Origin of the sequence: Halorubrum sp. PV6, from assembly GCF_003990725.2 — an archaeon.
Classification (GTDB): domain Archaea; phylum Halobacteriota; class Halobacteria; order Halobacteriales; family Haloferacaceae; genus Halorubrum.
This window is the reverse complement of record NZ_CP030064.1, coordinates 2,006,249-2,062,282: the sequence shown is the minus strand read 5'-3', so window position 1 is coordinate 2,062,282 and position 56,034 is coordinate 2,006,249. Positions and strand designations below refer to the sequence as shown.

Annotated in this window: 54 protein-coding genes and 1 pseudogene (2 of these 55 only partly in view); 33 read left to right on the top strand and 22 right to left on the bottom strand. The window is 67.4% G+C overall.

The window, feature by feature from the left end; all coding sequences use genetic code 11:
- From DOS48_RS24225 to DOS48_RS24215, 3 genes are all read right to left on the bottom strand, one after another.
- On the bottom strand, nt 1-506 hold the start of the coding sequence (locus DOS48_RS24225; protein WP_127118167.1) for a molybdopterin biosynthesis protein. The gene continues 1,474 nt to the left of window position 1, outside the view; 506 of the gene's 1,980 nt are visible here — the first part of the coding sequence; it begins with the start codon at nt 504-506; the stop codon falls past the left edge of the window.
- On the bottom strand, nt 503-1,747 hold the full coding sequence (glp, locus tag DOS48_RS24220) for a gephyrin-like molybdotransferase Glp (RefSeq protein ID WP_127118166.1): 1,245 nt from the start codon (nt 1,745-1,747) through the stop codon (nt 503-505). Before glp ends, DOS48_RS24225 begins: the two co-directional genes overlap by 4 nt.
- 99 nt (nt 1,748-1,846) lie before the next feature.
- Nucleotides 1,847-2,698 (bottom strand): PHP domain-containing protein, encoded by an 852-nt coding sequence (locus DOS48_RS24215; protein WP_127118165.1) that lies wholly within the window; start codon nt 2,696-2,698, stop codon nt 1,847-1,849.
- 393 nt (nt 2,699-3,091) lie between these two features.
- Between DOS48_RS24215 and DOS48_RS24210 the strand changes: the two genes are divergently transcribed.
- Entirely contained in the window at nt 3,092-4,759 is a 1,668-nt protein-coding gene (locus DOS48_RS24210; RefSeq protein ID WP_127118164.1) for a histidine kinase N-terminal 7TM domain-containing protein, read from the top strand.
- 86 nt (nt 4,760-4,845) lie between these two features.
- On the opposite strand, the gene DOS48_RS24205 is transcribed toward DOS48_RS24210, so the two are convergent.
- The gene (locus DOS48_RS24205; protein ID WP_127118163.1) at nt 4,846-5,775 is read right to left on the bottom strand and encodes a permease; all 930 of its coding nucleotides are present in this window, start codon (nt 5,773-5,775) and stop codon (nt 4,846-4,848) included.
- A gap of 81 nt (nt 5,776-5,856) precedes the next feature.
- Between DOS48_RS24205 and DOS48_RS24200 the strand changes: the two genes are divergently transcribed.
- From DOS48_RS24200 to DOS48_RS24180, 5 genes are all read left to right on the top strand, one after another.
- Nucleotides 5,857-6,036: a zf-TFIIB domain-containing protein gene (locus DOS48_RS24200; protein ID WP_127118162.1), complete on the top strand. Its 180-nt coding sequence runs from the start codon at nt 5,857-5,859 to the stop codon at nt 6,034-6,036.
- 2 nt (nt 6,037-6,038) lie between these two features.
- Nucleotides 6,039-6,791, top strand: coding sequence for a hypothetical protein (locus DOS48_RS24195; RefSeq protein ID WP_127118161.1), 753 nt, complete (start codon nt 6,039-6,041; stop codon nt 6,789-6,791).
- 3 nt (nt 6,792-6,794) lie between these two features.
- Complete coding sequence (locus DOS48_RS24190; protein WP_127118160.1) at nt 6,795-7,058, top strand: hypothetical protein; 264 nt, start codon at nt 6,795-6,797, stop codon at nt 7,056-7,058.
- 77 nt (nt 7,059-7,135) lie between these two features.
- Entirely contained in the window at nt 7,136-7,600 is a 465-nt protein-coding gene (locus tag DOS48_RS24185; protein ID WP_127118159.1) for a nucleoside deaminase, read from the top strand.
- Nucleotides 7,590-8,636 (top strand): carbohydrate kinase family protein, encoded by a 1,047-nt coding sequence (locus DOS48_RS24180; RefSeq protein ID WP_127118158.1) that lies wholly within the window; start codon nt 7,590-7,592, stop codon nt 8,634-8,636. Before DOS48_RS24185 ends, DOS48_RS24180 begins: the two co-directional genes overlap by 11 nt.
- Nucleotides 8,637-8,676: 40 nt before the next feature.
- Here DOS48_RS24180 and DOS48_RS24175 read toward each other — a convergent pair whose 3' ends face one another.
- Complete coding sequence (locus tag DOS48_RS24175) at nt 8,677-9,504, bottom strand: BtpA/SgcQ family protein (RefSeq protein ID WP_127118157.1); 828 nt, start codon at nt 9,502-9,504, stop codon at nt 8,677-8,679.
- Between the two features lie 106 nt (nt 9,505-9,610).
- On the opposite strand from DOS48_RS24175, the gene DOS48_RS24170 reads away from it, so the two are divergent.
- On the top strand, nt 9,611-10,054 hold the full coding sequence (locus DOS48_RS24170; RefSeq protein WP_127118156.1) for a hypothetical protein: 444 nt from the start codon (nt 9,611-9,613) through the stop codon (nt 10,052-10,054).
- Between the two features lie 46 nt (nt 10,055-10,100).
- Here DOS48_RS24170 and DOS48_RS24165 read toward each other — a convergent pair whose 3' ends face one another.
- Nucleotides 10,101-10,262: a hypothetical protein gene (locus DOS48_RS24165; RefSeq protein WP_168654259.1), complete on the bottom strand. Its 162-nt coding sequence runs from the start codon at nt 10,260-10,262 to the stop codon at nt 10,101-10,103.
- Between the two features lie 131 nt (nt 10,263-10,393).
- On the opposite strand from DOS48_RS24165, the gene DOS48_RS24160 reads away from it, so the two are divergent.
- The 3 genes from DOS48_RS24160 to DOS48_RS24150 all read left to right on the top strand — a co-directional run bounded on the left by DOS48_RS24160 (nt 10,394) and on the right by DOS48_RS24150 (nt 13,710).
- Nucleotides 10,394-11,494, top strand: a complete 1,101-nt coding sequence (locus tag DOS48_RS24160) for an NADH:flavin oxidoreductase/NADH oxidase (protein WP_127118155.1) — start codon at nt 10,394-10,396, stop codon at nt 11,492-11,494.
- Between the two features lie 54 nt (nt 11,495-11,548).
- Nucleotides 11,549-12,766 carry an enhanced intracellular survival protein Eis gene (gene eis / locus DOS48_RS24155; RefSeq protein ID WP_127118154.1) on the top strand — a complete coding sequence of 406 codons (1,218 nt, stop codon included), beginning with the start codon at nt 11,549-11,551 and terminating at the stop codon, nt 12,764-12,766.
- A 71-nt stretch (nt 12,767-12,837) separates the two neighbouring features.
- The gene (locus DOS48_RS24150; RefSeq protein ID WP_127118153.1) at nt 12,838-13,710 is read left to right on the top strand and encodes a hypothetical protein; all 873 of its coding nucleotides are present in this window, start codon (nt 12,838-12,840) and stop codon (nt 13,708-13,710) included.
- 71 nt (nt 13,711-13,781) lie between these two features.
- On the opposite strand, the gene DOS48_RS24145 is transcribed toward DOS48_RS24150, so the two are convergent.
- The 10 genes from DOS48_RS24145 to DOS48_RS24100 all read right to left on the bottom strand — a co-directional run bounded on the left by DOS48_RS24145 (nt 13,782) and on the right by DOS48_RS24100 (nt 22,356).
- Nucleotides 13,782-14,531, bottom strand: a complete 750-nt coding sequence (locus DOS48_RS24145) for a sugar phosphate isomerase/epimerase (RefSeq protein ID WP_127118152.1) — start codon at nt 14,529-14,531, stop codon at nt 13,782-13,784.
- A gap of 99 nt (nt 14,532-14,630) precedes the next feature.
- On the bottom strand, nt 14,631-14,966 hold the full coding sequence (locus DOS48_RS24140; RefSeq protein WP_127118151.1) for a hypothetical protein: 336 nt from the start codon (nt 14,964-14,966) through the stop codon (nt 14,631-14,633).
- Nucleotides 14,966-15,328 (bottom strand): helix-turn-helix domain-containing protein, encoded by a 363-nt coding sequence (locus DOS48_RS24135; RefSeq protein ID WP_127118150.1) that lies wholly within the window; start codon nt 15,326-15,328, stop codon nt 14,966-14,968. Before DOS48_RS24135 ends, DOS48_RS24140 begins: the two co-directional genes overlap by 1 nt.
- A gap of 327 nt (nt 15,329-15,655) precedes the next feature.
- Nucleotides 15,656-16,279, bottom strand: a complete 624-nt coding sequence (locus tag DOS48_RS24130; protein ID WP_127118149.1) for a hypothetical protein — start codon at nt 16,277-16,279, stop codon at nt 15,656-15,658.
- A 375-nt stretch (nt 16,280-16,654) separates the two neighbouring features.
- Nucleotides 16,655-17,725: a methionine synthase gene (locus DOS48_RS24125; protein WP_127118148.1), complete on the bottom strand. Its 1,071-nt coding sequence runs from the start codon at nt 17,723-17,725 to the stop codon at nt 16,655-16,657.
- Nucleotides 17,725-18,726 carry a 5-methyltetrahydropteroyltriglutamate--homocysteine methyltransferase gene (locus DOS48_RS24120; RefSeq protein WP_127118147.1) on the bottom strand — a complete coding sequence of 334 codons (1,002 nt, stop codon included), beginning with the start codon at nt 18,724-18,726 and terminating at the stop codon, nt 17,725-17,727. Before DOS48_RS24120 ends, DOS48_RS24125 begins: the two co-directional genes overlap by 1 nt.
- 147 nt (nt 18,727-18,873) lie before the next feature.
- Complete coding sequence (locus DOS48_RS24115; RefSeq protein WP_127118146.1) at nt 18,874-19,461, bottom strand: HemK2/MTQ2 family protein methyltransferase; 588 nt, start codon at nt 19,459-19,461, stop codon at nt 18,874-18,876.
- Complete coding sequence (locus DOS48_RS24110; protein ID WP_127118145.1) at nt 19,458-20,690, bottom strand: mechanosensitive ion channel family protein; 1,233 nt, start codon at nt 20,688-20,690, stop codon at nt 19,458-19,460. Before DOS48_RS24110 ends, DOS48_RS24115 begins: the two co-directional genes overlap by 4 nt.
- 81 nt (nt 20,691-20,771) lie before the next feature.
- Nucleotides 20,772-21,650 (bottom strand): 16S ribosomal RNA methyltransferase A, encoded by an 879-nt coding sequence (locus DOS48_RS24105; protein ID WP_127118144.1) that lies wholly within the window; start codon nt 21,648-21,650, stop codon nt 20,772-20,774.
- A 73-nt stretch (nt 21,651-21,723) separates the two neighbouring features.
- Nucleotides 21,724-22,356 (bottom strand): DUF655 domain-containing protein, encoded by a 633-nt coding sequence (locus tag DOS48_RS24100; protein WP_127118143.1) that lies wholly within the window; start codon nt 22,354-22,356, stop codon nt 21,724-21,726.
- 143 nt (nt 22,357-22,499) lie between these two features.
- On the opposite strand from DOS48_RS24100, the gene DOS48_RS24095 reads away from it, so the two are divergent.
- From DOS48_RS24095 to DOS48_RS24060, 8 genes and pseudogenes are all read left to right on the top strand, one after another.
- On the top strand, nt 22,500-23,369 hold the full coding sequence (locus DOS48_RS24095; protein WP_127118142.1) for a YqcI/YcgG family protein: 870 nt from the start codon (nt 22,500-22,502) through the stop codon (nt 23,367-23,369).
- A complete protein-coding gene (locus DOS48_RS24090) occupies nt 23,362-23,922 on the top strand; it encodes a cysteine hydrolase family protein (RefSeq protein ID WP_127118141.1) in 561 nt (186 codons plus the stop codon). The genes DOS48_RS24095 and DOS48_RS24090 overlap by 8 nt, the downstream gene beginning before the upstream one ends.
- Nucleotides 23,923-24,933, top strand: a pseudogene (gene lipA, locus DOS48_RS24085) (lipoyl synthase); the annotation flags it as partial. It lies immediately after the preceding gene.
- 121 nt (nt 24,934-25,054) lie between these two features.
- Complete coding sequence (locus DOS48_RS24080; RefSeq protein WP_127118139.1) at nt 25,055-26,176, top strand: branched-chain amino acid ABC transporter permease; 1,122 nt, start codon at nt 25,055-25,057, stop codon at nt 26,174-26,176.
- Nucleotides 26,173-27,498 (top strand): branched-chain amino acid ABC transporter permease, encoded by a 1,326-nt coding sequence (locus DOS48_RS24075; protein ID WP_127118138.1) that lies wholly within the window; start codon nt 26,173-26,175, stop codon nt 27,496-27,498. The genes DOS48_RS24080 and DOS48_RS24075 overlap by 4 nt, the downstream gene beginning before the upstream one ends.
- Nucleotides 27,491-28,384: an ABC transporter ATP-binding protein gene (locus tag DOS48_RS24070; RefSeq protein WP_127118137.1), complete on the top strand. Its 894-nt coding sequence runs from the start codon at nt 27,491-27,493 to the stop codon at nt 28,382-28,384. The genes DOS48_RS24075 and DOS48_RS24070 overlap by 8 nt, the downstream gene beginning before the upstream one ends.
- Nucleotides 28,381-29,226, top strand: a complete 846-nt coding sequence (locus DOS48_RS24065) for an ABC transporter ATP-binding protein (RefSeq protein WP_244629335.1) — start codon at nt 28,381-28,383, stop codon at nt 29,224-29,226. Before DOS48_RS24070 ends, DOS48_RS24065 begins: the two co-directional genes overlap by 4 nt.
- Before the next feature lie 1,095 nt (nt 29,227-30,321).
- Nucleotides 30,322-30,633 (top strand): hypothetical protein, encoded by a 312-nt coding sequence (locus DOS48_RS24060; RefSeq protein WP_127118136.1) that lies wholly within the window; start codon nt 30,322-30,324, stop codon nt 30,631-30,633.
- A 268-nt stretch (nt 30,634-30,901) separates the two neighbouring features.
- Here DOS48_RS24060 and DOS48_RS24055 read toward each other — a convergent pair whose 3' ends face one another.
- Entirely contained in the window at nt 30,902-32,299 is a 1,398-nt protein-coding gene (locus DOS48_RS24055; protein ID WP_127118135.1) for an ABC transporter substrate-binding protein, read from the bottom strand.
- Between the two features lie 280 nt (nt 32,300-32,579).
- Nucleotides 32,580-34,208, bottom strand: coding sequence for a gamma-glutamyltransferase family protein (locus tag DOS48_RS24050; RefSeq protein ID WP_127118134.1), 1,629 nt, complete (start codon nt 34,206-34,208; stop codon nt 32,580-32,582).
- Nucleotides 34,209-34,392: 184 nt separating this feature from the next.
- Between DOS48_RS24050 and DOS48_RS24045 the strand changes: the two genes are divergently transcribed.
- From DOS48_RS24045 to DOS48_RS23995, 11 genes are all read left to right on the top strand, one after another.
- The gene (locus DOS48_RS24045) at nt 34,393-36,675 is read left to right on the top strand and encodes a hypothetical protein (protein ID WP_127118133.1); all 2,283 of its coding nucleotides are present in this window, start codon (nt 34,393-34,395) and stop codon (nt 36,673-36,675) included.
- 251 nt (nt 36,676-36,926) lie between these two features.
- Nucleotides 36,927-37,415 carry a transcriptional regulator NrdR gene (gene nrdR / locus DOS48_RS24040; protein WP_127118893.1) on the top strand — a complete coding sequence of 163 codons (489 nt, stop codon included), beginning with the start codon at nt 36,927-36,929 and terminating at the stop codon, nt 37,413-37,415.
- A 169-nt stretch (nt 37,416-37,584) separates the two neighbouring features.
- Nucleotides 37,585-38,595 carry a ribonucleotide-diphosphate reductase subunit beta gene (locus DOS48_RS24035; RefSeq protein WP_127118132.1) on the top strand — a complete coding sequence of 337 codons (1,011 nt, stop codon included), beginning with the start codon at nt 37,585-37,587 and terminating at the stop codon, nt 38,593-38,595.
- 2 nt (nt 38,596-38,597) lie between these two features.
- A complete protein-coding gene (locus DOS48_RS24030) occupies nt 38,598-40,292 on the top strand; it encodes a ribonucleoside-diphosphate reductase subunit alpha (protein WP_127118131.1) in 1,695 nt (564 codons plus the stop codon).
- Nucleotides 40,293-40,603: 311 nt separating this feature from the next.
- Nucleotides 40,604-40,915 carry a hypothetical protein gene (locus DOS48_RS24025; RefSeq protein ID WP_127118130.1) on the top strand — a complete coding sequence of 104 codons (312 nt, stop codon included), beginning with the start codon at nt 40,604-40,606 and terminating at the stop codon, nt 40,913-40,915.
- Complete coding sequence (locus tag DOS48_RS24020; protein WP_210755379.1) at nt 40,912-41,463, top strand: DUF4188 domain-containing protein; 552 nt, start codon at nt 40,912-40,914, stop codon at nt 41,461-41,463. The genes DOS48_RS24025 and DOS48_RS24020 overlap by 4 nt, the downstream gene beginning before the upstream one ends.
- A gap of 37 nt (nt 41,464-41,500) precedes the next feature.
- Nucleotides 41,501-42,082, top strand: a complete 582-nt coding sequence (locus DOS48_RS24015; RefSeq protein WP_127118129.1) for a TetR/AcrR family transcriptional regulator — start codon at nt 41,501-41,503, stop codon at nt 42,080-42,082.
- An 80-nt stretch (nt 42,083-42,162) separates the two neighbouring features.
- Complete coding sequence (gene dgoD / locus DOS48_RS24010; protein WP_127118128.1) at nt 42,163-43,314, top strand: galactonate dehydratase; 1,152 nt, start codon at nt 42,163-42,165, stop codon at nt 43,312-43,314.
- Between the two features lie 75 nt (nt 43,315-43,389).
- Nucleotides 43,390-44,256: an SDR family NAD(P)-dependent oxidoreductase gene (locus tag DOS48_RS24005; RefSeq protein ID WP_127118127.1), complete on the top strand. Its 867-nt coding sequence runs from the start codon at nt 43,390-43,392 to the stop codon at nt 44,254-44,256.
- 86 nt (nt 44,257-44,342) lie between these two features.
- Entirely contained in the window at nt 44,343-45,014 is a 672-nt protein-coding gene (locus tag DOS48_RS24000) for a ribonuclease H-like domain-containing protein (protein ID WP_127118126.1), read from the top strand.
- Between the two features lie 121 nt (nt 45,015-45,135).
- Nucleotides 45,136-45,600, top strand: a complete 465-nt coding sequence (locus tag DOS48_RS23995) for a hypothetical protein (protein ID WP_127118125.1) — start codon at nt 45,136-45,138, stop codon at nt 45,598-45,600.
- Between the two features lie 104 nt (nt 45,601-45,704).
- Here DOS48_RS23995 and DOS48_RS23990 read toward each other — a convergent pair whose 3' ends face one another.
- From DOS48_RS23990 to DOS48_RS23980, 3 genes are all read right to left on the bottom strand, one after another.
- On the bottom strand, nt 45,705-46,490 hold the full coding sequence (locus DOS48_RS23990; protein WP_127118124.1) for a sulfite exporter TauE/SafE family protein: 786 nt from the start codon (nt 46,488-46,490) through the stop codon (nt 45,705-45,707).
- Between the two features lie 685 nt (nt 46,491-47,175).
- A complete protein-coding gene (locus tag DOS48_RS23985; RefSeq protein ID WP_127118123.1) occupies nt 47,176-47,943 on the bottom strand; it encodes an IclR family transcriptional regulator in 768 nt (255 codons plus the stop codon).
- A gap of 361 nt (nt 47,944-48,304) precedes the next feature.
- Nucleotides 48,305-49,159, bottom strand: a complete 855-nt coding sequence (locus DOS48_RS23980) for a 3-keto-5-aminohexanoate cleavage protein (protein WP_127118122.1) — start codon at nt 49,157-49,159, stop codon at nt 48,305-48,307.
- A 197-nt stretch (nt 49,160-49,356) separates the two neighbouring features.
- Here DOS48_RS23980 and DOS48_RS23975 point away from each other — a divergent pair, with 197 nt between their 5' ends.
- The 4 genes from DOS48_RS23975 (at nt 49,357) to DOS48_RS23960 (ending at nt 54,219) form a co-directional block, all read left to right on the top strand.
- On the top strand, nt 49,357-50,133 hold the full coding sequence (locus DOS48_RS23975) for an SDR family NAD(P)-dependent oxidoreductase (RefSeq protein ID WP_193309029.1): 777 nt from the start codon (nt 49,357-49,359) through the stop codon (nt 50,131-50,133).
- 160 nt (nt 50,134-50,293) lie between these two features.
- Complete coding sequence (locus tag DOS48_RS23970; RefSeq protein ID WP_168654258.1) at nt 50,294-51,631, top strand: sugar ABC transporter substrate-binding protein; 1,338 nt, start codon at nt 50,294-50,296, stop codon at nt 51,629-51,631.
- A gap of 18 nt (nt 51,632-51,649) precedes the next feature.
- The gene (locus tag DOS48_RS23965) at nt 51,650-53,224 is read left to right on the top strand and encodes a sugar ABC transporter ATP-binding protein (protein WP_226929134.1); all 1,575 of its coding nucleotides are present in this window, start codon (nt 51,650-51,652) and stop codon (nt 53,222-53,224) included.
- 92 nt (nt 53,225-53,316) lie between these two features.
- Nucleotides 53,317-54,219 carry an ABC transporter permease gene (locus DOS48_RS23960; RefSeq protein WP_127118889.1) on the top strand — a complete coding sequence of 301 codons (903 nt, stop codon included), beginning with the start codon at nt 53,317-53,319 and terminating at the stop codon, nt 54,217-54,219.
- A gap of 162 nt (nt 54,220-54,381) precedes the next feature.
- Here DOS48_RS23960 and DOS48_RS23955 read toward each other — a convergent pair whose 3' ends face one another.
- On the bottom strand, nt 54,382-56,034 hold the 3' portion of the coding sequence (locus DOS48_RS23955; RefSeq protein WP_127118120.1) for an aldehyde ferredoxin oxidoreductase family protein. It continues 24 nt past the right edge of the window; 1,653 of the gene's 1,677 nt are visible here — the last part of the coding sequence; its start codon lies off the right edge, out of view — the gene reads right to left on this strand; it ends in the stop codon at nt 54,382-54,384.

Here is a 56,034-nt window from a genome sequence, read left to right as displayed (position 1 = left end):
AGGCGCGTTCCCGGTCCGAGCGCTCGCGCGCCCGCCGCGATGTCCGTTCCTGCGCTCATCACGTGATCGCCCGGCGCGACGGCGGTCCGAATCGCGATTCGGTCCGTCTCACCGTCGGCCGTCTCGACCTCGTCCGTCCGCTCCACCATCACCACCGCGTCGGCGCCGTCCGGCATCACGGCGCCGGTGGATATCTCGGCGCACGTTCCGGGCTCGACGGTCACCGCGGGCGTCACCCCGGCGTGGACCGAGCCAATCAGATCGAGTTCGGCGGGGGCGGCCTCGTCCGCTCCGAAGGTGTCGCGGGCGCGGACCGCGTACCCGTCCATCGAGGCGCGGTCGAACCCCGGCACGTCGATGGCGGCGTCGATCCGCTCCGCGAGCACCCGACCGCGGGCGTCTTCGAGGGCGACCGTTTCGGGTGGGGGCGCCAGATCGAGGTCGTCGATCGCCGCGTGAGCCGCCGCCGGCGTCGCGAGGTCGCGGAACTCCTTGCGGTCGCTCATCGGCTCCCCTCCCAGAGCTGTACATCGACGACGGCACCCGCGTCGAGCCCCTCCTGCGGCTCCGGAACGACGACCCAGCCGTCGGCGAGCGCGACGCTGGAGAGGATGCCGGAGCCGCTGGCGCGAGTGGGCTCGGCGGTCGGGAGCCCTCCCTCGTCGTCGTCCGCCCCCGGCTCGTCGAGCGAGACGCGCGCGAACGTCCGCGTTCCGGGCTCGCTCGCGATCTTTCGGCCGAGCGTCGCCCGCCGCGTCGGGAACGGGGGCGCACTCGTCCCGCCGACGCGACGCTGCACCGGCCGGAGGAACTGCGCGGCGTTGACGATACACGCCACGGGATACCCCGGCAGCGAGACGATGGGAGTGCCGTCGGCGACGCCGAGACAGACCGGGTGGCCCGGCTTCAGCGCGACCCCGTGGACCAGCACCTCGCCGACGGCGTCGACGACCTCCGGGAGCAGGTCGCGTTCGCCCACCGACGACCCGCCCGTGGTGACGACCACGTCGGCGTCGAGGTCGGCCTCGATGGCGGCCGCGAGCGCGTCCTCGTCGTCGGTGACCACGTCGCGGTAGCGCGCCGCGCCGCCCCACCGCTCGACCAGCCGAGAGACGGTCAGCCCGTTCGTCTCGATGACCTCGCCCGGATCGGGGTCGGCCTGGACCAACTCCTCGCCGGTCGGGATAACGGCGACGCTCGTCGGCTCGTAGGCGGAGACGGCGTCGAGGCCGACCGACTTCAGCAGACCGAGGTCCGAGGGGCGCAGGGCGTGGCCGGCCTTAAAAAGGCGCTGTCCGTCGGCGACGTCCTCGCCCGCCTCGCCGACGTTCTCGCCGGCCGCCACCGCGTCGAACGCCTCGACCTCCTCGCCGACGGTCTCGACCTGCTCTATCATCACGACCGCGTCGGCGCCGTCCGGGACCGCGCTCCCCGTGTGGACTCGCGCCGCCTCGCCGGGCGCTATCGCGTCGGCCTCGGTGCCGACCGCCCGCAACACCGTCGGCGAGCGGTCGGACGCGCCGAAGGTGTCCTCGGCGCGGACGGCGTACCCGTCCATCGCCGCGCGGTCGTAGCTCGGCACGGGCGCCGGGGCGTCTATCGGCTCGGCGAGGACTCGGCCGTCGGCGTCGGCGAGCGGGACCGACTCGGTTCGGCCGTGGGGGTCGACCGCGTCGAGCAGCGTCGCCAGCGCGTCCGCGACGCGGGTCCGCCGTTTGAATCCGGCCTCGCGTCTGTCGTGGCTCATGGTCGGTCGTTTCGCGCCCGCGGGCAAAAACCCGTCTCCGGGAGGGCTCAGTTGTCTCCGGGAGGGCTCAGTTCGGCCGGCGCTGACGCCGTGCCCCGGTCACGTCACCCACGAGAGGACGCGTGCGGCGCGGTGCGTGCCCTGGGAGACGGCGACGCTGAGCGTCGAGAGCGCCTCCGTCACGCCGCGCCGTGCGGCGCTCACGCTTTTGACCGTGCCGGTCCGCGCGTAGTACCCGGACTTGCGGCCGGCGGCGCCGACGTAGTGTTTCGCCGCCATCCGGATCGGCGCGCGCCGCCCGTCGACTCGCGTCGTGCCGTTTCGGATCGCGTCCAAGACGTCGTCGGCCGTGACCGCGTCGACCGACTCGCGGCCCTCGATTTCGACCTCGGTGTACGCGCGTCCGACGTACTCCAAGTGGTGGGCGTCGCTCGCGGCGATTCCGGGATAGCCGTGTTTGGCCGCGAACCGCCGCGAGCGACGGTTGCGGTAGCCGGTGAACAGCCACGCGTTGAACACCTCGATGGCGTCGACCTCGGCGACGGCATCGTCCGCGTCCTCGTGGGCGTTCGGCAGGGGGATGTTCCGCTCGCGGACGCCGTGGCGCGACCGCTGGAAGGGGTGGGGAACGATCGCGACGCCGCCGTGATCGCGGATCCACGCGACGGTCTCGTCGTACGGCTCCCGGCGCGGCGGCATGCGCTCGACGCCGATGGCGAGCAGGTGCCCGTGCGCGGTCGACACCTCCACGCCGGGGATGCCGATCAGCCCGTACTCCGCCGCGATATCCGCCGCCCGCTTCGACTCGCCGATGACGTCGTGGTCGGTGATGACGACGGCGTCGAGACCGATCTCCGCGGCGTGTTCCAAGATGAGCTCGACCGGCTCGTGGCCGTCGTAGCTGTCGTCCGAGTGGACGTGCGGGTCGATACTAACGGTGACGCGGGACACACCAGTAGCTGACGGCGGGAGACATATAAATGCGTGAGAGTGGACGGCCGCCCCTATCGCTCTCCCGTCGGCGTCGGCATCGGCTTCGACGACGATTTTAATTCCTGTTATTATTAACTCGGAAAATTGTGTCTGGGCGTTCGAAACGGCTACTACCGGAGTATCACCGGATAGAATCGCTACGCAGTAGTTAAGTGGGATCGATGCACACGTCCGACTGAAGTACCCCGTCACGTCCGTTCGAGCGCACCGGAGCCGTCGGAACGCGAGCGCGACGCCCGAAGCCCGTGACGGGCGGCCGGCGTACCAACCACAAACACACCGCACAACAGTCACGCCGCGGCTCCCACGACGGTGTCGGGTGTTGTGTCCGCTCGCCACCATCCGACCGCGATGAACACACTCCTCGCCGCCTCGCTGATCGAGCTGTCCGTCGGCGTCGCCTGTCTGTTGGTCGCCGTCGCGGCGATGCCGTATCGGTCTCGACCCGGCGGCACGCCGCTGGTGCTGCTCGCCATCGGCGGCGGCGCGTGGGCGGCCACCGCGGCCGCGGCCTCGCTAATCGCCGATCCCGCGCTGACGATGTGGGCACAGCGCGGGACCTACGCGGCGACCGGCTTCGTGTCGCTCTGTTGGTTCTACGTCGTCGTCGAGTACACGCGCCGGGTCTGGTGGTCCCGACCGACCGTCCTCGCGGCCGTCGCCGGCCTCCTCGCGCTCGACTGGCTCGTCCTCGCGACCGATCCGATCCACCGGCTGGTCATCGCGGAGCCCACGACCGTCTCCCACATGGGCGCTATCGACCCGATGCCCGGCGTGTTGCTGTGGGTCACCGCCGCCTGGAAGATCGCCTTTTTGGTCGCCGGCATCGGCTTCCTCACCGGCGAGTTCGCGACCCACCGCGGCGTCTACCGGCAGCAGTCGATCGCGATGGTCGCCGCGGGCGTCCTCCCGCTCGGCGCCGCGCTCGTCGAGGTGCTGGACCTGATCGTGGTGCCGGGGCTGGACATCGGCGTCATCGGCGTCGCCGCGAGCAGCGTGGTCGCGTTCTGGGCGCTGTTTTACACCGGGTTCTTAGACGTCGTTCCCATCGCCCGGCGGTCGCTGTTCGTGAGCATGGCCGACGCCGTGGTCGCGGTCGACGAGCGGGACCGCGTCGTCGACATCAACGAGACGGCACAGACGATCCTCGACGCCGACGAGCACGTCCTCGGCAGCGACGCGGCCGCCGTGATCCCCACCGAGGCGCTGGCCTGCGAGGACGGCGAGTCGGTCGCCGTGCCGCTCACCAGAGACGGGGCGCGACGCCGGTACGAGGCCTCGGTCTCGCCGATCCGGGTGGAGAGCGTCCCCGACCGGCCGAAACCCACGGACGAGCGGATCGGCCGGCTGTTCGTGCTGCGAGACGTCACCGAACAGCACGAGCGCCAACTGACGTTAGCGGCCCAAAACGAACGGCTCGAAGAGTTCTCTTCGGTGCTGAGCCACGACCTCCGGAACCCCTTGAACGTCGCACAGGGCCACCTGGAGTTGGCGCGGGCGACGGGGGAAGACGAGCACTTCGACGCCGTCGACCGCGCGCTCGGGCGCATCGGCGAGCTCACCGACGACCTGCTCGCGCTGGCGCGAGCGGGGACCCCGATGGCCGACGCCGAAGACATCCATCTCGCCGAGCTCGTCGGCGAGTGCTGGGCGACGGTGTTGACCGACGGCGCGACCCTGGTGGTGGACACGGACCTGGTGATGAGCGCGGACCGGCTCCGGCTCAAACAGCTGTTCGAGAACCTCTTTCGGAACGCCATCGAACACGGGGGGGCGACGGTCACCGTCACCGTCGGCGAGGTCGCCGACGGGGCGGGGTTCTACGTGGCGGACGACGGGCCGGGCGTCCCGGAGTCCGACCGCGAACTGGTGTTCGAGAGCGGCCACTCGACGCTGGTCGGCAACACGGGCCTCGGACTGGCCATCGTGAAACAGGCCGCCGAGGCGCACGGGTGGACGGTTCGGCTGACGGCCAGCGAGACCGGCGGGGCGCGGTTCGAGTTCGCGCCGGCGGCGTGACGCGACCGCCGCTCATCGCGCACCCGCGCGGAAATCGCCCGTCAGAGAACCGCTCGCAGCCGAGGGCTATTGATAACCCGGTGCGCTCAGCGGAACAGTCCCTTCACGCGGTCGACGACCGAACTCTCCGCTTCGGCGGCCGCCTCCTCCTGGCGCTTCTGCTCGCGGAGCTCCCGGAGCGCGGCCGCCTGATCGTCGGTCCCCTCCCCGCTCGCCGTCTTCGCCTCGCCGCCCTTGAGGCCTTTTAAGTTGGAGACCGCGTCGTCGACGGTTCCGGTGGTCGTCCGGGTCTCCTTCGCGGAGCCGGCGAGTTTCTCGCGGTCGACGTCGACGTCGTCGATGGCGCTGGTGTCTAACTGCAACCGCCGCGTCTCCGAGCGCTCGACGCCGCCCCACGTCAACTCCGCGTCCTCCAGTTCGCGCTCGATGTCCGCGCGAACCTCGGCGTCGGTGACCGTCTCGGTCTCGTCGCCGGAGCCGGTCGCGGCCTCGCCGGTCGCGCCGCCCGCCGCTCCGCCTCCCGCGCCTGCAGCCCCGCCGGTCGCCTGCTCGACGCGGTGGGCGACCAGCGCGCCGCCGGTCGCGGCGATGACGGCGACGAGCCCGACGGCGTACACCGCGACCACCTGCGCGCTGTAGTCCGTCGCGGTGGAGACGTTCCAGTTGTACGGGTACGTCCGGGAGAACAGCCCGACGGCGACGAGGGTGATGGCGCTCCCGGCGCCGGCGAGGTACAGCATCCGCCGGTCGACCGGCAGCAGGACGACGACGCCGAGGAGGAGGGCCGGCAGCCCGACCGCGGCGGCGACGGCGGCGACCTCCTGTACGGCGTACGTCGACAGCGCCTCGGGCGGGAGCGTCGCGCTGTACAGGAAAACGACGACGCCGATCAGCCCGAGGGCGATGCCGGCGAAGAAGAGGCCGAACCCCGCGTACACGTCGACGGCTCGGTCCGGATCGCCGACGTACTGCCGGTAGTATCCGAGAAGCGCGCTCTCGTCGTTCGACTCGCTCATACATGACGGTCTGTGCCGACTCTAATGATTGTTACCCCCTGTCCTTTTTACGACCGGCGCCGAGCCTCCACACGAACACCCGTGCCACTCGACTGTCCGCGCTGCGGCGGCACCCTCTCGACGTTCTCGCTCAGCGACGCCACGGCGGTCGCCTGCGACGACTGCGGCTACGTCGGCGTCGAGGCCGACCACTCGGGCGAGCCCACGTTCGCCGAGAGTTGGGCGGACGCGTTCGCGCGGTTTCAGGAGGACAACGACTGACCATGCCGACACTCGACATCACCGACGACCACCGCGACCGGATCGAGTCGCTTCGTGCGGAACTGGCCGCCGCCCACGCCGGGCCGTACGCCTCAGTCGACACCGACGACACGCTGGCGTACCTGCTCGACTTGGCCGACGCCGTCGACGACCCGAATCGCGAGGCGTCGGCCGACGCGCTCTCCGGCGAGACGGGTCCAGCGCCCTCGGGCGATGCCGAGGGCGACGCCGGCGTCCCCTTCGACCGCGACGCCGCTCGCGAGCGACTCGCGGCGCGCAACCGGAAGCACGGCGACCCGGATGCGGCCGACGAGATGGACCTCTACTCCGTCGCCGCCGCGTTCGACGTGACCGGGCGCAGCGAGATGACGAAGGCGGCGCTCATCGACGCGATCCTCGACGCGGCCGCGGCGGTCGCAGCCGACCCCTTCTCGCGGGTCGACGTCGACATCGGCGGGGCCGGGGACGATGCGACCGACGCTGCCGACGCAGACGAGGCAGGCGACGCGGACGACGGGTCGGCCGCGAGCGACGACAGCGACGCCGACGACGGCGCCGACACCGACGCTGGCGACGACACCGACGACACCGGCGCCAGCCAACTGAACGCGATGATGAGCCTGCTGGACACCCACGAGGACAAGTGGCGGGAGGCCGACGGCGACGCCCGCTACGAGGTCGAACTGCCCGACGGCGACGTCGAGACGGCGCGCACGAAAGACGACGTGCGCGCGCTGCTGTTTAAAAACTACTGACCCATGGGACTGCTCTCACGACTGCGCGCGTGGCTCGGCGGATCGTCCGCAGAATCAGACGATGACGACACGATCGATGAGGGGGAGTCGGCCGCGACCGACTCGGACGCCGAGAGCGACGAGGCGACCCGTCTCGATCCGGACGCCGCGACCGAGACGCGCACGACTGCAACCGATGACGCCGTCGACGCTCTCCGCGACGTGCGCCGGCAGGAGCCGGACCCGAACGAGACCGACTCGGCGGGCCCCGAGACCGACGACGAGTGACGGGTGGCAGTCTGTTGGCCGAGAGGACCCGCCACAATCGGACGAACAGTTAGGTTCTCGCGGACGAAGGCGCTGGTATGACCGATCCGACCGACCGCGAGTACGTCGAGCGCGCTATCGACCTCGCCGAAGCGGCCGTCGAGGCCGGGAACACCCCGTTCGGCGCGCTGCTCGTCTGCGACGGCGAAATCGTCGCGGAGCGACGGAACGAGACCGTGACCGACGACGACCTGGCCGCCCACCCGGAGTTGGCGCTCGCGCGGTGGGCCGGGCGCGAACTCGACCCCGACGAGCGCGCCCGCAGCACGATGTACGCCAGCACCGAGCCGTGCCCCATGTGTGCGACCGGCATCCACTACGCCGGGATCGGCCGGGTCGTCTTCGGCGTCGCGGGCGAGACCCTCGACGCGCTCACCGGCGGCGTGGTGCCCATCCCCTGCGCCGAGGTGATCCGGCGGGCGGACGGCGACACGACGGTGACCGGGCCGGTCGCCGAGGACGCCGCGATGGCCCTCCACGAGTCGGTGTACGGTGAGTCGTAACGCGCGGGGCGGGGGGCCGTCGAGCCGCCCCGACCCGCCGCCGATCCTCGCCGTCGGCGCCGCGGTGATAGACGAGTGGTACGCCGTCAGCAACCTCCCCGAGGCGGACGGCGGCGCGTTCGCTCACGAGGTGACGACCGCGTTCGGCGGCGTGGGCGCCAACGTCGCCGTCGCGCTCGACCGACTCGGCCGCGAGGTCGGCCTGGTGAGCCGCGTCGGCGACGACGAGTACGGGCGGCGGGCCCGCGAGCACCTCGCCGAGACCGGGGTCGACGGCTCGCACGTCGCCGTCGGCGACGACCCCTCGACGCGCTCGCTCATCCTCAGCGACCCCGACGGCGAGCGCGCCATCGTCACCACGGGCGAGAGCTTTCGCCACCTCACTCTCGACGAGTCGATCCGCGAGGCGCTGGCCGCAACCGAGACCGTCTTTCTGACGGGGTACACCCCCGACGCGGTGTCGCGTGCGGTCCTCGATGTCGTCGCGTCCGCGCCCGACCCGCCGGCGCTCGTCTTCGACCTCTCGGGGCCGGTCGAAGAGCTCATCGGCCGCGGGACCGAGCCCACGACGATCCACCGACTCCTCTACGCCGCGGACCTGTTCGTCGTCGGCGACGTGGCGGCCGGGGCCTACTTCGGCGGTCCCGACGCGGCGCTCGACCGAATCGCCGCCGCACACCGAACGAGGGCGGACGAGGGGTCCGACGGCGCCGCGGACGGGTGGCCGCGCGCGGTCCTCACCCACGGCGCCGACGGGATGACGGTCGTGGCGGCCGGCGACACCGCGTCCCTCGACGCGTTCACCGTCGACGTGGTGGACTCGACCGGCGCCGGCGACGCCTTCGTCGCGGGCCTGATCGATCAATGGATCGCGCCGCGGGGCGAGAGTGATTTAAAAGACGACCCGGCCGCGGTCGACGACGGCGTCCGGTTCGCGGCGGCCGCCGCCGCGATCAACTGCGAGTTCCGGTTCGCACAGCCGGGGCTCCCGGACCGAGAAGCAGTCGAGGCGTTCCTCGCGGAGCGGCGGGGCTGATCGGGGGGGCGTCGTCGGCCGTGGAGCCTTCTCGTCTGCCCTATCGAACCTCGTCGGCGCGCTCGACGAGGGCCGCCACGCGGTCGGTGTCGACCGGGGCGGTCGTCTCCCCGTCCTTTTTAAGCGCTGTGCCGACGATCGCGCCGTCGGCGATTGCGAGGACATCGCCGATCGTGTCGGCTCTGACGCCGCTGCCGACGAGGACCGGCGTGTCGAGCCCGTGCGCGTCGCGCTCGTCGGCGACCGCCTCTAGGGCCGCCAGATCCATCGCCTCGCCCGTGCCGCGCCCGGAGGCGATCACGGCGTCGGCGAGGCCGCGCTCCGCGGTGTCGGCGAACGACTCCGCGGTGTGTCCCTCGGCCGCGAGCGGCGCCGAGTGTTTCACGTCCGTGTCGGCGAACACCCCCACGTCGACGCCGAGGCGTTCCCGGAGTCGGATCGTCTCGTGGGCCGCTCCCTGGACGACCCCCTGGTCCGTGACGCGAGCGCCGGTGTGGACGTTCACTCGAACGTAGTCGGCGCCGACGGCGGCGGCGACCGACAGGGCGGCGTCCGCGTCGTTCCGGAGGACGTTGATCCCGAGCGGGAGGTCGGTCGCCTCGGCGATCGCGGTCGCGGCGCGGGTGACGCTCGCGACGACGTGTTTCGGCACGTCGTCCGGATAAAACGGGGCGTCCCCGAAGTTCTCGACCATGATCCCGTCGACCCCGCCGCGATCAAGGGCACGGGCATCGCTGGCTGCGCGGTCGAGCGCCGCGCGCATCGCGGCCGCGCCGTCGTCGGGCGCCTTCGGCGCCCCCGGAAGCGGCGGGAGGTGTACCATACCGATCAGCGGCGCGTCCGTGCCGAAGGTGGCCTCGAACTCCATGGGGTCGACCGACGACCCCTCGGCGGATAAGTCTCACCACACGCCGACCGCTCCGACCCGTCTCCCACACCGTTTACCTGCTCCGTCCCGAACGGCGGGCCAGGAGATGGGTATCGACATCGACGACGACCGGCGCGCCGGCGAGGTGACGCTCGTGTTCTCGCTCGGGGCCGCACGGCGCCTCGCGGACCCGCCCGCGGCGTTCGCCGAGGCGCGGGCGTGGAGCCGGCACGTCGGCATCGTCGCCAACGACGCGGCGGCGGTCGACCGATTCGTCCGCGCGACCGGCGTCGAGAGCGACTACGCGCTCCGCAACTGGGACAAGTGGGGGACCCTCGGCGACATCCACGACGAGACCGACGCCCCGCGGGCGGTGTTCGTCGGCGCGTCGGCCGCGAACCGGCGCGTCGCGACCCACGTCGGCTTCGAGTACGTCCCGATAGAAGAAGCAGCAGCGCGAGCGGGATGGACGCTCTCGGACTCCGAGCCGATGCCCGACCCGAGCCTCCCGGAGCGCCTGTGGCGTCGGCTCCGCGACCGGTTCGGCTGAGCGGTCGCTTTTAACTCGCGTTCGGACGCGAACGGGAGGCGGACCTCTACCGACGTGACTCGACGGTGAGGTCGGTCGCGATCCACGCGTCCGTGTTCCCGTCCTCGGTGAAGACGGTGCGGTCCGGCGAGGTGCGATTCGCCGCCACCGTCGGTCGTGCCTCCGACTCCTCTCCGCGCTCGCGTTCGACTCGGTCCCCAGCGGTCATTACCGACCCATCAGGGGTGCGGTGGATTATATATTTCGGTCAACCTAAAAACGGGGCGTCGACCGTCCGTCGCCGGCGAGGCGGACGGGGAATCGGATCACATTAGCCCGTGGCGGGCGTCGTCGGAGTCAATGACGCGCTCGCTTTTTACCCCGTTCACGCTGCGCGAGACCGAGTTCCGCAACCGGGTCATGCTGTCGCCGATGTGTCAGTACTCCGCCACCGACGGCATGGCGACCGACTGGCATCAGGTCCACCTCGGAACCCGCGCCGCCGGCGGCGCCGGCGTCGTGATGACCGAGGCGACGGCCGTCGAACCGCGCGGGCGCATCACGCCGAACTGTCTGGGCATCTGGTCCGACGACCACGCCGAGGCGCTCGAATCGACCGTCGAGTTCGTCGCGTCGCAGGGGGCGACCCCCGGAATCCAACTGGCGCACGCCGGGCGCAAGGCCTCTCACCGCCCGCCGCACGAGGGCGGCGACCCCATCCCCGCGGACGACCCCGACGGCTGGGAGACGGTCTCTTCGACCGACCGGCCGTACCCGGTCGGCGAAGACGCGTCCGTCGACCCGGCCGCGACCCGGCGGCTGGACGGTGAGGGCATCGACGAAGTTATCGAGGCGTTCGTTGACGCCGCGGCGCGGTCGCGCGACATCGGGTTCGAGGTCGCCGAGGTCCACGCGGCGCACGGCTATCTGCTCCACCAGTTCCTGTCGCCGGTCACCAACGACCGCGACGACGAGTACGGCGGGAGCTTCGAGAACCGGACGCGGCTGCTCCGGGAGGTCGTCGCCGCCGTCCGCGAGGTCTGGCCCGACGGGAAGCCCGTCTTCGTCCGGATCTCGGCGACCGACTGGCTCCCCGACCGCGACTCGTGGGACGTGGACGACTCGGTTCGGCTGGCCCCCCTGCTCGCCGAGGCCGGCGCCGACCTGATCGACGTCTCCGGCGGCGGGACCCACCCGGACCAGCAGATCCCGAGCGCCGGACCGGGGTATCAGGTCCCCTACGCCGAGGCGATCCGCGAGGGGACCGACGTGCCCGTCGCCGCAGTCGGCGGGATCACGGAGCCGACCCACGCCGACGCCCTCGTCCGGAACGAGCGGGCCGACCTCGTCGCGCTCGGTCGCGAACTGCTCCGGCGCCCGTACTGGCCGCTGGAGGCCGCCCACGAACTCGGCGCGGACGTCGAGTGGCCGGTGCAGTACCGGCGCGGGCAGTTCGACTGAGACGCCGGCACACGCTCCGGGAAGACTTATTTCCCTTCCGCGAGCCGACGGGATATGGAGTACCGACCGTTCCCCGACGAGCGCGGCGACGAGTTCGCCGCGTTCATGCGATACGCCTTCTCCCCCACCGAGGGGCCGTACGACCCCGACGCGGCAGACGACCGGAACGGCATCGCCGACAGGCGAGGGCTGTTCGACGACGGCGACGACCCGGTCGCGGTGTGTGCTCACCACTACTTCTCGCTGCGGGTCCGCGGGACCGACCGCGAGGTCGCCGGGCTCTCGGCCGTCGCGTCCCCGCCGGAACACCGGCGACAGGGCAACGTCGGGCGCGTGCTCCGGGAGTCGCTGGCGGAGTACCGGGACCGCGGCGTCGCCCTCTCGACGCTGTGGCCGTTCAGCCACCCGTTCTACGCGAACTACGGCTGGGCGACCGCCTCCCGCTACCGCCGTCTCACCGCGCCGCCGGCACAGCTCGGGTTCGTCGACGACCTGATCGCGACCGCGGGAGCCGACGCCGGCACGTTCCGCCGGCTCGACGAGGACGACTATCCGGCCGTCGCGCCCGTCCTCTCCGCGATGGCGGACCGCTACGACCTCACGATGGACTGGACGGAGGCGTGGTGGCGCGAGCGAACGCTCCAGGGGTGGAAGACCGACCCCTTCGTCTACGGCTGGGAGCGCGACGGCGAACTCCGGGCGATCTGTGCGTACAGTTTCGACGACGACGGCGACGGGAACGATCCGGTGTTGCGCGTCACCGACGTGGCCGTCGCGGACGACGAGGCGTGGTTCCAACTGCTCCGATTCTTCCGGAATCACGACTCGCAGGCGTCCGCGGTCCGGATTCGCGCCCCGCCGGACGCGCCCCTCCTCGACCTCGTGGCGGACCCGCGAGCCGTCGACTGCGAGGTCCGGACCGGTCCGATGGTCCGGCTCGTCGACGTCGCCGCCGCCCTCGAAGCGCTCTCGCCCGACCCCGCCGTCGAGGCCCGCTTCACGCTGGCCGTCACCGACCCCCTCGCCGACTGGAACGACGGGACCGTCCGCGTCGCCGTCGAAGACGGGTCCGTCGCCGTCGCACCGCTCGATACCGCGCCCGCAGCCCCGGACGTCACGGCCGGCGTCGGCGCCCTCTCACAGCTGTACGTCGGCTATCGCTCGGTCGACGCGCTACGACGGGGCGGCGACCTCGCCGTCGACGCCGACGCCGCGGGGACGCTCCGCGACCTCTTCCCGACGCGGACGACGCACCTCCGCGAGGGGTTCTGACCGTCGCCTCGCCGCGTCCGGCGACGCCGCCCCGGCCGGGCTTTTTATCTGCTGACCGCATACGTCCGCGTATGAGTTCCCGCGACGACCGACGTGACGAGGCCCTCGAAGAGCGGCTCGACGAGCTCGAGAGCGTGCTGACCGAACTCCGCCGCGACCTTCGCGAGACGGAGCAGGACCGCCGCGGGCCGCCGCGTCCGCCCCGGCTCTCGGAGCTCGTCCGGTTCACCGAGCAGTACACGATTCCGACGGTGATCGCGCTCCTGGAGACGACCATCGCGTCGCTCGAACTCGTCCAGGGGGCGCTCCGACTGGCGGACCCCGGCCGGAGCCTCGACGAGGCCGGATCGGCCGCCGACCGCCTCGGCGACGTGCGAGACGGGGCCAGCGCCGGGCTGTCGCGGTCGCTCTCGGAACTCCGACGGGCGCTCTCCGAGGCCGACCTGCCGGAAGAGGCCGCGTCGCGGTCGATCCTCTCGGAGGCCCGCGATCTCACGGCGGAGATCGAAGCGCGCATCGACGAGGGGCGGCGCGAGGCCGACGCCGCCCGGAGCGGTCGCCGAGACCCGTTCGACTGGCAGCGCGACGACGCGCCCGACGCCGACGCGTCTGGCGACCGGGGGATCACGATCGACGTGGCCGACCCGGACGACGACGAGGAACCGACGGCCGAACCAGAGGATCCGGACGACCCGGCGCCGGAAGTCGACGTCGAGTCCGAACTGGAGTCGATCAAGCGCCAACTCGACGACGACGGGTCGGCGGCCGGCGACGGACTGGAGGCCGACGGACTGGAGGCCGACGACGAGCGAGCGTCGGCCGACGACGACCCGGACGCCACCCGCGATCAGCCCGATTCCGGGGAGGGCGGCGGCCGGAGCGACGCCGGAGGCGATAGCCAGAGCGACGACGAACCGCCGACCGACGACGACAACTCGGCGTAGCCGACGCGCCGGTTGACCCCGAGCCGCACCGGACGCGCTTATAAATCGGTTCCGGGCCGCCCCGGGCGTTTTTAAAAGTCGACGCCGAGGCAGTCGGCGACGCGCTCCGCCGAGTCGACGAGCAGCGCGTCGTCGTCGGTGAACACCTCGATGGCGACGGTCCCGTCGAAGCCGTCGAGTTCGGACGCGAGGAGGTCGTAGTCCACCTCGCCGGCGCCGACCGGGAGGTGGGTGTCGCCGCGGCGGCGCACGTCGTGACAGTGGAGATGCGAGATCTGGTCGCCGTGCGAGCGCAGGAACCGCTTTATCGCTTTGTTGTCGCCCTCCATGTACGCGTGGCCCACGTCGAAACAGATCGGGGTGTCCGTCTCGCGGGCGATGTCGCCGAGGACCGACAGCTGGAGCCCGGCGTGCTGGTGGCCGACGTTCTCGACGACGACTTCGACGCCCGCCTCGCGGCCGACGTCGGCGATTCGCTCCAGTTGGTCGGCGGCCGTCTCCCGGAACGCCACGTCGTCGCGGTCGGCGGAGGTGGCGTGGAGGACGGCCTTTTCCGCGCCCAGTTCTCCGGCCGCGGTCAACAGGCGGCGCTGGTAGTCGACGATGGCGTCGTTGATCTCGGGGACGTACGTCGCCAGCCGCTGGCTGTACGGCAGGTGAACGACCAGGTCGCGCCCGGCGAGCGCCCGGTCGATGCGCTCGAGGTCGATGGCGCCCGGAACGAGCGTCGGCTCGCCGAGCCCCAGTTCACAGAAGTCGAACCGCGCCGGCGACGCCGCGAGCCGGTCGAGGTCGTCGCCGACGGTGAGGCCGAGGTCCATGTCGGCGGTGGGTGCGGATGGCTCTTATAAATGGCGTCGCCGACTTCGTGGCCGTCACCGATGCCCGGCTTGCACCACTTGCTGCGATGGAACCGCGAGCTACGAGTCGGTCGGGTCGCATCCGACGAATCGGGCCACCTGTTTGGCCGCGCTACTCGTCACCGTCCGGTCGACGATCGCCACTGCGCGTTCGATGTCGGCCTCGCGAAGGGAGACGACTGCCCACGGAGAGACGAACGATCGTTCCGAGAGGCCGCCTTCGACAAACCGTCCCGCGAGCGAAATCGACGGTGAGTACTCTTTCGTCGTGATTCCGGCGGCGATGTATTGTTCACCCGCAAACGGGTGTGTCTCGTCGCTCAGGATGAGGTAGGGCCGTCGAGGAGTGTGTCCATAGGGATCGACGGCGACGACGACGCTTCCACGCCGGAGCATCAATTTCCGCTCGTCTCGGCGTCGATGTCTGGTAGTGTCGCATCCCAGTCGGGATTCGTGTCGTAGTGATCGCCCTCGAACTGGTCAGCGACGGCTCGGAGGCCGATCTCGCTAGCCGTTTGCGCATCGTACGCCTCGATATTGATCGCCCAATATGCGCCTTTGTGTCGGACGAGCCCCCGCTCTTCGAGGCGGTTTAGCGTCGTCCCAACACTTCCTCGAGGAATTTCAAGTTCGTCGGCGAGTTCGCTCGGCGTGAACCCGAGCTCGGGATGTCGTGCGAGGTGTTCTAGAATCTGTCGGCCGTTTGTCCCCTCATTCGGAAGGTCATTCGGATGATAGCTCTCGAAATCGACAGGCATTGTAATCTACTGTAATTTTACGCTTACGTGTGTAATTAGTCTTTTGCCGATGGGATCGTTCGAGCGGGGGATTCACCGCGGTGACTCTGTTGAAGCCCTTTGAAACTGACAAAACTAGTGTAATAGACAGATGGCGCGACTGTGGCACGTCGCAGTGGCGAAATCAGGATAGACCGATTCGCTCAATACAGGCGATCTACATACCGGCACACAATACGGATCTACCTACATTGTGTCAGAACCCCGTGCGAGATACAGAGGTTGTAGTCGTCACAAGAACTATCTTATATTCTCCATCTGTATTCCGAACCACCCGATAGAATATGCCTACGAATTAAGCATATCGTGTAATTTTACGGTCTGTTTCGGGTGGTTGTATAGAATTTTGCGCACGATCCGACCAGTAATTGTACTGTCTCCTTGTTCCAACAACTCTCGATAACCTTCGATAAAATGTTCTTCACCAAGTTTCTGTAGGGACTGATAGTCTGCTATAATTTCTTCTACTCGGATAGCAATCAAAAATGTAACAAACGGTATGGTCAAAGAACCTATAGTATCGATCAGCATGGCTGCTGATAATCCTCCGAAGCCGATTTCAAGCATCAATTGTGCTTTTTGATACGTGACGATGAGTAGAAGAATAAGTAGCGCATAGATGATGCCCTTCCAAATAACGTTCCTGTTTTTATGGCTCTCTTCGTGGGTTAAAAGGAGCTGTTTGGCTTGAACGGAGAGGCCCTCGGTCCAATGTAGGTTCCATATGATTGTACCAAATGGAGTTGCTTGTGCTAATCCCGGACTGTCTTTGTCGAATATATATACTCTGATAGTTTTGTGGGGGAGTGTAATTTCTTTTTGTCCTTTCAGAGTTGTTCGTTTTGTAAATAGTACAAACATCCATGTTAGTAGATATTTTATTTGCTCTATGCCTCTCAACACGAGATTCATATTCGGACAAATATCTTAGAATACAAATCATTTCTGGAAGTGATAATCATTTAAAAACCAATGGAAACCACAACTGCGATGGTGGCCCCATGGCGACCCACCGCACGACTATTGGCACACCTACTTGAGCTGGTAGAATCCTCAACGCTCAATACGCAGGTGCGTTCTATCGGCTAGTTCAGGGTTCAGAGAGGGAAGATAACATAGTTCCCGTGCTGACTGCGTCCTCTGCATCTCGCATGGCTTCTGCGACCTACCAGAGGCGAAGGAGTCCAACAGATCCACGGCGATACATCCCCTACGTCGCGCAATCTGTGTGCCCTCACGGGAGCTCAGTGGAAAATTGACAACTAAATCGCGTTTCGATGGACCGATTCAGTCGTCGAGCGGGTTCTCGACGTCGATCTCGCCGGAATCGATCTCGGCTTCGACCTCGCGGACCGCGGTGACCATGTTCTCCGTCTTCCCGTACGCGATGTCGCGGGGGAGGAGCTTCAGGCCGCAGTCGGGCGAGATGGTGAGCTTCTCCGGCGGGACGACGCGGAGGCCCTGCCGGATGTTCTCCTTGATCTCTTCGACCGGCTCGACCTCGGCGGTGTGTGCGTCGACGACGCCGAGCGCGAGGTCCGGCTCGAACTCGGGATCCGTGAACGTCGGGATCTGTTCGAAGTCGCCGTTACAGAGTTCCACGTCGAACTCGTCGATCGGGTAGTCGTTGATCTCGGGGTAGATCCGCGAGTAGTCGCCGTAACAGACGTGCAGGCCGATCCGGACCTCCTCGTCAATGCCCGAGACGATGCGTTCGAGCGCCTCGCCGACGATGGCGTGGTCCTCGGGCGTCGTCGCCAGCGCGGGCTCGTCGATCTGGATGTAGCGCGCGCCCGCCTCGACCAGCTTCTCGACCTCCTCGTTGACGAGGTCGGCGAGGTCGTAGACCAACTCCTCGGTGGAGGGGTACGCCTCGTTGAACGCCCAAAATCCGAGGGTGTACGGCCCCGTGATCGGGACCTTGACGGGGCGTTCCGACACCTCGGAGGTGAACTCGAACTCGTCGACGAGCCACGGCTCGTCGTACTCGACCGACTCGACGACGCTCGGCTTGTCGAAGTAGTTGTGGCCCCACACCTTCACCGGCCCGTTGAACTCGTAGCCGTCGATGCGGTCGGCGAAAAACTCCACCATCTCGTTGCGGCGCATCTCGCCGTCGACGACCGTGTCGAGGCCGGCGCGCTCGTGTTCGTGCGTGATCAGCCGGCAGGCGTCGTCGTGCGCCTCCGCCAGATCCGACGCGTCGAACTTCGAGTCCGGATCGTCGACCAGTTCGTCGGCACGATTCAGCCACTTCGGCTTCGGGTACGAGCCGACGACGGTCGTCAGCAGGAACGCGTCGTTCGGGTGGTCGTGCGGGCGGAACTGTTCGCGGTTTGCTTCGGGGTTTCGGGCCATTAGTCGAGCACCTCCGCGGCAGCGGCGAGCGCGTGCAGTTTCTCGCGGTACTTGTTCGCGGGCAGGTAGAACAGCTCGGTGTTCGGCGTCAGGTAGGTCGTGTCAAACCCTTCTGCGGGGATCTGCGACTCGAACCACTCGACGCGCTCCGCGACCGTCTCCGCCTCCTCGACGAGCGTGTTCTGCCCGTCGACGAGCCCGAGCGCGAGCGAGTCGGTGGAGCCGAACTCCTGGACGTTGTAAACCGTCTCGTCGCGGTCGCCGGCGACCAGATCGAGCCCGAGCGCGTCCGCGCCCGCCTCGTCGACGAGGTGGGCGTAGAGCTTCTCGCCGAGCGCGCCGTAGGAGGTCTGGACGACCACGTCGGCGTCGGTCGCCGAGGCGACCGTCGCGATGGCCTCCGTCGCGGCCGACTCCTCGCCCTCGGCGGGCGGGCTGGTGACGAGCGACGGCTCCAGTAAGAACAGCGTCTCGTGGGCCGGGAACGCCTCGACCTCGCCGGCGAGGAACTCGGCGACGGCCGCCTGGAACTCGGCGTCGTCGCCGTAGTGTTCGTCCGTGGCGAGCGCCGCGAGCGAGTACGGGCCCGGCAGCGTCGCGGCGAGGGGGGCCGCGTCGCCGACGAGTTCGGCCGCCGCCTCCAGCTCGCGCGCCACGTCGCCCGAGAAGTCGAGGTCGTCGACGACGCGCGGGTCGCGGTAGAAGTTGTTGTTGTCGTAGTACCGGACGATACCGCCCGTCTCGACGCTGTCGTGGACGGTAAGCGGGTGCGCGATCATGTCGTCCCAACGCCCCTGCCCCTCGCTTACGCGGTCGAGGCCGGCGTCGAGCTGATCGTCGACGTACTCGGCGCGGACGTCGGCGTACTCCTCGGTGATCGCCTCGCTTTCGTCGCCGCTCAGGAGGTCACCCTTCTGGTGGCCCTTGAGGTCGGAGAGCGTCTCTTTCGCCCAGTCCGGAAGCGGATACAGCCCCGGCGTGGCTGCGACTCGTTCGGTCATCACCAGCACTTCGATATACCGTCGTATAATATTTGCTAATGCTCTTTATGCTTATCAGTAATTTATACGGCGCCGATCTCACCCTCCGGTGCGACCCGGCCGCGGTCGCAGCGAGCGACCCGCAGACCTCAATGCCAGCCGACCGCCTCAGACCTCCCGCAGCGCCAACACGGTGAGCGTCTCGAACGGGAACGACTCCTCGACGACCGGCTCGGCCTCGAACCCGGCGTCGGCCACGAGCGCGAGCACCTCCTCGTAGCCGGTCAGCGAGGAGACCAAGAGCAGAACGACGCCCTCCGGCGCGAGGACGCGCCCCACGTCGTCGAGGAACGGCTCGATGAGCTCGCGCCCCGACTCGCCGCCGGAGAGCGCGTGTTCCATCCAGTCGTCCCACTCGTTGTCGGGGTCGGTCGGGAGGTACGGCGGATTGAAACACACGGTGTCGAACGCGTCCGCCCGGAACGGCGCGAGGAGGTCGGCGACGACGCCCTCGACGCCGCGGTCGTGCGCCTGCCGCGCCGCGTGGGGGTTGAGGTCGCTGCCGACCACGTCGAGGCCGCGCTCCTCGGCGATCTGCTGTGCGACCCACCCCGACCCCGTGCCGACCTCCAGCACCCGGCCCGCCGCCGTCTCCACCGCCGCCTCCGCGAGCAACCCGGAGTCTTCGGCCGGCTGGTAGACGACCGCCTCGTCGAGCCCGCGCCGCTCCGCGAGGCCGCCCTCGTCGTCGGTCATCGGTCTCCCTCCTCCGCGTCGCGCTCTGACTCGTCGTCCTCCGTTGCGCTCGCCGACTCCTCCTCGCCGTCCCCGGCGGCCGACTGTGATCCCTCGCGGGTCGCGGCTCGGGCCTCGACGGAGGCGTCGAGCTGCGGGCCGGACGCGTCGGCGTCCCGCGCCGAGAGCGTCTGCTGCGGGAAGGGGATCACGATCCCCTCGTCTTCGAGCGCCGGCTTGATCGCGGTCATGGCGTCGGTCTGCGTGCGCCAGCGCTTCCGCATGGTCGGGTTCTCGATCCAGTAGCGAACCCCGAACACGACGGCCGAGTCGTCGAACCGCTTCGTCACGGCGTCCGGCTCGGGCCTGTCGGCCACGTCGTCGACGCCGGCGACGGCCCCTTCGATCACCGAGGCCGCGCGGTCGATGTCGGTCGCGTAGTCGACGCCGACCTCAACTTCGATCCGGAGCCGGCTCCGCCGCGACCGGTCGACGATCGACGTCGATCGGACCGCGTCGTTCGGCATCGTGATCACCTCGCCGTCGAACGAGCGGATGCGGGTGCTCATGATCGAAATCTCCGTGACGGTCCCCTCGTGGTCGCCGATCTCAACCCAGTCGCCGACCTCGAACGGGCGGGAGAACATCAGCACGAAGCCGGCGAGGATCGCGCCGAGCGTCTGCCGCGCCGCCATCCCGATGACGATCCCGAGGAACCCCGCGCCGACGAGGAGGCTCCCGATGTTGTCGGTGAACAGGCCGACGACCGCGAGCAACGCGGTCGTGTACACGGTTAGCTGGGTGAGCCGGAGCACCACCTCGCGCTGGTGTTTGGAAATTGAGGCGCTCTCGCTCGCGACCTCGGTTATGACGCCGCCGAGGAAGTCGGTGAGGGCGTACGCCGCCGCCAGGATCACCACCGACAACACCACGTTCGACACCTGGTCGGTCTGTACCGCCGATCGGACCGCCTCGAACAGCGCGCCGCTCCGGTCCCACACTGCGATGAGCGAGATGACCGCGAGCGCGGTCGCCGCCGCGACCGTCGCCGAGAGGAGGAGCCGCCGGATCGACGAGAGGTCGTCGCTCCGCTCCTTTATATACCCGGTGAGGATCCGCACGCCGAGGACGACGCCGAGGATCACCAGCGACGCCGCCACGCGCTCGGCGTTCCCCGTCAGCGCCCCGTAGAGGTCGCCGGGGACCTCGGACGGAGCCGTCGCGTTCTGCGCGAGGAGGGCGGATATCACGGCCGCCCCTCGCTACGATTCGCGCTCGACGCCGCTCGGCGGCCGCGCGCCAGGCCGAGCGACCCACGCCACGCCATCGGCTCAGACCTCCGTCGGCGAGCCGTGTTCGCGGGCCAGCTCCGCCAGCGCGGCGAACGCCGACGGGTCGAGGTCGCCCGGCCGCCGGGAGAGCACGTCCTCCTCGGCGGCGTCGACGACGGCCTCCGGCTCGTCGAGCCCGGAGATGTGGCCGGTGTTCCGGATCGCGTTCCGGACCGTCTTGCGCCGCTGGGTGAAAAGCGCCTTCACGAACCGGAGGAAGAACGCCTCGTCGCCCACCTCGTACTCCGGGTCGCGCGGGGTACACAACACGACGGCGCTCTCGACGGCGGGCTGGGGGTCGAACGCCTCCTTCGGGACGCGCTCGACGATCTCGACCGCGGCGTAGTGTTGGGCGGAGACGGAGAGCCGACCGTACTCGTCGTCGCCCGCCGACGCCACCATCCGGTCGGCGAACTCGGCCTGAAACATCAACACGAGCGGCTTCCCTTCTGGGAGCAGTCGGAAGGCGATCTCCGAGGAGACGCCGTACGGGAGGTTCGCGACGCAGGCGGTAAACGGCGGGAGGTCGACGTCGAGCGCGTCGCCTTCGATCACGTCCAGTCGGCCCTCGTCGACCGCCGCCGCGAACTCCTCGCGGAGGAACTCGGCGAAGGCGCCGTCGCGTTCGACCACCGACACCGTCGCGTCGTCGATCGCCAACAGCCGGTCGGTGAGCGCGCCCGCGCCTCCGCCGATCTCCAGGAGACTGCTCGTGTCGGCGTCGTCGGGCAGGTACGCGGGGATCCGGTCGAGGACGCGGTCGTCGACGAGGAAGTGCTGGTCGCGGTCGGGGTTGGCTCGGTCCCCGGCTCGCCGGGCGAGCGCGTCCGGGTCGCGGTCCCCGTACCCCGCGCCGGTGCTCGCCGATGAATCTGTCATGGCCGCGTTACTCCGCCGTTCCGGGTAAAAGTCCCGTTTCGGGCCGTCGGGTGCTTCCGCTGACGGCCGCGGGTCACTCGGCGCGCTCGACGAACCGCCGGTATTTAAGATCCGATTTGCGGATCTCCTCGACGATCCGCTCGATGAGCACCTCCTTCGGGCGGTGGAGCCCGGAGACGCGCTCCGTAACCTCTTCGAAGCTCTCGAAGGGGCCTCGCTTCCGCTCGTCGAGGACCTTGTTCCGCAGCTGCTTGCCGATGCCGGGCAGGAGGTTGAGCTGGTGGAGCCGCAGCGTTATCGGGCCCGCCTCGTTGTAGAACTCGACGAACCGACGCTCGTCGCTCTCGACGACGGCCTCGACCGCGTACTCGACCTCCGTGACCGCGTTCCGGGTGAGGTCGTCGAACGTCACCTCGCGGTACCGACCGACGTTCGGCCCGTCGAGCGCGATCCAGTCGCTCACCGAGACGTCCGCCGCGTCGCCGAGCGCCAGCTCGTACAGCCGAAACGCGTCCGTCCCGAGCCCGTACGCCACCGGCGACTTCCGGTACTGCGGCCGGTCGTCGTCCGGTCGCCCGTTGGGCATCACGTCCAGTAGGACGACCCGCGGCCCCTCCTCATCGCCGGAGTCGGGGGCCGGGTCGGACGCCGCCTCCGCCCCGGCGTCGTCGCCCGCCTCGACGGTGTCGCCATCGGGGTCTGTCATACCCGTATTACGGTCCCGCGCGGTGAAAAAACCGCTGGCGTGCGGGGTCGAAGCGATCGATCCCCGCCGACCGACCGCCGGCGCGATTCCGAGCGAGTGACACCCGGCGAAAGCCAAAAGCCGGGCTGTCACCGATTAGTGGTATGAACGAGCCCGGAACCGAGGGCGTGCTGTTAGATCAAGAGACGCTCCACGATCGGCTCGGCGACGCGCCCGCGTGGCTCCGCGACCACTACGAGGCGTTCCGCGAGTCGATGCTCGGCGAGCGCGACGGATCACCGTTCCCCTGCTACTTCGGCATCGAGGTCGAACGCGAAGGCGACATGCTGTACGCCGCCTGCGAGTCCACCACCGACCCGGCGGCCCTGCTCCGGTTCCGCGACGTGCTCGTCGAGTACCTCGACACCTACCCGGACCACGCCGAGCGCGCGCCGCTCGCGGTCTTCTTCGCGCCGCCCGAGGGCGACCCCGGCGAGGCGCACTACCACGAGCAGCTGTGGCACGTCCTCGAATTCCTCCACGTCCACGACCCCGAACCGTGGCCCGAGGAGATCCCGACCGACCCGGACACCCCGCGCTTCGAGTTCTGCTTCGGCGGGGAGGCGCTGTTCCCGACCTCGCGGGCGCCCTTTTATACCGACCGGAAGAGCCGGTACTCGCCGGTCGGCCTCGAAATCACGGTCCAACCCCGGACCGTCTTCGACGGGATCACCGCCGACACCGAGGCGGGACAGAACGCCCGCGACACGATCCGCGGGCGCATGGCGGACTACGACGGCGTCTGTCCGCACGCCGACCTCGGCGACTGGGGCGTCGAGGGCGACCGTGAGTGGACGCAGTACCTCTTCCGGGAAGACGAGGACGCGAGCCCGGACGCCTGCCCCCTGAACCCGACCCGCGACCACCCGAAGGCCCCGGAATCGCTGTTGGCGCCCGGCGCGTGGCGGCGGTTCGACGACGCCGCGACGGACGCCGACGGCGCGGCCGTGACCACGGGACTCGGCGATGACTGAGCCCGTCCCGAGCGTCGACGACGCCGTCCTCCTCTTGGTCGACTTTCAGACCGGCTTCGACGAGCCGGGGTGGGGCGACCGCAACAACCCCGACGCGGAGTCGGTCGCCGCCGCGCTGCTGGCCCGGTGGCGCGAGGGCGGCGGCCCGGTCGCGCACGTCCGCCACGCCTCGACCGAGCCCGACTCCCCGCTCCGTCCCGGCGCGCCCGGCTTCGAGTGGAAGCCGGAGACGGCTCCGGTAAACGGCGAACCGACCTTCGAGAAGTCGGTCAACGGCGCGCTCCTCGAATCGGGGCTCGACGAGTGGCTCCGCGAGGCGGGCCACACCTCGCTCGTCGTCTGCGGGCTCACCACCGACCACTGCGTCTCGACGACGGTGCGCATGGCGGAGAATCGCGGCTATTCGGTCTGGGTCGTCGCCGACGCGACCGCGACCCACGCGCGAACGACGCACGACGGGGGCCGGGTCGACCCGGAGACCTCCCACCGAGTCGCGCTCGCGCACCTCGACGGCGAGTTCGCGACCGTCGTCGAGCGCGGCGCGTTCGAGTGAGTCCGACCGGCGCTTCGCGCGCATCGACCTGATCCGCACGTTTTTGCCCGCGGCCGCCAAGCCTCAGGTATGCAACGCGGCCGCCGAAAGCCGGACTGGCTGAAGTCGCGTCCCCCGTCCGGCTCCCGGTTCACCGAGATCAAAGAGCGCCTCCGCGAGCGCGACCTCCACACCGTCTGTGAGGAAGCCAACTGCCCCAACATGGGCGAGTGCTGGTCGGGCGGCGACGGCGGCGCCGGCACCGCGACGTTCATGCTGCTCGGCGACCGCTGCTCGCGCGGCTGTAACTTCTGTGACGTCGAGACCGGCGGCATGGAGCCGTTAGACCCCGACGAGCCGGAGAACGTCGCGGACGCGGTCGGCGAGATCGGCTTAGATTACGTCGTCTTGACCTCCGTCGACCGCGACGACCTCGAAGACGGCGACTCCAGGCAGTTCGCCGAGACGATCCGCGCGATCAAGCGTCGCGACCCGGATATCTTAGTCGAGACGCTCATCCCCGACTTCAACGGCGACCCCGACGCGATAGACCGGATCATCGACGCGGGGCCCGACGTGATCGCGCACAACGTCGAGACGGTCGAGCGCCTCCAGTGGCCGGTCCGCGACCGCCGGGCGACCTACGAGCAGTCGCTCGCGGTCCTCGACCGGGTGGACCGCGAGTCAGACATCCACACGAAGACGAGCCTCATGCTCGGCGTCGGCGAGTACGACCACGAGGTGTACCGGACGCTCGGCGACCTCCGCGAGGTCGGCGTCGACATCGTCACCTTCGGCCAGTACCTCCAGCCGTCGCGCTCGCACCTCGACGTGTTCGACTACGTCCACCCCGACGTCTTCGAGACGTGGCGCGCCGTCGCGGAAGAGGAGTTCGAGTTCCTCTACTGCGCTTCCGGACCGATGGTCCGCTCCTCGTACAAGGCGGGCGAGCTGTTCGTCGAGGCGCTGCTCCGGGAGGGGAGCGCGCCCGAAGACGCGCGACGACACGCGCGGGCCGCCGGCGGCGACTGACGCGGCCCCGCCGAATCGCCGCGAATCGACAGCTATCGAAGGTGTTCGTGTCTCTGAACTCCGCCGAAACAGCGAGTTATTTACCTCTCCATATCTCACCCTGTGTCAGTGAGCCATACACATGGGAACAACTGAATCGTCGATCGTCGAGTCGGCGCGGGCGCGACCGGGGCTTCTTCTCGTCGTCCTCTTCGGTGGCCTGCTCCTCGTCGACCTCGCCGCGAAACTCGTCGGGCTCTCGATAGGCCCGCTCGGCGGGGCACTCTCCGCCGATCGACTCGGCTCGAATCTCTGGAACGGGATCATCATCGGTCTCGTCGTCGGTCTCGCTGGAATCGGGCTTTCGATGACGTACAGCATCCTTTCGTTTGCGAACTTCTCGCACGGCGACTTACTCAGCACCGGGGCGTTCACCGGTTGGGGCGTCGCGTTCCTGATCGCCGGCTTCGGCGACATCCCGGCGCGCGCGCTCTTGACCGTCCGCGACGCCGGCAACGCGACCGCGGGCGACGTCGGGGCCCACGTGCTCTCGACGCCCGTCGCGATCCTCGTCGGACTGATCGCGGCGTTCGTCATCACCGCCGCCGTCGCGCTGGCGCTCGACCGGGCGTTCTACAAGCCGATGCGCGACCGCGACGGGATCTCGATCCTGATCGCGTCGATCGGGGCCGCGCTGATCGTCCGGTACGTGATCCAGTTCGTCTACGGCTCGGACCGGCGCGGCGTCACGGCGAGTCTCGACGCCTCGAACATCGCGTTCGCCCCGCTCGGGCTCTCCGTCAACGCCCACGACCTGACCATCGTGGTCGCCGCGCTCGGGCTCATGCTCGCGATGCACTTCATGCTCCAGCGCACCAAACTCGGCACCGCGATGCGCGCGATGGCCGACAACAAGGACCTCGCGCTCGTCACCGGCATCCCGGCCGAGCGCGTCGTCACCGCCACGTGGATCATCGGCGGCGGGCTGGCCGGCGCCTCGGGGTACCTCTACGTGCTGCTTCGCGGGACGATCCAGTTCGACTTCGGCTGGCTGCTCCTCCTCCTGATCTTCGCCGCCGTCATCCTCGGCGGGATCGGCTCGGTGTACGGCGCGATCGCCGGCGGGCTCGTCATCGGGATCGTGTTCACGACCTCGACCATCTGGATCCCCTCCGACTTCAACGAGGCCGCCGCCTTCGCCGTGATGATCACCATGCTCCTCCTGCGTCCTGAGGGGCTCTTCGGAGGTGTTTCGACCGCATGAGCGCGTCCTCGTCTTCTCCGTCGGCCGACGATCGGCCGGAGAGCGCGACGGCCGCCGTCATCGACGCCGCCAAACAGAGCGACCTCGGGCTCGTCCTGGGGACGCTCCTTCTGGTGTACGCCGCCGCGACGGTGCTGACCTTCTCCGACGGGCTCAACAGCGTCGTCGGGCTGATGCGCACGCTGACCTTCCTCGGGCTCGTCTACGCGCTCGCCGCGCTCGCGTTGAACCTCCAGTGGGGGTACGCCGGCCTGTTCAACATCGGCGTGGCCGGCTTCATGGCGCTCGGCGTCTACACGATGGGCATCGTCGTTCGCTCGCCCGACCCGGCGTTCGGCCCGCCCGGATTCGGGCTCCCGCTCCCGGTCGGTATCGTCGCCGGGATGCTTGTGGCCGCGGTCGTCGGGCTGCTCGCGGCGCTCCCGGCGCTCCGGCTCAAGGCCGACTACCTCGCCATCGTCACGCTCGGCATCTCCGAGATCATCCGACTCTTCCTCCAGTCGAGCGCGTTCGACACGTTCCTCAGGGACACGCTCGGCGTCGGCACCGGTGGCGGTCGCGGGATGGGGATGCCGCAAAACCCCGTCCGCGAGCTGTTCCTCGTCGACGGCCAGGTCGGAACCCCGACCGCCCTCGGCGACGTCGTCTTCGGAACCCTCGGCGAGAGCGGGCTCGGCATCGCCAACACCATCCTGATCGACTGGGGGTACATCACCGTCATCGCCGCCTTCGTCGTCGGCTTCTACGTCCTCCTCGAACGGCTCGGTCGGTCGCCGTTCGGCCGGACGCTGAAGGCGATCCGCGAGGACGAACTCGTCGCCGACTCGCTCGGGAAGAACGTCGACCTGATCAAGATCAAGGTGTTCGTCATCGGGTGTGCGCTGATGGGGCTGGTCGGCATCCTCTGGTTCGGCAGCCAGGGTAACGTCTCGCCGACGCCGCAGTTCATGCCGGTGCTCACCTTCTACGTCTTCATCGCGGTCATCATCGGCGGCTCCGGGTCGAACACCGGCGCCGTCCTCGGCGGCATCGTCTTCGCGACGGTGCTGTTCGAGGGACCGCGCCGGGTTGGGTCGGCGGTCCGCGGCGTCATCACGGCCGAGACGCCGCCGTCGTTCGCCGACGCCGTGGCGACGCTCGACCCCATCTCGTTCCTCGCGTTCGTGACCGACAACATCGCGCCGCTCCAGTTCGTCTTCCTCGGGCTCATCTTGGTGTTCATCATGCACCGGCGGCCCGACGGGATACTCGGCGACCGGATCGAGACGGCTGCGGCCGTCGACATCTCGGAGCGGCCGAGCGGGGGTGAGTCCGATGAGTAGCGACATCCCCGACGCGTCCGACGTCGCGAACGAGGCGGACGCGGGCGGTCCGCCGGCCGACGAGCCGGAAGCGAACGACAGCGAGGTCGAGGAGGCGGCGAAGGTCGTCCCGTCCGGGTCGCCGCCGCTTCGGGTCGACGGGCTCGTCAAGCGGTTCGGCGGCGTCACCGCCGTCGACGGCGCCACGTTCGAAGTCGAGCAGGGGTCGCTCACCGGCCTCATCGGTCCGAACGGCGCCGGCAAATCGACCACGTTCAACTGCATCACCGGCGTCCACGAGCCGACGGCCGGCTCGGTCACGTTCAACGGCGAGGACATCACCGGGCTCGAACCGTATCAGATCGCGCGCAAGGGGCTCGTGCGGACCTTCCAGATCGCTCGCGAGTTAGAGGAGATGACCGTCCTCGAGAACCTGATGCTCGCGCCGAAAGGACAGATCGGCGAGTCGGCGATCCGCGCGGTCGCACCCGGACTCCGGGGCGACGTCATCGCGCAGGAAGAGGAGATCCGCGAACGCGCTTGGGAGACGCTCGACTTCTTCGAGATCGACCACCTCGCGACCGAACACGCCGGCAACCTCTCCGGGGGCCAACGGAAGCTCTTGGAGATGGCGCGGGCGCTCATGACCGACCCGGAGATGGTGCTGCTCGACGAGCCGCTCGCGGGCGTCAACCCCACCTTAGAGGAGAAACTCCTCGACCGGGTCCACAAGCTGCGCGAGGACGGCTACACGTTCCTCCTCGTCGAACACGACATGGACGTCATCATGAACAACTGCGAACACGTTATCGTCATGCACCAGGGCAGCGTTCTCGCCGAGGGGACCGGCGACGAGATACGGAACGACGACCGGGTCATCGAGGCGTACCTGGGGGAGGACATATGAGCGCCGACGACGCAGACGCCGCGACCGAGGAGGCAGGCGCCGCCGACAACAGCGCCGCGGAACCGGACGACGCGACCGCCCCCGAGCAGCCGGCGGCCGCCGACGTGCAGGCGGGAACGACGCACACGCTGGACGGCGACGCAATCCTCAGACTCCGCGACTTGGACGCCGGATACGGCGACCTCCAGATCCTCTCCGACGTCGACCTCGACGTGGCTGACGGCGAGTACGTGACCATCGTCGGTCCGAACGGCGCGGGCAAGTCGACGGTGATGAAGAGCGTCTTCGGGCTCACGACGTACATGGACGGCAGCATCGAGTTCGAAGGCTCGCCGATCCACGGCCTCGCTCCGGAGCAGATCATCCGCGAGGGGATCGGATTCGTCCCCCAGACCGACAACGTCTTTCCGGGACTGAGCGTGCGCGAGAACCTCGAGATGGGCGCGTACATCCTCGACGAGGTCCCCGAAGACCAGATCGAAGCGATCTACGACCGCTTCCCGATTCTCCGGGAACGGCAGGGACAGAAGGCCGGCACGCTCTCCGGGGGCCAGCGGCAGATGGTCGCGATGGGTCGCGCGCTGATGCTCGACCCGGACCTGCTGCTCTTAGACGAGCCGAGCGCGGGGCTCGCGCCCGACCTCGTCTCCGACATGTTCGACCGGATCGACCGGATCAACGACTCGGGGACGGCCATCCTGATGGTCGAGCAGAACGCCAAGGAGGCGCTGCGGCGCTGTGACCGGGGGTACGTCCTCGTCAACGGCGAGAACCGCTACACCGACCGCGGCGACCTGCTCCTCGGCGACGAGGACGTGCGGCAAGACTTCCTCGGCGGGTAAGCGTCCCACGAGCGGCTCGCGGCGGTCGCCCGCGACTGAGCCGGAGTGGGCGAATCGTCGACGCCGCGCCGACGCGGCGGCTCACGGCCGTCTGGCCATCTCTTTTGCTCTGTCGAGGCACTCGCCGCTTCTGTCGAGAAACCGGCATAAGCATCCGAGACGGGACAGCTCTCACCACATCCGTGTCTCGCTCGGCTGGCGTATTCGGTGGCCGGTCCTCTTCCGAAACGCCCAGCGCTGAAACCTTTCACCCGAAACGATTGGGGGAGACTCGGAGCGGAAGCTTCGCGCTTTAGCGCGCGGAAACTGTCGAGTTAGGACACTCGCCCGTTTTTGTCTCACTGCTGTGGCAAGACATCAGAGATCATAGGGGAGATATCTGTGAGAAACCCTCGTAAGTTGGATGCGCTTGCGGCATCGACACCGATGACCACCCCAGATGGCGGCTCTCGATAGTGTAGGAGAAGCCACTCGTCATACAGGTGAAGCGAGCATCGGTGGTCGCCAAACGGGAGTGTTTGGGTAGCAGTCTGCTCAGTACAACACCGCTTGATCTCCGTCACGGTCGGGTGTGACTCGGTTAGTTGCTCATCCGCGCGGCTGAGGGCGTCTGCTGCTGTTGGTGCGACCTGTAAGAGCTGACTCGAGTCGTCGTGGTAGATGAGCGTCAAATACAGATACTCTCCGAGCTCTGAACGGAGGCGTTGAACAAGCGTCTGCTGACTGGGAGGAAGGCAGCCATCCGGAGGGGACATATGTTGATTGTCTGTGACAAATTAATAACTATTTCGGCTGCTACAACAACCGGTCCCGATGTGATATATCAGTATCATGGTGATTTCACATAGAATCAGGGAGAAACCCCACGAGTTCAGTCGCGAGATGGATGCGACCACTACGACACAACCGATCTCCGATAGCTGACCGAGGATCGATGAAAGAGCGACATTCACTGGAGATTGGCTCTGTTGAAATCCTCTTACTCAACTATATTCTCCCGCGAACAGATCGGTCGCTAACGACCGTGTCCCGAGCAGGGGGTATGACGCCACCGTTGTACCCAACATTCTTTCCAAGTTGTCTCAAGGGTAGAGTATGCGAACAAAAGAGTTCGCCCAAGATACCGACGTGGTGTTTGCCGCTTGTAGGGAGGTGGTCGGATACGTTGGCTGGAAGCCAGTCGACGTTGAGAGTGATAAGTTGACTCTGAAGGCCTTCACACCGCTTTCTTGGAAGTCTTTCGGCGATAAAATTGAAATCCAAGTGTCCACCGAGAGTGGTCGCACCGTTGTGACCGTGTCATCGAAACCGCGATTCTCGCTCATGAATTGGGGGAACGACCTCGCAAATGAGGGCGTTTTCTTAGAGAAATTGGCACAAGAGATACACCGGTACAGTTCCCGCTAACGAGCAGTGACAGCTCATGCTGTTCTGAGTGCTAGAAGGGGAAGAAATAGCAATTTCAGAGGGTTTCAACAGAGCCAAACGAACAACATCGCCGTGGCTGGCAACGTCCTCATAGAACTCGTAGTCAGCAACAGCACGTATCGGCCGCTACAGTCGATCTCTACTTAAATACCCCATTCGCGTCGCTTCTGGGAGTCGTTCAATCGTCTGACCCGTCGCGACGACAACGCAAAAAATCGAATTCGGAACGGTCGCGGCTACGAGACGCCTACTGGTTCAGGACGCTCGACCACTGGCTGGTGTACGTCGCCTGCGCCGGCTCGAAGGAGACGCGGTTCGTGATCGTTCCGTCGGCGTCCTCGAAGGCGGCGACGTACTGCTCCTCAAGCGACTGCCCGTAGGCGTCGTTGAGGTACAGCGTCCCCGACGAGGCGGCGCCGACCGTGTCGCCGCGCGCGAGTTCGGCCATCGCCGGCCCCTGCAGCAGGTCGGACGGGGCGGTACGGAAGATGTAGCCGTTGTCGTCTAAGTCGGTCACGGCCGGACTCGTCGACGACGGCGACATGCCCACGACGCCGTTCGGGATGTAGACGCTGTCGGCCACCTGCAGGTTGACGTTCGAAGAGGCCGGTCCGACGACGGCGCCGAAGCCGGCGTCGACGAGCGCGTTCGCGCCCGAGATACCCGCCTGCGGGTCGGTCTGGGTGTCCTCCACGCGCGTGTTCACCGTCACGTTCAGGCCGGCGTCGTTGACCTGCGTCGCGGCGAGCAGCGCGCCGTCGCGGATCGGCCCACCGAGCGGACCGAGGTCACCGGTCTCGGGCATCAGCACGCCGACCTGGGCCTCGAACTCGTCGACGCCGACGGGGTCGGCCGCCGGCGCGTTCAGGTCCTCGTCCGAGAGCTCGTTCCCGAACTCGAGGGTGTCGAGCGTGACGATGTCGCCGTCCTGGAAGTCCTGTACGTCGTACGCCGCCGTGGCGATGTCGCCGTTGACGTCGAAGTCGACGCTCGACGACGCGCCCACGTAGTGGACCGGGTTGCCGGCCGCGACGGCCTCGACCGCGTCGGGGAGCGTCTCCGGGCCGAACTCCTCGCCGCCGGGGTTCGCGACGGTCCGGACGCGGTCGCGGATGGCCTCCCCGTTGTTCTCGCCCGCAGCGGTCGCCGCGAGGATCTGGACCGCCATCGCGTCGTACGCCTGCGCGGTGAACACGCCCGGTGCGGTGTCGTACTCCTCCTCGTACGCGCTGGTGAAGAACTCCGCGCCCGGTCCGCTCGCGGACGGCGCGGTCCCGATGACGTTGTTCATGTCGTTGTCGACCTCGCCGGGGAGATCGGAGTCGATCAGCCCGTCGGGGACGATGATGTCGAGGTCGGGAACGTCGCCCGCGAACTCGGAGTAGAAGTCGCGGAACAGCTGAATTCCGGACTCCGGGAACCCGACGACCATCACGGCGTCGGGCGCGCTGCTGTCCTCGCCGTCGCTGCCGTCGGAGCCGTCGGAACTCCCGGAGCCGTCGGAGCCGTCAGACCCGTCGCTTCCGTCGGAGCCGTCGCCTCCGTCGGACCCGTCTCCGCTTTCGGTCGAGCAGCCGGCGAGGGCTGCGATGCCGGCCACACCGGCGCCTTTGAGTACGTCGCGTCGCTGAATTCTTCGCCTCATTCTGAAAGGGAGTACCATACGCGCGTTTATAAGTGTGTCCACGATCACAAATACCACAGGCTCCCCGGCGATCCGAACACCCCCGATCTGGGGGCGCTGCCGGAACTCGACGGCGTTTCGACTCCGCTTTCGGCGAGCGAGCGATCCGACGCGACTGGCGCCGCTTTTTGCCGTATCGTCGGCGGGACGCCCGCGTCGGCGTCGGCGGGACATCCGCGTCGGCGCCGGCGAGACGCCAGCCTCGGCCCGTCACGGCGCGAGTCACCTCCGCGCGGGAGCGTCAGTACCCCTGTGCGGTCCCGTCTTTTCGCGGCTCGGTCGCAGCCGAGAGGACGCCGTCGCGCCACCGGGCGATCTGTGCCCCGCCGAACCGACTCGCCGGGAGCGTCGTCACGTCGTGGCCCCTCCGACTCAGCTTCGCGCCGACCGAGCCGTCTATGTGGGGTTCCACGGCGAGCGCCCCGCTCTCGCGGTAGCGCCAGCGCGGTTCGTCGAGCGCGCGCTGGAGCGGCATCCCGTAGTCGACGAGGTTCGACACCACCTGGAGGTGGCCCTGCGGCTGCATGTACCCGCCCATCACGCCGAAGGCCGCCCAGTCGTCCTCGTCGAACCGGAGCAGACCGGGCAACAGAGTGTGGAAGGGTCGCTTGCCGGGCGCGATCCGGTTCGGATGGTCGGGGTCGAGCGAGAACGACGAGCCGCGGTTCTGGAGCGCGATCCCGGTCTCGCCCGCGACGAGCCCCGAACCGAACCCGGCGAACCGCGAGTTGATGTACGAGACGACGTTCCCCGCCGCGTCGGCGACGGTCAACAGCACGGTGTCCGCGTCCTCGGCGTTGGCGTCGGGGACGCCGAACCCCACGTCGTGGTTCGCCCGCTCGCCGATCTCGGCCGCCCGGCGGCGCGCCCACGCGGTCGACGAGAGCGGTGGAATCGCCTCGTACTCCGGGTCGCTGATGTACCGGTGGCCGTCGTGAAAGGCCAACTTGAGCGACTCCGCGAAGTAGTGGACGCGCTCCGGCGCGTCGTAGTCGTACTCGCCGGCGCCGACCTCGGCCGCGATGTTGAGCGCTTCCAACGCGATGAGCCCCTGGTTGTTCGGCGGGAGCTCGTACACCTCCGCGCCGTGGTACGTCGTCGAGACCGGCTCCGGCCACTCGACCTCGAAGTCGGCCAGGTCGTCGACCGTCAACAGCCCGCCCGCCGCCTGCACCTCCTCGGCGATGGCCTCCCCGATCTCGCCCGTGTACACGGCGTCGGCGCCCGCCTCGGCGACGCGCTCCAACGAGTCGCCGAGCCGCGGCAGCGTCACGCGCTGTCCGACGGACGGCGACTCGCCGTCGAAGAGGTACGCCTCGCGCGCGTGGTCGGTCTCGAACAGCGTCTCGGCCTGCGTCCACGCGTCGGCGACCACCTCGCTCACGGGGTACCCCGACTTCGCGTACCGTATCGCCGGCCGCAACAGCCGGTCGAGGCCGAACTCGCCGAACCGCTCGGCGGTCGCCTCCCAGCCGCGAGCCGTCCCCGGAACGGTCACGGTCTGTGTCCCCGTCGCCGGCATCTCGACCTCGCCCGGCTCGTCGCCGTCGACGCCCTCGTCGGCCGCGAGCGCCGCCCGGACGTTCGCTATCGTCGCGTCGGCGGGCGCCCCGCCGCAGGCCCGCATCGCCCCCACGTCGCCGTCGGCGGTGCGGTACAGCGCGAACACGTCGCCGCCGAGCCCCGTCGACGTGGGCTCCACGACGTTGAGCGCGGCGGCGGCCGCGACCGCGGCGTCGAACGCGTTCCCACCCTCGCGGAGCATCGCGATGCCCGCCTCGCTCGCGAGCGGTTGGCTCGTGGCGACGACCCCTCGCTGCCCGTACACCGTCGACCGGCGAGAGGTGAACCGGTCTAAGTCTGGCTCCATAGGCTCACGTTCACCGGCACTCGGTTAAACGTCGCCCCCACCGGCACTCGATTACGCGTCCCCTCACCGGCACTCGGCGATGTGTCGCCCCGACGGGCCCGCCGTCGACACGGTGCGGCCCGATCCGCACGCATTGGTGACCGGTACCGTTTACCATGTCGGACGCCTGAGGTCACGGAAGCAGATGGCCGGCACAGACGAGACCCCAGACGACAGCGCGGACGCCGAGCGTCCGGCGAGCGACGACTCCCCCGACGACTCGGACCGCCGCCGCGTCCTCGGATACGCCGGGCTCGGCGCGCTCGCGCTCGGCGGCGCCGCGAGCGCGTGGTACGTCTCGCGACCGGACGACGCGCCGCCCGAGGGCTCCGACGCCCCGCCGGCCGACGAGGAAACGGACGAGCGCGAGACCCCTCCCGAGGAGGCGCCCGCGGAGCCCCCGGCCGTCGTCCAGCGGTACGCGCCCGACCTGTACTTCGGCGCGCTAGAGAAGTGGTTCCCCACGGACCCGCGCCCCTACGTCGTCGAGACCGACGCCGGCCCGGTCGTCGACGGGTTCACCGCGCTCGACGAGTACTCGGCGGCGTTCCGCGAGACGGGGGCCCCGCCCGCGCCGACCGTGTTCTACAACGTCGTCGAGGCGGCGCCGGGCGTCGACGCGGTGCAGTACTGGCTCTACTCGGCGTTCGACCAGTTCACGGTGAACTTCCACTGGCACGACTGGGAGCTGTTACAGGTGTTCGTCGACCGCGAGAGCGGCGACCCGCTGTTGCTCTGTGCCAGCGCGCACTCCCGGACGAGCCCGAACAACGAGTACCTCGATCCGGCGATTCCGGCCGGCGCTCGCCCCGGCATCCTCTCCGAGGTCGGCTCACACTCCAGCGCCAGCGAGGTCAACGGTCGCGTCCCGACCTTCGAGCGACTCCCGACGGCCGACAGCGGCTCCGACGTGACCAACGACGCGCTCGACGTCTCGGCCGCGATCCGAGCCCCCTTCGCCTACGGGCTCCCCCGCGACGAGGGGGCGCGTCTCCCCTTCGTCCTCCCGGAGCTGGACGGCGTCCCGCTCCACGAGCACCCGTCGCTGTCCATCGAGCGCACCGACCTGATCGACGAGCGCGTGACGGTCGGGGCGTGGGGCGGGCTGCCGACCCCGCCCGAGGCGCTCCCCCTGCGCGAGCCCGGCCTCGTCATCGCCCACCCGGACAGCGCGGCCGACGCCGACGCGACCTACGCGCTCGAACCGCTCGCCCCGCTCCGCGACGATATCGACGACTTCGTCGGCCCGCAGTTGAGTTTCGAGTTCGCGGTGCCCGGATTCGTCGAGGACGCCGTCGCGAGCCACATCACCTCGGTCGGCATTCCGTGGGAGCAAGCGCGGTTCACTGACCCCCTCGCCGACGTCACCGACCCCGCGCATCGCCGGCGGATCGACGGCGCCGAGCCGACCGGACTCGCGAACCGGGTCGTTGGGCGCGTGCGACAGCTCAAGGCCGGGACCGCGGGCGCGCTCGACGGCGTCACGGAGGGGGCGACGGACGCGGTGGCGGGCGTCGCCGGCGTCTCGCTGTTCCCCCTCCCGACGGAGGTGGCCGTTCGGCTCGCGAGCGCGGACCCGACGGCCACGGTCACCCGCGGCGGGGTCTTCGAGTACCTCCGCGTCGAGCCCGGCCCGCACCTCCTCGTCGCCAACGGGCCGGGATACGCCCCGATCGCCTCGCGGTTCACCCACGACGGCGGGGCCGTCTCGGTCGGCGGCGACGGCGAACTCGCGGTCGTCGCCAGCGAGGACGCCGGCTGGGTCCGAGGGGACGCCCGCGAGACGGGCGGCGTCGCGCGCGTTCGGGTCGTGGAAGACTACGCGGGGACCGTCTACGACGGCGAGCCGGTCGAGACGGACCGGTTCGCGGTCGCCGTCCACCGCGCGGGGCGCTACACGGTCGAGGTGGTCGACCGCGAGGGGAACCGGGGCGCGTACCGCGTGACGCCGGACTCGTTCGACGACGATGGCAACGCGATCCGGAACCGGGTCCGGACCGGGAGGCTCGCGCTCGCGCGGACGCTGGTCGAGGAACTCGACGCGCTGTACGACCTCGCCGAGGCGCTCGCCCCCGACGAGCGCGAGCAGACGAGCGACTCCGACACCAATCGGGAGCAGACGAGCGACTCCGACGCCGACCGGGAGCAGACGAGTGACCGTGAGGACACCGCCACTCCCGTACTCGACGGTATCGCCCGCGCTCGCGAGGCGGCGGTCGGTGCGGTCAGGGCCGCCGAAAACGGCGACGATGCGGCGGCCGACGACCGCCTCTCTGCCAGCGTCGAGTCGCTGCGCGGGGTCCGAGACGAACTCGCGACCGACGCGCAGGCCGGCTACTCGGACGAGGCGGTCGAAGCGATCGATCCGAAGACGCTCGCCGCCATCGAACGCGCGCGAGACGCCATCAGCCAGGGCCGGCCCGACTGAGCCGCTCGTCACTCGCGGGAACGAGGTATGTAGTGCATTTCGCTATATCAATTCACGATCTGCGGTGGTCGAGACCGGACCTCGGTGTAGACGACTCCCAACCGTCCGCGCCCGTCAATCAATTCTAATTGTACTAAATCAATTCCGTTGGGTAAACTTTATGTGACCGCCGCGACCACCAGATGTTGCGGTCAAAACGAAGAGACCCCACATATGGGACTAAACCCTTGGAGGATCAAGCAGTGACAACTATGAACTGCCCGGACTGCGGGAACGAGCGAACGCGCGTCATCGACACAGGGACCGACGCCGACGGGACTTCCGTCCGACGGCGCCGCGAGTGTCAACGCTGTTCGTTCCGCTTTACGACCTACGAACGCCCGGAGTGGCAGTCACTTCAAGTGAAAAAACGCGGCGGCACCATCGAGCCGTTCGACCGACAGAAGCTTCGCACGGGGATCGAACGAGCCGTCGAGAAGCGAGACGTGACCGAGACGACGGTGACCGCTCTCGTCGACGATGTCGAGAGCGAACTGCAGAATCGAGGGGCGCGTATCGTCGCTTCGAGTCTCATCGGCGAACTCGTCTCCGAGAACCTCCGGACGCTCGATAAGGTGGCCTACATTCGGTTCGTCTCCGTTTACAAAGCATTCTCTGAGCCGCAGGAGTTCCTGCGAGAACTTGATGCAGTCTTGGATGCAGAACGTGACGACTTCGACGCCCCGACCGACTCACAATGACACGAACACACGCAGATCAGGTGGGTGATCGGCCGACCCGCGGCCGGGAGTCCATACACCACGAACAGACGCACAGTTCCCGACACGGGTGGATTCGAACGCACTGAACCAATGAACGACGGAAACAGCAACCAACCAACAGCGGACGACCCTTCCGGAGTACGTGCCGATGACTGACACCGAAACCACAGGCAGAGAGACGGGGACCGACATCTTCGCGGATCGAACGCAGTTAAAACCGTACGAGTACGCCGATTTCCTCGACTACAAGGACGCGATACGGAACAGTTACTGGGTTCACACGGAGTTCAACTTCTCCGGAGACGTTCAAGATTTCAAGATCAACACGACTCCCGCCGAGAAGACCGTCATCAAACGGACGATGTTGGCTATCGCACAGATCGAGGTCCAAGTCAAGACGTTCTGGGCGGACATCTACGCCGAGATGCCGAAGGCGGAAGTCGGGAGCGTCGGCATGACCTTCGCGGAGAGCGAGGTCAGACACATGGACGCGTACAGCCACCTCCTCGACATCTTGGGGATCACGGAGGACTTCGAGGAGGTGACCGATGTGCCGGCGATCGAGGCGCGAATCGAGTACCTCGACGAGTACTTAGAAAAGCGCGAGAGCGACGACAAACAGGAGTACGTGATGAGCATCCTGCTGTTCTCCACGTTCGTCGAGCACGTCTCGCTGTTCTCGCAGTTCCTCATCATGATGAGCTTCGACAAACACGAGAAGAAGTTCAAGGGGATCGCGAACGCGGTCGAAGCGACCAGCAAAGAAGAGCAGATCCACGGGCTGTTCGGTGTCGAACTCGTGGAGACGATTCGCGAGGAGAATCCGGACCTCTTCGGTGAAGGGTTCGACGAAGCGGTCCAGGAGGCCTGTCGACGGGCGTTCGAGGCCGAGACGGAGATACTCGATTGGATATTCGGTGAGGGCGAACTGGAGTTCCTCCCTCGGGAGCACGTCGACGCGTTCCTGCGGGACCGGTTCAACCAGAGTCTCGAGAACGTCGGCGTCGAGCCGATATTCGAACCGGACGAGGCCCTGCTCGAAGAGACGCGATGGTTCGATGAGGACATTCTGATGACGAAGGACAACGACTTCTTCAGCAAACGGTCGACCACGTACAACAAGCACGCGCAGAGCGTTACCGCCGAGGACATGTTCTAACGATGGCACAGACAGAACCGGAGCTCGACGAGGTGAACCGGCAGCACGAGGAACCGTTCTACTGGCTGAACGAGGACAGCAGGGCCTTCCTCGACGAGGGGTACCTGCTCGATGGCGTCACGGCCGAGGAACGCGTCAGGGAGATCGCAGAGCGGGCCGAAGCGATCCTGGACGACGACGGCTTCGCCGACAGGTTCTACGACTACATGAGCCGGGGGTTCTACAGCCTCGCGAGTCCGGTGTGGTCGAACTTCGGCCTGGACCGGGGCCTCCCTATCAGCTGCTTCGGGAGTTACATGGACGACAGCATGGAGAGCATCCTCTACACGCAGGCCGAGGTGGGCGAGATGACCAAGCTGGGCGGCGGCACCAGCGGGTACTTCGGCGAGATCCGGCCCCGAGGCAGCCCGATCACGAACAACGGCAAGAGCAACGGGAGCTACAGCTTCACCGAGCTGTTCGACACGATCATCAACGTCGTCAGCCAGGGTGAGACGCGGCGGGGTCAGTTCGCGGGGTACATCGACGTCGAACACGACGACCTGGAGGAGTGGCTCAACATCAAGACCGAGGGCGACCCCGTCCAGGACATCTACTACGGCGTCATCATCGGCGACGACTGGTTCCAAGCGATGGTCGACGGCGACGAGGAGAAGCGAGAGACGTGGGCGGAGATCATCGAGACGCGGATCAACATCGGCGTCCCGTACATCATCTTCCGGGACAACATGAACGAAGGGAAGCCGCAGGTGTACAAAGACAAGGGGTACGAGATCAACGCCTCCAACCTGTGTACCGAGATCGCCCTGCCAGCCACGCCGGACGAGAGCTTCGTCTGCTGTCTCTCGTCGATGAACGCGCTCCACTACGACGAGTGGAAAGACACCGACGCGGTGGAGACCCTGACGCGGTTCCTCGATGCGGTCATCGAGGAGTTCATCCAGGAGGCGGAGGGGACGCAGTTCATGGAGCGTCCGGTCCGGTTCGCGAAACGGCACAGAGCGATCGGGATCGGCGTCCTCGGCTGGCACAGCTACCTGCAGAGTGAGCTGATCCCGTTCGACAGCATGGAGGCGATGGAGAAGAACGAGGAGATATTCCGCACCATCAGGGAGCGGAGTTACGCGGAGAGCCGCCGGCTTGCCGACGAGTTCGGCGAGCCGGAGGTGCTCGAAGGGTACGGTCGCCGGAACACGACCACGATGAGCGTGGCCCCGACGAAATCCAGCAGCGTCATCCTGGGGCAGGTCAGTCCGAGCATCGAACCGCTGAAGTCGAACTACTTCGTCCGCGACGGCGCGAAGCTGAAGTCCACGCAGAAAAACCGGTTCCTCGAGGCGATACTGAAGCAGCGAGGAAAAGACGATCGAGAGGTTTGGGACAGTATCGCACAGAAAGACGGGAGCGTGCAGCACCTCGATTGCCTGACGGACGAGGAAAAAGACGTGTTCAAAACGTTCGCTGAAATCCCCCAGATGGCGATCATCAACCAAGCAGCGCAGAGACAGAAACACATCGATCAGGCACAGAGTCTGAACGTCTCGATCGATCCGAGCGAAGTGAGCGTCAAAGCGATCAATCAGCTCTACATCGCGGCTTGGGAGAAGGGAGTGAAGAGCCTCTACTACCAGAACAGCGTGAACGCTGCACAGAAGTTCAGCCGAGACATTCTCGACTGTAAGGCCTGTGAGGGGTGATCTCCCACCGGTCGGTGCGGTAGGGCGGTCGGTGTAACCGACGCCACCTCCTCCTCGGCGTATGCGCGCCTCGGCCGCTGACGGCTTCGACGTGGGTCGCATCAGCCGGGTGTGACACCCATGGCCGCTCACCGGGCGGTCTACCGTAGTCTCAACTTCTATCGACCTGTCGCTCGCGCCCGCCGTGCTGGTTTTCTCCCCTGTTCGAAGACGCGCGCCATCGGCGCGGCGCGCCGGCGTCGCCTCGCGACCGCTCCCAAACTGAGTAAGTACTCACTCAGTTTAAGTGGCTGGACGTGGTAGCGGCGACCATGCACCGACACGTCACCGATACCCCACCGAACGCCTCGGTCGCGGCGGCGGTCTCGATGGGCGTTCTCGCGCTCGGACTGACGCTGACTGCCGCCGACGTACCGCTGGCCTGGCTGGTCTGGCCGCTCGGCTACGGCGCCGCGCTCCCGCTGGCGATCGGCTACGCGGACCGGCGGCGCCGCCGTGAGACCGAGGACGCCGATCCGACCGACATCGAGGCGGTCAGACGCCGGTACGTCGAGGGCGACATCGACGAGCGGGAACTTGAGAGCGAACTCGAACGCACGCTGGACGCGGAGGAGGCGCTGTGAGCCGCCTCGGGCGCCTGCTCGACCGCGTGCGGTCGCGTCTCGGCCGAGACCGACACACCGGGCGCGTTCACGCCGACCGCGACGAGTCGTTCGTCGTCTTCCTCATCGGGATGCGAATCAACGCCTTTTGGAAGGTTCACCGCTGGCTACCGGTGTTCCTCGTCGCCCCGCGGATGGTCCGGGAACTGCGCGCGGACGACGACGCCGGACTGCTCGGCAGTTGGACGTTCCTCTCGCCGCCCCGCGGGATCGGGTTCGTCCAGTACTGGGAGGATTTCGAGTCGCTCCGGGCGTACGCCCGCGACAGCGACCACCTGCACCTCGGCGCGTGGGACGACTACGCGCGGCAGTCCGAGACGGGCGCCGTCGGCATCTGGCACGAGACCTACCGCGTCGACGCCGACTCGTACGAGACGGTGTACAACAACGGCCCGCCGCGCGGACTCGGCGTCGCCGCCGGCACCGACCTCGTGGCCGCTTCGGGGCGGGAGCGCTCGGCCGCCGGACGGCTCGACGGCGAGGACGACCCCCTGCCGAGAGACGCGTGAGCGTAACCCTGAAGCGAGCGACCGCTCACGAGGGCGTATGAGCAGCATCGCCCAGAAGACGAAGGCCGACATCGCGCTCGCGGTCCGCAACGCGCTGGCCAAACACGGCTACGAGCGCCTGACGACCGCGAAGATAGCCGCGGAGTACGCCCAAAGCGAGGCGGGGCTCTACTACTACTTCGACACGAAAGACGAGATGATCGCGGCGTTCCTGGAGTTCAGCACCGGACAGCTGGGCGACGCGCTCGCGACCCTCGACACCGACGACCCGGAGCGCCGCCTCCGGGCCGCCTGCGAACACCTCTTCCTCGCGCCGGACGACGAGGCGGCCGGCGTCCACGTCGGGGTCATGGAACTGCTCAGCCACGCGCCGCACAACGAGACGCTCCGGGGGCCGCTCCGCGAGTTGGAGGCCGCGAAGCTGGAGACGCTGACGGCGATCCTCCGCGACGGCATCGAGCAGAACGTCTTCCGCCCGGTCGACCCGGAAGCGACGGCCGCGTTCCTCTTGGCCGCGGGCGACGGCTCGACCGGGTTCCACGTCGCGCTGGAGATGGACGTGGGCGAGGATATCGAGACCGCGTGGACGACGTACGTCGATTCGCTGCTGGTCGAGTAGCCGGCCCCGACGACGCATTCGATACCAAAACGGACATCGTGGACCCGTCCGTCGTCGGAACCACGCGGACGTAACGTATCATGCATATCACCGATTACGAACTGTTCGAAGTACCGCCCCGCTGGCTGTTCTTGAAGCTCACGACGAGCGACGGCACCGTCGGCTGGGGAGAACCGATAGTCGAGGGGCGCTCGCACACGGTCGTCGCGGCCGTCGAGGAACTGCTCGACAACTACCTGCTCGGCGAGGACCCGGCGCGGATCGAAGACCACTGGCAGGCGATGTACCGCGGCGGCTTCTACCGCGGCGGCCCCGTGCTGATGAGCGCCATCGCCGGCATCGACCAGGCGCTCTGGGACATCAAGGGCAAGCAGTTCGGCGCGCCGGTCCACGAACTGCTCGGCGGTCGCGCTCGCGACCGGGTCCGCGTGTATCAGTGGATCGGCGGCGACCGCCCGGCGGACGTGGGCGACGCCGCCCGAGAGAAGGTCGACGCGGGCTTTTCGGCCTTAAAAATGAACGCCACCGCCGAGCTGCGGCCGATCGATACCCCCGCCACCGTCGCCGACGCGGTCGACCGGATCGCGGCGGTCCGCGAGGCGGTCGGCGACGAGGTCGACATCGGCGTCGACTTCCACGGCCGCGTGTCGAAGCCGATGGTGCGCCGGCTCGCCGCCGCGCTGGAGCCGTACGACCCGATGTTCATCGAGGAGCCGGTGTTGCCCGAGCACAACGACGCGCTCCCGGCGATCCGGCAGTCGACGACCATCCCCATCGCCACCGGCGAGCGCATGTACTCGCGGTGGGATTTCAAGGAGGTGCTGGAGGCGGACGCCGTCGACCTGATCCAGCCGGACGTGTCACACGCCGGCGGGATCACCGAACTGAAGAAGATCGCGTCGATGGCCGAGGCGTACGACGTGTCGGTCGCCCCGCACTGCCCGCTGGGGCCGATCGCACTCGCGTCCTGTATTCAGGTCGACGCCTGCACGCCGAACGCGCTGATCCAAGAGCAGTCGCTCGACATCCACTACAACGAGACGAGCGACGTGTTAGACTACCTCGAAGACCCCGCCGTCTTCGAGTACCGCGACGGCTTCGTCGACATCCCCGAGGGCGACGGACTGGGGATCGAAATCGACGAGGAACACGTCCGCGAGCAGACCGAGGAGGACGTCGACTGGCACAACCCCGTGTGGCGCCACGACGACGGCTCCGTCGCGGAGTGGTGATAGTCATGTCAAAGCAAGCGAACCAAGACGGACGCGCGCGACGAGCCGCGCCGACGCCCGGTCCCGGTGGGCGCGATGACCCGCCGACACGAGTCGCCGACCGAACACGCCGTCCCCGGCCGCTTCGCCGACCAGACCGTGATCGTCACCGGCTCGACGCGGGGGATCGGCGCCGGAGTCGCAGAACGCTTCGCCGCCGAGGGGGCGAACGTCGTCGTCAGCGGCCGGACCGAGTCGGCCGGGGAGGCCGTCGCCGACCGCATCTCGGAAGCGAACCGGGTGACCGACGAGGAACGCGCGGACGACGCCCCGCCGACGGGCGACGCGACGTTCGTGCGCGCCGACATGCGCGACCCGGACGACGTGGCCGCGCTGGTGGAGGCCGCCGCCGAGCGCTACGGCTCGGTCGACGTCTTGGTCAACAACGCGGGCGTGCAGACGGAGACGACCGCCGCGGAGGCGACGCTCGACGACTGGTCGTTCGTCTTGGAGACAGACTTTCGAGCGTACTGGCTCGCGGCGCAGGCCGCGCTCGAACACATGGACCGCGGCGCCATCGTCAACGTCTCCTCGAATCACGCGTACGCCACGATGCCCGCGCACTTCCCGTACAACGCCGTGAAGGCGGGCATAAACGGCATGACGCGCTCGCTCGCGGTGGACTTCGGCCCACAGGTCCGGGTGAACACGGTCGTCCCCGGCTGGGTGGAAGTCGAGCGGACGCGCGACGAACTGCCCGAGGGCCGACTCGAAGCGGTCGAATCGATCCACCCCACCGGCCGGATCGGCACGGTGGCCGACGTGGCCGGTGCGGTGTCCTTCCTCGCGAGCGAGGACGCCGCCTTCGTCACGGGGAGCGCGCTGCTCGTCGACGGCGGCCGCGGCGCGGTGATGCAAGACGACACGCTCCCGGACTACCGGGCGCGGGAGCGCTCGGAATAGCCGCGGCGAACCGGCGGAGTCCCGGAACCGATCGAGCGCCGCCCGTACCGAACACCCTTTCGGGGACGGGCGACCTTCCGGACCGTATGCAGTACGACGCGCCCGCCGACGACCACGAGCGGCTCGTGACGTTCGACATCGAGACGACCCATTATAAGCCCGCACAGGGAGAGACGGTGGCGATCGGCGTGGGCGAGCACGCTCCCGGCGCGCCCGGCGTCGCGGCCACGTACGACGTGCTCGCCCGCGACGACGTCGAGTTGGAAGGCGAACTGATCCGGCGCGGGATCGAGCGGGTCGACGCCGCCGACGCCGACGTGCTCGTTAGTTACAACGGAATCGGCTTCGACGTGGAGTTCCTCGCGGAGCGCGCCGAGCGTCTCGGCGTCGCCATGGAACCGCCCGCACTCCACACGGCGGGGTCACACGTCGACCTGTTCGCCGACCGCGTCGCGGTCATCGAGTCCCGGTACGACAGCCCGTCGCTCGAAGCGTGTCTCGACTCCTACGACTACCCCGTCCCGTCGACGATATGGAACGGGGAGCCGGTGACGAACGAGCGGTTCGGCGAGGAGCTCGGCCCCGCGCTCCTCGCGGCGACGCGCGAGGGCGACGCCGACCGACTCGCCGCCCTTCGCGACGTACTCGCACACTATCTCATCACGGACCTCGAAGCCAACTTCGCGATCTACTACGCCGACCGCGGCGTGTCGTTTGCGCCCGCGTATCTCGGCCACGAGGGCGTCTACGAGGCGTAACACGGGCGACTGACGGCTGCGGTAGCGAACCGGAGTAGACGCCACAGACGCCGTGATTCGAGTTTGCAAGCGTCATACAATATCATTTTATACTCGCGATGCGATATATAAACCGAGAACAATGACACGCACCCCCGTACTCCTGATGGTCGCAGTCCTGCTCGTGAGCGCGCTCGCCGGTGGTGCGGTCGCGCAGTCGGACGGCGAAGACGACCTGTACACGATGGTCGAAGACATGGTCCCGACGTACAACGAGAACGCGGACTCCATCGACCTCGGCCCCGTCAACCTCGCCGGCACGACGAACATCTACGTCGAGGACGGCGACGAAGCGCGCGTCTACTCGGTCACGATGGACGAACAGAATCGCATCACCGACCTCGACGACAGTCGCAGCGAGGACGCGGTCCGAAAGATCACGACCGACCAGGCGACGCTCGAAGGGATCGCCGCGGCCGATAACCCCGCCGCGGCCTTCCGTACCGCCGTCGTGAACGACGACATCGTGATCAGCGGCGAGGACGGCCAGTTCATCGAGGGCGTCAAGTGGGCGGTCGTGAACCTGTTTAAAGGCCTCCTGCTGTAATCGCTGCCGTCGATTTCGTTTTTCGCGTCTTGGTTCCCGGCCGATCGAACGGACACCCCCGCGCCGCTACGCCACTCTCTCGCCGTTACGCCACTCCCTCGCCGTTACGCCACCCCTGCGCCGCCGAGCACCAGCCGTACGCCGATGAGCGTCAACAGGCCGAGGACCGTCCCCCGGCGGAGGCGGTCGCTCACGCGGTCGCGGAGCCGCTTGCCGACGAGGACGCCGGCGACCGCGGGCACGGCGGCGACGACGGACGCGAACGCGAACCCCGCTGTGGGATAGAATCCCAACAGTCCGGCGGCGGCGACGCGGAGGCCGTTTATGCCGACGAAGACCAGCGCCACGACGCCCACGAACAGCCCGTGCGAGAGGTCGAAGCTCCGGAGATACGCCACCAGTTGGACGCCGACGTTGGTCGCGCCGAACAGGACGCCGGAGACGGCGCCGACGGCGACCATCCCGAGGGGCGTCTCGGCGCGCGACCCGCCGGGCAGGGTCGGCGCAGCGGGGAGCGGCACGACGCGCTGGGCGGTCGCGACGAAGCCGAGCGAGACGAGACCGAGGAGGACTCGCACCGGGGCCTCCGGGAGTCGGTCGAGGAGCGCCATGCCGAGCACCGTCCCGACCAGCGCGGAGCCCAGGAGCGGCCCGAACCGCCGCCCGCAGGCCCGCAACTCCTCGCGAGACAGGTCGCCGACGAGCGACGCGTTCACCGCGAACATCGGGATGATCATGAACGCCACGGCGGTCGCCGGGTCGAGCGTCGTCGCGAGGACCATCGTGCCGACGACCGCGAAGCCGAACCCGGCGACCCCGTTTATCGCGCCCGCGACCCCGACGACGAGACCGATCGTCGCGATCAGTTCGACCGAGAGCGCGAGCGCCATGGGCCTTCGAAGCGTCGCTGCCTGATAAATCGTCTTGCGCGTGCTATCTGTTGCCACGGTTAGTGTGGAGATTCCGCAGAGAACTTCGCGGACGCAGCGCGCAGACGCGACGGTGGTTCGGTACGAGACGGGGTCCGATCGGTCGGGGTTTCGTCGTCGCTGTTGTATTATATTTTTCTGACTACTTCAAATGACTATTTGAAAATAGATATATCTGTATCACGCTCTCACAGAGATCGCGTGAAAAGCGACGATCGAATGTAAGATTCGCTCCGAAGGTATCCCAACTGACATCGTGCAATTAACTATTTTGATTAAAATAAAGGCGATAACTGCCAGTTCACTCGGCTCAAATTTCTGTTCTTTGGCGGGTTGCTTTCGACGACACCCTGACCGCTGGTCGCCGACCGAGGGCTCGACCCGATTCGATGGCTGTGCTCGGTCGTGTCGCTTCTACCTACCAGAAATATATACACTACTAGAATCCGATTGTTTTGACGGTATTTCCAACATCACGCCGCTCCCGGTTGGCGCTCGGTTCATCGCTCGAACCTGCCGTCGAGCGTGCGGCCGTCCAGTTCGCAGTCACTCGCTGCGCTCCGACTCTCGTGTCCCAGTTGCGACGGGGAGACGATTCGAACACGGGCGTTACAGTCGTACGAGTGTAATGGATGTGCCGACGACCTCAAGACATCGAGTTTTCGAGTTCAAACTCGTTCGCGACGCCGAGGAGGATCTTCGGAATCTCCGTCTCGAACCGGTCTTCGGTCATTCGGTTCGCGGGACTGGCGACGCTGAACGCTCCAGCGACGCGCCCGTCAGGCCCGTTGACGGGGACGCCGGCCGCCCGTACGCCTTCCAGCTGCTCTTCGTCGTTGAACGCGACGCCCCGCTCCGCGACGGCGTCTAACTCCGACAGCAACGCCTCGCGGTCGGTGATGGTGTTCTCGGTGCTCGCCGGGAGCCCCCACTCGTCGACGATCTCGTTGACGCGCTCGCGGGGGAGCCGCGAGAGGATCGCCTTCCCGGCCGCGGTCTGGTGAAGGTGGAACCGCTTGCCGACGGTAGAGTACGTCCAGACGGCGTGTTTCCCGGAGTAGGTGTGCATGTAGACGCCTCGGCCGTTCTCCTCGACGACGAAGACGGCGCGGCACTCCGTCTCCTGTGCGAGTTGCTCGGTGTACGAGTCGGCGATCCGGTAGGCGTTTCGCCTGTTGCGAACGTAGTCGGCCAGTCCCAGGAACTGGAGGCTCAGGTGGTAGATATCCCCGGATTTGACCACGTAGTCGGCGCTGACGAGGGTTGCGAGGTGCGTGTGAACGGTGCTCGGCGAGAGATCGAGCGCGTCTGCGAGCTCCGTCACCCGAGCCCCGTCCAACTCGCGGAGCGTCTCCACGATCTCGAGTGAGGTCAGCGTGGCCTGCACCTGCCGACCGCCGTCGTTCGCGTTCATACCTACTCGTTCTCAGCGGAGTATATAAAGTTCGGGTTGGCCGAATTTGTTGATTTTCTCAGTGTGCCGAGGATGAATCGAACTCCGTGGTAGCGTTCCACACGCCAGTACGTATATAAAATTCGTCTTTGCACAACCGAATTTGTCGAGACGCGCGCACAGTCCGCCCCGGACGGCTGCCGAAACCCACGCGACCGCGTCGATACCCGTGCGATCTGGCTATGGCTCGCCCGATTAGTGCGTGAATGACACAGAATCACCGCTGTCCTCGACACGAGATCGCACTTCCGCTACGGTTCGTGCGTCCCGAATATGTATGGAATATTCATGTTGAATATGGGCGTCGCGACCGCTCCGCGATTCAGATCCCGAGCATCTCGCGCGTCTCCGCGGGCGACGCGATGGGCCGTTCGAGTTCGTCGGCGATGCGCGCGGTCCGGCGGACCAGCTGTGCGTTGCTCTCTGCGAGCTCGCCCTTCCGGTAGTAGACGTTGTCCTCCATCCCGACGCGGACGTGGCCCCCCATCGTGATGGCCGCCGTCGTCATCGGGAGCTGGTGTTTGCCCACCGCGAGACACTGCCACTCGACGGGCTCGGGCAGGTTGTCGACGAAGGCCTTCAGGTTCTCGGGACCGGGCGGCATGCCGTTCTGCATCCCGAAGATAATCGTCGCCCAGTAGGGCTCCGCGAGGAGCCCCTCCTCGATGAGGTGTTCCGCCTCCGGGATGTGGCCCGGATTGAACAGTTCGAGTTCGGGTTTCACGCCGGCGTCTAACATTCGTTCCGCGTACTCCTCGCTCTGTTCGCGCGTGTTCTCGGCGGTCCGCGTCTGGCCGAAGTTGATCGGGCCGAGGTCGACGGTCGCCATCTCCGGTCGCGGGTCCGTCTCCAGGACCGGCGCGATGCGCTCTTCGCGCGGGTAGATGCCGCCGCCGCCCGTGGTGAAGTTGACGATGATGTCGTCACACCGGTCGTCGATCTCGTCTCTGAGCTCCTGATACCGCGCCACCGACTTCGTCTTGTCACCGTTCTCGTCACGGGCGTGGAGGTGGACGATAGACGCCCCCGCCTCCTCACAGGCGGCGACGTCTCGTGCCACTTCGGCTGGCTGTGTCGGGAGGTTCGGGTTCGCCTCCTTCCCCTGGTGTCCGCCGGTCGTCGCGACGGAGATGATGAGCTTTCGGTCGAAGTAATCTTCGTAGCCACTGTATGGCATACTCCAACCGACCCATCTCATCGTGTTAATTCTTCCGGGGGCGGGAGTTCGGTCGCGGGCGAGGTGGTCGGGTCGGGGTTCTGAACGCCCTCTGCGGCCGAACGCGGGGAGTCGCGGGGAGGCCCGCGGGGTGCGCGATACCGCTCGGTCCGGCGAGAAACCCTAATGTTTATTAATACTGTTCGGAATGTGAGCGTATGCAGCAAGATAGCACAGCCCTGGTTACCGGCGGCGGTCGCGGTATCGGGCAGGCCATCTGCGTCGAACTGGCGCGACGCGGTGCCGACGTCGTCATCGCCGACCTCAACGCCGACGAGATGCAGGAGACCGTCGACCTCGTCGAAGCCGAGAACGGGCACGCTCGCGCGTTCGAGACGGACGTGACCGATCTCGACTCCGTCGAATCGACGGTCGAGACCGCACTGGAGGAGTTCGACAGCGTGGACTGGCTCGTCAACAACGCCGGCATCGCGGGGCCGACTGCGCCCTGCGAGGCCATCGACTCGGACGAGTGGGACGCCACGCTCGACGTGAACCTCCGCGGCGCGTTCTACACCTGCCGGACGCTGCTCCCCTCAATGAAAGCGCAGTCGTACGGCCGCATCGTCAACATCGCCTCGGTGACGGGGAAGCGACCGCTCACGCAGCGGACCCCGTACGCGGCCGCGAAGATGGGACTCATCGGATTCACGCGAACGCTCGCGGCCGAGGTCGGCGACCACGACATCAACGTCAACGCCATCTGTCCGGGGTCGGTCGACGGCCCCCGCATCCAGCGCGTCTTCGAGGAGAAAGCGGAGGCGACCGGCCGGTCCTACGAGGCGGTCCGGTCGGACGCCGAAAACCAGAGCCCCCGGCACGAACTGGTCAACAGGGAGGACGTGGCGAACACGGTCGCGTTCCTCTGTTCGTCCGACGCAGACCGGATGACCGGCCAGGACCTCAACGTCTCCGCGGGCAAGGTGATGTACTGACCGTTCCCCGCTCCGACACACGGTGACCGACCGACGCGACCTGACGCGCGAGCGTCCGAGGCCAGAGCCCGTCCGACGAGAGCGACGACTCTCGAAGCGTATCGTATGATCGATCATAAACTATATACAATAGCACTGTCCACTCCATATTGACGCAAACATGGCACAAGATAGCACCAACCAGACAAGGCGCCGGTTTATGAAGAAAACCACCGTCGGTGGGTCCGCGCTCGCGTTGGGCGGGCTGGCGGGCTGTACAGGAAACTCGGGCGACGGCTCGGACGGTTCGGGCGGGTCGTCGTCGGACGGCTCGGGCGGATCAGGCGGGTCCGGCGGCTCGATGACATCGATGGGCTCTATCGCCAACCGACAGAACTCCTACTGGCTCAGCTGGGAGAAGGGCTACCTCGAGGCGTGTGAGGCCTTCGGCTACGAGACGAACGTCCAGACGAACAACGGCGAGGTCCAGACGCAGCAACAGCAGTTCGATACGGCGGTCTCGAACAACGCGGACTTCATCGCCGGGCAGACCTACACCAACGCTGCCGCGATCACGCTGGCAGAGACGCTGGTCGAGGGCGGGATCCCCGGTGTCCTCGCGGTCACCATCGCCGACTGGTTCGTCCCGCAGGACGCCGGCGAGGAGTACGTGACGTTCTTCACGCCGCACTTCGTCAACCACGCCTACTCGGGCGCGAAGATGCTGTTCGAGGCGATGGGCGGCAGCGGGACCTTCGTCCACATCGAGGGGAACCGCGGCACGGCCCCGAACATCGGCCGGAACAAAGGCGTCGACCTGGCGCTCCAAGAGTATCCGGACATCGAGATGGCGGGACCACGCCAGCCGGGGAACTTCATCCGGTCGGACGCACGGAGCGTGATGAACGACAAGGTGTCGCAGTTCGGTGACGATATCGACGGCTTCTTCGGCCAGAACGACGCCGTCGCGCTGGGCGGACTCACCATCTTGGAGGAGAACGACATCGACGTACCCGTCGTCGGCATCGACGCCAGCGAGCCCGGACTCGCGGCCATCGCCGACGACCGGATGACCGGGACGGTCTCCGGGATGGGCCCGTGGCAGGCCGGCTGGTCGGTCGCGAAGTGTCACGACTTCATCAACGGGCACACGCTCACCGACGCAGAGCGGATGATGTCGTTCAACGCGCCCGTCTGTGTGAAGAACCCGGACGAGTGGACCGACGTCATCGACCTGCTGCCGGTCGTCGACGCCGCCGACTACAACGACGCCATCTTCGCGGGTAAGACCCCGTACGACTGGACGAAGATGTCCGTCGTCGAGGCCGGGGAGGACGCCTGGGACCCCCAGATCGACATGCAGCCGATGGATCTCGCCGACATGGAGGAGGTCCTCGACTGGAAGGAAGCGGACAGGCCGGACGGCTACAGCCTGCCGGACGTCTACACCGACGACGGCGCACAAGAGGAGATCGCCCAGCTGTACCAAGACCAGTTCCAAACGAACCCGCTCCAATAATCGCTAGTACACCCCCATATGGCATCACAGACACACACCAACGCGACGGAAGCGGGTCGGGGCGACCCAACCAGCGAGGGCACCCGCAGCTTCCGCGTCGAGGGTATCTCGAAGTCGTTCCGCCACGTGCAGGCCCTCGACGACGTGTCGCTGGCCGTCGACCACGGCGAGGTCATCGGTCTGGTCGGGGAGAACGGTGCGGGCAAGAGCACCCTGTTGAACATCCTGACCGGCGTGTTGCAGGCCGACGAGGGACAGCTGTTCGTCGACGGCGAGGCGGTCAACTTCACGAACCCGCGTGAAGCGGCGGACTACGGCGTCTCGCTCGTCCACCAGGAACAGGACATCATCACGACCATGCGGGGGTACGAGAACCTCTATCTCGGGCGGGAGATCGAGCGGTTCGGGGTGCTCGAAAAAGAGCAGATGCGCGAGGAGGCGCAGGCGTTCGTCGACGACTTGGGTATCAACATCGACGTGAACGAGCGCGTCCGCGACTACACGTTCAACGAGCGCCAGATGCTCGAGATCGCGAAGGCGTTTCACGTCTCACAGAAGTCCGAGAATCCCGTCATCCTCCTCGACGAGCCGACGGCCGCCCTCGAAGAGAGCGGCCGCCAGATCCTCTTCGACCTCGTGAACGACCTGCGGGACCGGGCGACGTTCGTCTTCGTCTCCCACGAACTCGACGAGGTGCTGCAGATATCCGACCGGATCTACGTCCTCAAGGACGGCGAGCGCGTGGCGGACATGGACACGGTCGACGCCACCACCGACTCGCTACAGAAGGCGATGGTCGGCCGAGAGACCGCCGACGAGTACTACCGGGTCCCGGACCAGCAGCGCGACACCGACCTCGGCGAGACGGCCTTGGCCGTCGACGGTGCGGTCCACGGTGACACGGTCGGGCCGGTCTCGTTTTCCGTCCGCGAGGGCGAGATATTCGGGATCGTCGGCGTCGAGGGGTCCGGCAAACAGCAGTTGGGTCGCCTGCTCGCGGGCGATCTCGGCATCACGCAGGGGTCGGTCTCGATCGACGGTACCACCCTGCAGAGCCCGACGGTGTCGGACATGGTCGACGCGGGCGTCGGCTACATTCCGAAAGACCGGAAGTCCGAGGGGCTGTTGCTCTACCAGTCGGTGCTAGTCAACACGTCGCTCGCGATGGTGCGAGACATGAACGGCAACGTGCCGTTGCTCGATCTGGACGCCGAGCGAGAGGCGACCGACGACGCCATCGAGGAGTTGTCTATCAAGACGCCGGGGCCCGACGCGCTGGTCCACGGCCTCAGCGGCGGGAACCAACAGAAGGTCGTCATCGCCCGCTGGCTGGCCCAGGAGACGCCGATACTCGTGATGGACAACGTGACCCGAGGCATCGACGTCGGTGCCAAAGAGGAGGTGTACCGTCTCTGCCGTGAGCTCACCGACCAAGGCGTCTCGATCGTCTTCATCGGCGACGAGCTGCCCGAGGTCATCGGTATGTCCAACCGCATCGCCGTGATGGCGAACGGGGAGTTCGTCGGCGAGCCAATAGACGCCTCGCCGGGGAACAAGCCGACCGAAGAAGACCTAATACAGGAGATGATCTGACAATGAGTACAAGCAGCGTCAGCGAGTGGATCACCGAGCAACGAGAGCAGCGCACGCTCCACGACTGGATACAGGACTTGGGCCCGTTCGTCATGCTGTTCGGGCTGATACTCACGTTCTCGTTCACCACGGACCGCTTCCTGACGGAGGCGAACCTGCTCGACAACGTCGCGAAAAACGCCGTCACGCTCCTGTTGGTCGCGCTCGCGGGGACCTTCCCCATCCTCCAGCAGAGCATCGACCTCTCCGTCGAGTCGATGGTACTCTTGACGGGCGTCGTGACCGTCGTCCTGATCTCGGAGTTCGGCTTAGGCCTCTTGGCCATCCCGCTCGCCATCGGTGTCGGGATGCTCGCCGGGCTGTTCAACGGCATCATCTTCACGAAACTCAAGGTGCCCTCGTTCCTCGTCACGCTCGGGACGCTCTCGGTGATGGCCGGGGTCGGGAAGATCATCACCGGCGGGTCGACCATCACGTTCCGGAATCCCGCCATCCGGACCATCTCGAACGGCGAAGTCTTCGGGATTCCCAACCTCGTGCTCTGGGGGCTGCTCATCTACCTCGGCACCATCGTCCTCGCGTTCCGGACGAAGTTCGGGCGGTACTGCTTCGCGCTGGGCGAGAACGAGCGCGTCGTCGAACTCGCCGGCGCGAAGGTCGACCGCTACAAGATCTACCCGTTCGTGCTGTCGGGGCTGCTCTGCGGGACCGCCGGCGTGCTGTTGACGCTGCGGATCTCCTCGGCGTCGCCGAACATCGGGAGCGGGCTCATGCTCCCCAGCATCGCCGCCATCGTCATGGGCGGGACGGCGCTGACCGGCGGCGTCGGCGGCCCGCACCGAACCATCTTGGGCGTGCTCGTCATCGCGGTGCTGAACAACGGGATGAACCTGCTCGGCATCGACTCGTTCGTCCAAGAGATCATCCTGGGACTCGTCGTTGTCGGCGCGGTGGCCCTGTCGATCGACCGCGAGAAGATCGACGTGGTGAAGTAAGGCGACTCGCCCCGGCTCTCTTTTCACTCGCGGCACGGACGTTCGTCACGACTCGTCGCATCAGCCACGTCATCGGACCGACGTTCGTCTCGTCTCGTCGTTCGACGGGGCGAGTGCTAGGCGACGGTGTGGTACGCTCTGAAAAAAGCCGCCGTTCGTCCGTCAGTCGGCGCTGACGGCGGTGTCGACGTGCCCGCTCGGAACGGTGCCCTCGTCGGTCCACCCCCGGCGGTCGTAGTACTCGTCGAGCGCCGCCTCGAAGTTCGGCAGCGAGTAGGGGAGCGTGTCGTCGTCTCGGTCGACGCCCCGCTGGTTGTTGAAGTGGCGTTCGAGGTCGACGACCGTCGACCCCACCTCCAGGAGCGCCTCGTAGTCGGCGGAGAACAGCCCTTCGAGCCGTTCGGGGGTCATGAAGCTCCGCGAGAAGCGACAGATGATCCCGCAGTCCTCCAGCGCGCGGGCGTTCTCCTGTTTGATGACCATCTCCGGTTTCCCTTCCAGCCCCGTGGGGTCGTACGCGTCCTCGCCGTCGACGAGGGGGTACTCCCACGCGTACATCGTGGTGAACATGTGGTCTGCTCCCCGCGTCGCCGTCGCGTACGACAGCCCCTGGCCGTTCAGCGTGCGGCCGTCGTGGGCGGCGAAGTCGAGCCCCTTGACGGTCCAGTTCTCGACGCCCAGCTCCTCGTGGAAGCGGTCGATCCCCTCCGCGAGCAGGTCGCCGACGCCCTCTCGGTGCGCGATCTTCTCGACCGTCTCGAAGATGAGGTCCGTGTTCCCGAACTCGTCTTCGCTCGCTAAGTACGCCGAGACGACGTTCCCGCAGGTGATGCTGTCGAGCCCGTACGTGTCACACAGCTCGTTCGACTGCATCACGTCGACGATGTCGTCGACGCCCGCGTTCGACCCGAACGACATCACCGTCTCGAACTCCGGCCCCTCGGTCTCGACGCCTCGCTCCTCGTCTTTGGTCGGGAGTTTGCAGGCGAACGCACACGACGAGCAGGTCGCCTTCTTGAACTTCTTCTCCTCGACGCGGTCCCCGTTTATCCCCTCGACGCCCTCGAACTCCAACTCGGAGAAGTACCGGGTCGGGAGCGCCGACACCTCGTTCGCCAACTCGGTCACCGAGGTCGTCCCCTGCCGTTTCATGATGTGGTCGGCGGTGGCGGCGTCGCGGTGCACGTCCATCTGGATCGGGGGAATCTCGATCTCCGGGCTCGAATCGCCGTCGAAGGTGATCGCCTTGACCCCCTTCGCGCCGAGGACCGCGCCTAACCCCCCGCGGCCGAACGCCCTCGACTCCGAGGTCAGGATCGAGGCGAAGCGGACCTGATTCTCGCCGCCGGGGCCGATACAGGCGACGTGTTCGCTCTCCATGCCGTGTTCGGCCTCGATGTACGCGACCGTCTCCGGCACCGTCGCGCCCGCGAGGTCCGGGACGGGCTCGAACTCGACGCCGGCGTCGGTGACGTGAACGACGACGAGTTCGTCGCTCGCCCCCACGAGTTCGACGGCGCTGTAGCCCGTCGCCGCGAAGTTGCGCGACATGAACCCGCCGGCGTTCGACGAGAGCAGGCCGTCCGTGAGCGGCGAGATTCCCGTGCAGTTCATCCGGCCGGTAAACGACATCGTCGACGACTGCATCGGCCCCGTCGCGAAGTAGAGCCGGTTCTCCGGCCCCAGCGGGTCGGCGTCGAAGGGGAGTCGGTCGTGGGCGAGTCGCGTCGCGACGCCGCGCCCGCCGATGAACGCCTCGGTGATGTCGTCGATGTCGGTCGTTTCTGTCGAGCGGTCGCCGACGTCGACCGTCAA

What these genes read in the sequence shown, in the direction of transcription:
- DOS48_RS23990 (WP_127118124.1), bottom strand. Translation starts at nt 46,490, where the DNA reads ATGGCGCTCGCGCTCTCGGTCGAACTGATCGCGACGATCGGTCTCGTC.
- DOS48_RS24115 (WP_127118146.1), bottom strand. Translation starts at nt 19,461, where the DNA reads ATGACCGACGACGAGGGCGGCCTCGCGGAGCGGCGCGGGCTCGACGAG.
- DOS48_RS24120 (WP_127118147.1), bottom strand. Translation starts at nt 18,726, where the DNA reads ATGACCGAACGAGTCGCAGCCACGCCGGGGCTGTATCCGCTTCCGGAC.
- DOS48_RS24030 (WP_127118131.1), top strand. Translation starts at nt 38,598, where the DNA reads ATGGCACAGACAGAACCGGAGCTCGACGAGGTGAACCGGCAGCACGAG.
- DOS48_RS23985 (WP_127118123.1), bottom strand. Translation starts at nt 47,943, where the DNA reads ATGAACGCGAACGACGGCGGTCGGCAGGTGCAGGCCACGCTGACCTCA.
- DOS48_RS23960 (WP_127118889.1), top strand. Translation starts at nt 53,317, where the DNA reads ATGCTGTTCGGGCTGATACTCACGTTCTCGTTCACCACGGACCGCTTC.
- glp (WP_127118166.1), bottom strand. Translation starts at nt 1,747, where the DNA reads ATGAGCCACGACAGACGCGAGGCCGGATTCAAACGGCGGACCCGCGTC.
- DOS48_RS24000 (WP_127118126.1), top strand. Translation starts at nt 44,343, where the DNA reads ATGCAGTACGACGCGCCCGCCGACGACCACGAGCGGCTCGTGACGTTC.
- DOS48_RS24100 (WP_127118143.1), bottom strand. Translation starts at nt 22,356, where the DNA reads ATGACAGACCCCGATGGCGACACCGTCGAGGCGGGCGACGACGCCGGG.
- dgoD (WP_127118128.1), top strand. Translation starts at nt 42,163, where the DNA reads ATGCATATCACCGATTACGAACTGTTCGAAGTACCGCCCCGCTGGCTG.
- DOS48_RS24015 (WP_127118129.1), top strand. Translation starts at nt 41,501, where the DNA reads ATGAGCAGCATCGCCCAGAAGACGAAGGCCGACATCGCGCTCGCGGTC.
- DOS48_RS24165 (WP_168654259.1), bottom strand. Translation starts at nt 10,262, where the DNA reads ATGACCGCTGGGGACCGAGTCGAACGCGAGCGCGGAGAGGAGTCGGAG.
- DOS48_RS24185 (WP_127118159.1), top strand. Translation starts at nt 7,136, where the DNA reads ATGACCGATCCGACCGACCGCGAGTACGTCGAGCGCGCTATCGACCTC.
- DOS48_RS24050 (WP_127118134.1), bottom strand. Translation starts at nt 34,208, where the DNA reads ATGGAGCCAGACTTAGACCGGTTCACCTCTCGCCGGTCGACGGTGTAC.
- DOS48_RS24210 (WP_127118164.1), top strand. Translation starts at nt 3,092, where the DNA reads ATGAACACACTCCTCGCCGCCTCGCTGATCGAGCTGTCCGTCGGCGTC.
- DOS48_RS24175 (WP_127118157.1), bottom strand. Translation starts at nt 9,504, where the DNA reads ATGGAGTTCGAGGCCACCTTCGGCACGGACGCGCCGCTGATCGGTATG.
- DOS48_RS24130 (WP_127118149.1), bottom strand. Translation starts at nt 16,279, where the DNA reads ATGAATCTCGTGTTGAGAGGCATAGAGCAAATAAAATATCTACTAACA.
- DOS48_RS23965 (WP_226929134.1), top strand. Translation starts at nt 51,650, where the DNA reads ATGGCATCACAGACACACACCAACGCGACGGAAGCGGGTCGGGGCGAC.
- DOS48_RS23995 (WP_127118125.1), top strand. Translation starts at nt 45,136, where the DNA reads ATGACACGCACCCCCGTACTCCTGATGGTCGCAGTCCTGCTCGTGAGC.
- DOS48_RS24205 (WP_127118163.1), bottom strand. Translation starts at nt 5,775, where the DNA reads ATGAGCGAGTCGAACGACGAGAGCGCGCTTCTCGGATACTACCGGCAG.
- eis (WP_127118154.1), top strand. Translation starts at nt 11,549, where the DNA reads ATGGAGTACCGACCGTTCCCCGACGAGCGCGGCGACGAGTTCGCCGCG.
- DOS48_RS24055 (WP_127118135.1), bottom strand. Translation starts at nt 32,299, where the DNA reads ATGAGGCGAAGAATTCAGCGACGCGACGTACTCAAAGGCGCCGGTGTG.
- DOS48_RS24035 (WP_127118132.1), top strand. Translation starts at nt 37,585, where the DNA reads ATGACTGACACCGAAACCACAGGCAGAGAGACGGGGACCGACATCTTC.
- DOS48_RS23980 (WP_127118122.1), bottom strand. Translation starts at nt 49,159, where the DNA reads ATGCCATACAGTGGCTACGAAGATTACTTCGACCGAAAGCTCATCATC.
- DOS48_RS24060 (WP_127118136.1), top strand. Translation starts at nt 30,322, where the DNA reads ATGCGAACAAAAGAGTTCGCCCAAGATACCGACGTGGTGTTTGCCGCT.
- DOS48_RS24025 (WP_127118130.1), top strand. Translation starts at nt 40,604, where the DNA reads ATGCACCGACACGTCACCGATACCCCACCGAACGCCTCGGTCGCGGCG.
- DOS48_RS24080 (WP_127118139.1), top strand. Translation starts at nt 25,055, where the DNA reads ATGGGAACAACTGAATCGTCGATCGTCGAGTCGGCGCGGGCGCGACCG.
- DOS48_RS24160 (WP_127118155.1), top strand. Translation starts at nt 10,394, where the DNA reads ATGACGCGCTCGCTTTTTACCCCGTTCACGCTGCGCGAGACCGAGTTC.
- DOS48_RS24090 (WP_127118141.1), top strand. Translation starts at nt 23,362, where the DNA reads ATGACTGAGCCCGTCCCGAGCGTCGACGACGCCGTCCTCCTCTTGGTC.
- DOS48_RS24195 (WP_127118161.1), top strand. Translation starts at nt 6,039, where the DNA reads ATGCCGACACTCGACATCACCGACGACCACCGCGACCGGATCGAGTCG.
- DOS48_RS24045 (WP_127118133.1), top strand. Translation starts at nt 34,393, where the DNA reads ATGGCCGGCACAGACGAGACCCCAGACGACAGCGCGGACGCCGAGCGT.
- DOS48_RS24075 (WP_127118138.1), top strand. Translation starts at nt 26,173, where the DNA reads ATGAGCGCGTCCTCGTCTTCTCCGTCGGCCGACGATCGGCCGGAGAGC.
- DOS48_RS24095 (WP_127118142.1), top strand. Translation starts at nt 22,500, where the DNA reads ATGAACGAGCCCGGAACCGAGGGCGTGCTGTTAGATCAAGAGACGCTC.
- DOS48_RS24105 (WP_127118144.1), bottom strand. Translation starts at nt 21,650, where the DNA reads ATGACAGATTCATCGGCGAGCACCGGCGCGGGGTACGGGGACCGCGAC.
- DOS48_RS24135 (WP_127118150.1), bottom strand. Translation starts at nt 15,328, where the DNA reads ATGCCTGTCGATTTCGAGAGCTATCATCCGAATGACCTTCCGAATGAG.
- DOS48_RS24145 (WP_127118152.1), bottom strand. Translation starts at nt 14,531, where the DNA reads ATGGACCTCGGCCTCACCGTCGGCGACGACCTCGACCGGCTCGCGGCG.
- DOS48_RS24150 (WP_127118153.1), top strand. Translation starts at nt 12,838, where the DNA reads ATGAGTTCCCGCGACGACCGACGTGACGAGGCCCTCGAAGAGCGGCTC.
- DOS48_RS24005 (WP_127118127.1), top strand. Translation starts at nt 43,390, where the DNA reads ATGACCCGCCGACACGAGTCGCCGACCGAACACGCCGTCCCCGGCCGC.
- nrdR (WP_127118893.1), top strand. Translation starts at nt 36,927, where the DNA reads ATGAACTGCCCGGACTGCGGGAACGAGCGAACGCGCGTCATCGACACA.
- DOS48_RS24170 (WP_127118156.1), top strand. Translation starts at nt 9,611, where the DNA reads ATGGGTATCGACATCGACGACGACCGGCGCGCCGGCGAGGTGACGCTC.
- DOS48_RS24190 (WP_127118160.1), top strand. Translation starts at nt 6,795, where the DNA reads ATGGGACTGCTCTCACGACTGCGCGCGTGGCTCGGCGGATCGTCCGCA.
- DOS48_RS24125 (WP_127118148.1), bottom strand. Translation starts at nt 17,725, where the DNA reads ATGGCCCGAAACCCCGAAGCAAACCGCGAACAGTTCCGCCCGCACGAC.
- DOS48_RS24070 (WP_127118137.1), top strand. Translation starts at nt 27,491, where the DNA reads ATGAGTAGCGACATCCCCGACGCGTCCGACGTCGCGAACGAGGCGGAC.
- DOS48_RS24140 (WP_127118151.1), bottom strand. Translation starts at nt 14,966, where the DNA reads ATGCTCCGGCGTGGAAGCGTCGTCGTCGCCGTCGATCCCTATGGACAC.
- DOS48_RS23970 (WP_168654258.1), top strand. Translation starts at nt 50,294, where the DNA reads ATGGCACAAGATAGCACCAACCAGACAAGGCGCCGGTTTATGAAGAAA.
- DOS48_RS23975 (WP_193309029.1), top strand. Translation starts at nt 49,357, where the DNA reads ATGCAGCAAGATAGCACAGCCCTGGTTACCGGCGGCGGTCGCGGTATC.
- DOS48_RS24065 (WP_244629335.1), top strand. Translation starts at nt 28,381, where the DNA reads ATGAGCGCCGACGACGCAGACGCCGCGACCGAGGAGGCAGGCGCCGCC.